This window comes from Paenibacillus sp. Soil750 (genome assembly GCF_001428045.1).
GTDB classification, from domain to species: domain Bacteria; phylum Bacillota; class Bacilli; order Paenibacillales; family NBRC-103111; genus Paenibacillus_E; species Paenibacillus_E allorhizoplanae.
Genome location: NZ_LMSD01000001.1, coordinates 57191 through 114861, shown reverse-complemented (window position 1 = coordinate 114861; position 57671 = coordinate 57191). Strand labels below are relative to the sequence as shown.

Genomic DNA, 57671 nt, shown 5'->3' with positions numbered 1-57671 from the left:
GCAGAAGCGGCCGACTTCTTCGCCCATGTCCGGTTGGTGCAGCAGTGGCGTAAGATCCACGCCTTTGGCTTTCCAATGCTCGACCGCTGGCTTGGACTCCAAGATATCGGTACGTCCAACCATCTCTTCGATCGTGCGGAAGCCAAGCTCTGCCATCATCTCACGTACATCGTTGGCGATAAAGGTCATGAAGTTCACAACATGCTGCGGATCTCCAGCAAATTTCTTACGAAGCTCCGGATTTTGCGTAGCGACCCCAACCGGACAAGTATCCAAATGGCAGACGCGCATCATCACGCAGCCGATGGTAATCAATGGTGTTGTTGCGAAGCCGAACTCCTCGGCACCGAGCAGGGCAGCTACGACAACGTCGCGCCCAGTCATCAGCTTGCCATCCGTCTCGACGACGATACGGCTGCGCAGGTTGTTCAGCACGAGTGTCTGATGCGTCTCCGCCAGACCAAGCTCCCACGGCAGTCCCGCGTGACGAATACTCGTCTGCGGTGACGCCCCTGTGCCTCCGTCGTAGCCGGAGATGAGGACAACGTCCGCTTTCCCTTTGGCTACACCGGCAGCAATCGTGCCAACACCGACCTCGGATACCAGCTTAACGCTGATTCGTGCCCGTGGGTTGGCATTCTTGAGATCGTGGATCAGCTCTGCGAGATCCTCGATCGAATAAATATCATGATGCGGCGGCGGCGAAATCAAGCCTACGCCTGGTGTAACACCGCGAACCTCGGCAACCCAAGGGTACACCTTGGTTCCCGGAAGCTGACCGCCTTCGCCGGGCTTCGCGCCTTGCGCCATCTTGATCTGAATCTCGTCAGCATTGACGAGATAGTGGCTCGTGACGCCGAAGCGGCCGGATGCCACCTGCTTGATGGCACTGCGGCGAAGATCGCCGTTCGCATCTGGCGTGAAACGCTCCGGATGCTCGCCGCCTTCGCCGGTATTGCTCTTGCCGCCGATGCGGTTCATCGCAATCGCGATCGTTTCGTGCGCTTCTTTGGAGATGGAGCCGTAGGACATGGCTCCGGTCTTGAAGCGCTTGAAGATCGATTCGATCGGCTCCACCTCTTCGATCGGAATCGGTGTGCGTCCTGCTTTGAAGCTCAGCAGTCCGCGCAAAGCCATATATTTCTCGTCTTCACGTTTGACGAGCTTACTAAAGTTTTTATACATGCCGTAATTGTTCGTACGAACAGCTGATTGCAGAGCATGCACAGTTTCTGGGGTGTAGATGTGATCTTCCCCGTCTCTGCGCCATTGCAAGTCGCCGCCTGTATCCAGCACACGATCGCGTCCCTCTTGTTCAGAGAACGCACGGCTGTGACGCATTAGGGCTTCCTTCGCCACCATTTCGATACCGATACCCCCAACTGGGGTATACGTCCAAGTGAAGTAGCTATCTACCAGCTCTTGGCTCAAGCCGATCGCTTCAAAGATTTGCGCCCCGCGATAGCTCTGAATGGTGGAAATCCCCATTTTCGCTAGCACTTTAACTACACCCTTCGTGACAGCTTTGATGTAGTTATAGATCGCCTTCTCGTGATCAACGCCAACTAGCTGCTTACGCTGAATCATGTCATCAAGCGTTTCTAACGCCAGATATGGATTGATTGCACCTGCGCCATAGCCGAGCAATAGGGCAAAATGGTGCACTTCACGCGGCTCACCAGACTCGACAAGCAAGCTGACTTTCGTCCGCGTGCCTTGACGAATCAAGTGGTGATGTAAGCCTGATGTTGCGAGAAGTGCCGGAATCGGCGCGTTCGCACTATCTACACCACGGTCTGAGAGAATAATCAGCGTAGCGCCGTCGATAATTGCTTGATCGGCAGCCACGTACAAATCTTGCATCGCACTCTCAAGCCCAGCAGTACCTGCCGATGCTTCGAAAAGCGTCGACAACGTGACCGTTTTGAAACCATCACGCTGAATATGACGCAGCTTCGCCAGTTCTTCATTGGAGAGGAACGGCGACTTCAAACGAATTTGACGGCAGCTCTCTGGCTCGGGCTTAATCAGGTTGCGCTCTGGCCCAATCGTGGTGCCCTGCGCCGTAATAATTTCTTCAAAGTTCGCATCAATTGGCGGGTTCGTTACTTGTGCGAATAATTGTTTAAAATAGTTATAAAGCAGCTGCGGACGGTCTGAAAGCACCGCAAGCGGCGCATCCGTACCCATGGAACCGATCGGATCCACACCCGTTTTGCCCATAGGCTCAAGCGTCTTACGCAGTTGTTCGAAGGTATAGCCAAACGCTTGCTGACGCTGAAGAATCGTGTCCTGGTCAGAGCCAAGTACAATTGGCGCATCTTCCAGATCCTCTAGGGAAACGAGATGCTCATTCAACCAATCCCGATACGGCTGCTCGCTAGCGATGCCGCTCTTGATTTCTTCGTCGGTCACGATGCGGCCTTCTACCGTATCCACAAGCAGCATGCGCCCCGGTCTTAGACGGTCTTTGTACAAAATGCGCTCAGGCTCGATATCCAGCACGCCTACTTCAGAAGCAAGTACAATTAAATCATCCGTTGTCACATAGTAACGAGAAGGACGTAAGCCATTACGATCGAGAATCGCTCCGATCTGACTGCCATCTGTGAAAGCAATAGCTGCTGGACCATCCCACGGCTCCATCAAGGTGCTGTGATATTCGTAGAACGCCTTTTTATCATCATCCATACCTTCATGCTTAGACCAAGGCTCAGGTACCATCATCATGGCGGCATGCGGCAATGAACGGCCTGAAAGCATAAGGAACTCTAGTGTATTATCAAACATTTGGGAATCGGAACCATCCGTATCAATAACTGGTAGAATACGTTTGAAATCTTCACCAAATAAATCAGAGTCACACATCGCTTGACGCGCGTGCATCCAGTTGACATTACCACGAAGTGTATTGATCTCACCATTATGAATCAAATAACGGTACGGATGCGCACGTTCCCAGCTCGGGAACGTATTGGTACTAAAACGGGAGTGAACGAGCGCTAAGGCAGATTCTACCTTCTCATCTTGCAATTCCACGTAATACGCGTCCACTTGCTCAGGTGTTAGCATCCCTTTATATACAATCGTTCTGCTAGACAAGCTAGAATAGTAAAATTGCGATCCCGGAAGGGATAGTTTGATAGCGTTTTCAGATAATTTACGAATAATGTATAACTTGCGCTCAAAATCAAGATTCGTCGCAGTATCTGCGCTTTGGCCGATAAACACCTGACGAATATATGGTTCAGCGGATACTGCAGAATCCCCCAACGAACTGTTATTTGTTGGAACGGTTCTCCATCCAAGAAATTGTTGCCCTTCTTGTTTGACTATTCGCTCAATGGTACTTTCACAAGCTTGACGTGCCTCTAATTCTTGAGGCAAATAGACCATACCTACGCCATAGCTGCCAGCAGTTGGAAGTTTAATGTTCTCTTGTTCACAGGCGGATTGAAAATACGTGTCTGGAATTTGCATCAAAATGCCTGCGCCATCCCCCGTATTCGGGTCACTGCCTTGCCCGCCTCGATGATCCAAATTGCAAAGTACGCGAAGCGCTTGCTTGACGATGGCATGAGATTTGACACCCTTGATATTGGCAACAAAGCCTATACCGCAAGCATCATGCTCATTCCTCGGATCGTACAGTCCCTGTTTGGGCGGTAATCCATTAATAGTCATGTTGTGCAACCTTTCTTCCCTCGTTTTTCGCTGGACTTTGTTAAACGCATGCTTTAAAGTGCTAAAAAGTAAGAATTCAATGCTTCATATTTCGACTACATCCGCAATAAGTAGAGGAAATATTCTCAATATTTTTTCTATTATATTAACACTTGGTTTCCTATAGTTCAATTTAAAAATATTTAAATTGAAAAGGTTTTCATTTTAATAGAATCGCCAGTTGAAACATATTGTATAGGCACGATAAATGTTCTCATTTCCTATATAAATACAACTGGCTGTGCATGTGATAGCAAACTTTCTATGTTTCATGCTATGATAGCTAATACCGCTAGAACATACATCCAGATTCCACATCTTAGGAGGAGCTCTGTTTGAGTATACAGCATACTTTTGGGGACGGCATGATTAGGGAGCCTCTTTATCAATGGCAGCTAGAAGCTCATCCGGTTGAAATTGAGCTTTTCCGCTCAAAGCCGGTACGCCGCCTGAAGTTTTTACATCATTTCGGAGCATCGGCTCTATTTTCACCACTTACACATTCACGCTTCGAACATACGGTTGGCGTTTGGTCACTCATGGCTCACTTTTGCCCAGAAGAATCTCATCTGCGCATTGCGGCACTGCTCCATGATATCGGGCACCTGCCTTTCTCCCATGCGGTTGAGCGGACCCTTGGGTATAATCATCACCGTCAAACCGAACAATTAATCGGGCAAGGCATCATCGCGGATATTCTAGTCAAGCACGGCATTTCGCCGCGGGCAATTATTGATCTTTTGAAACAAGAAACACCGCTAACCAACAAATCAACGGTTCTTGGACTCGATCACTTGGATAGCTTCCTGCGCGATACTTACTATGCTGGACGTCAGACGCTGCCGCCTTCGGAAGTAGTGAAAGGACTTCGCTTACGCGGACCCTACATAGAAGCGAATGAGGCTTCAGCCACAGCACTTATTGATGCGATTGTTGAAGAACATCGACTCATCCTGCACCCGCAATTTCTAGCAATGGATGCACTGCTGGCCAAAGCAACGGCACATCATTGCGAGGCAAATCCAGGCATGAAGGATCGAATCCCCGCACTCATGGATCATGAGTTGATTCAGGAGCTGCTGCAGAGCAATAATGAGACGGCTCGCGAAACAATTCATGTGCTCATGTATGAGCCCCATCGTATTCAAATTGCCCAAGAACCCGTACCAGGCAGCATTGAAGTCAAGATCGGGAAGATTTACAAAAAACAACCGCTAATTGGCGAAAAACTCGCCTCTGAAGTCAGCTTTCAAGCTGCTGTGAAGCTGGCTGAACTGGATAGCATGGCCGCAACTTATTTTTTCACCATATAAACATCCGCAGAAGGGACTGTCCCAGCTTGGCAAAATTGTACTTTCGTTATGGCACGATGAATAGCGGTAAATCGATTGAAGTCTTACGCGTAGCTCATAATTATGAGGAACAGGGCAAAAAAGTACTTCTCCTCACTTCCGTTATGGATGATCGTTTCGGTGTTGGTAAAGTCGCTTCCCGCATCGGTATGCAAAAAGGAGCCATCGTCGTAGACGAACATTTGGATATGGTCGCTTTGGCGCAGACCGAACGTCCAAATTGCATTTTGGTCGACGAGGCTCAGTTCTTGAACAAAGCTCAGGTCTCTCAATTGATTGAAGTCGTCGATGAACTGGATATTCCCGTTATCGCTTACGGGCTTCGTGCTGATTTCATGGGACAATTATTTGAAGGCAGCAATGCACTTTTGGCTGTGGCGGATACGATCGAAGAAATTAAAACCGTTTGTTGGTATTGTGATAAAAAGGCAATCATGAACATGCGTTGCAAAGACGGCGTTCCTATCTTCCATGGTGAGCAGATCCAGATCGGCGGGAATGAAAGCTACGTTCCTGTGTGTCGCAAATGCTATGCATCTAAGAAAAAAACAGATCACACCTAGGATAGATATGATTTACAAAGAAAGGTGAGTTCCTTGCGTAAAAAACGGATTTTGCTATTATCTGAGGGCTTCGGGAAAGGACATACACAAGCTGCTCATGCGCTGTCTGGCGAGCTTCGGCAATCCTCGTCAGACATGATTACCCGCGTGATTGAGCTTGGCGCTTTTTTACATCCTACCTTAGCACCTTGGGTCTTCTCGGCATACCGCCGCACGGTAACATCACAACCCAGACTGTACGGTATGCTCTATCGAAATCATTATGATAAAAGGCCGAGTCGTGTAGCCAGTCTCGTGCTGCATCGTATCTTCTATTCACGAACGAAAGCCGTTATTAAGCAGTTGAAACCGGATTTGATCGTCTGTACGCACCCCTTTCCAAGTATTATTGTCTCTAGATTGAAACGCGCAGGGCTGAATGTACCTCTCTTTACCGTGATCACCGATTATGATGTTCATGGGACGTGGATAGACGCAGCGGTAGACAAATATTTGGTATCCACGCCCCTTGTTAAAGAGCGTCTCATGAACTGTGGTGTTCTGGACAAGCGTATTGAGGTTACCGGTATTCCGGTTCATCCTAATTTCCGCAAAGCTCATAGCAAGGAGCAGATTCGGCAGGAATTCGGACTCAAAGCCATGCCTACGGTCATGGTTATGGGTGGCGGTTGGGGTGTTTTTAAAAAGGAAGAAAAGGAAGAGCTGCTGACCTATCTGGCAAGTTGGAGCCAAGATATTCAACTGCTTATCTGTCTCGGCACGAATGAAAAAGCACGTCTTCAACTCCTAGATGAAGAAGCTTTCCGTCAGCCAAATGTCCATCTGATTGGCTATACCACCGAGATTAGCAAGCTGATGGATATCTCCGATTTGCTGATTACGAAGCCAGGCGGGATGACCTGTACAGAGGCAATGGCCAAAGGTATCCCCATGCTGTTCTATAGCCCGATTCCCGGGCAAGAAGAGAAAAATTGCACCTATTTCCAGGAAAATGGCTACGGACAGCGCATCACATCCGTCGCGATGATTGACCACTGGTTTAAACTACTGCTCGAGCAATATCCTGAGCTTGCAAAGCGGAGAACGGACATCCGTGAAGAGCAAAATGAGGAAGATCAAAGCTGTGCAACAGCGATCATTGCGTACCTAGAGCAATCGGATAAGCGTTCCTATATTCAGGCATCATCAAAAACACCGCTCATACAATGGTAGTAACCATTGTGAGGGCGGTGTTTTGTTATGAATCCCATTAACCGATTCGGCAAGCAAGCTATTTTTGCTTATTTAATGATCTGGTTTGTTGGCAGCCTATGGATGATGGCCGTGCTTGGCAGCAGTTCTTTTGAGCGCAAAATACTGGGCATTGATTTCGTCCTCTATCATGAGTATGCATGCTTCGGCTTTGCAGGAGCGCTTGGTGGTGCGCTATATGGTTTGCGCATGTTTCATGAGCATTATCAAGAGCTCACCACACAATGGATCTACTGGTACCTCATGCGGCCAATCCTATGCTTCGGTTCTGCGATTATCACAATTATCCTATTCGCGAGCGGCATTATGCTGCTAGAAGTTGGCGATTCGATGTCAGCGCGTATCAGCATAGCCTTTCTGACAGGTTACGGCTACGGAAAGTTCATGGAGAAGCTGCGTGATCTAACATCGACGTTCTTCAATGGGAAGAATACGAATGGAACGAATGGGAATGGGAATGGAAACGGGAGTGATACGCCTACGAAGTGAGTAGGTTTGTGTGGGGGGAGTGGCGCAAACAACTGGAAAACCTCCAGCTATTTCCTTCGAAATCCATTCGAAATTGGATTTAGATGTATAAGCTACAGCTAATTTCATCGAATTCGAGCATTCCCACTACGTTCAGCTCATTTAACTGTAGGAAATCCATCTAATCGCTGAAAACACGCAAATTAGACTGAAATAGATGGAGGAAATCCATTTAATCTGCTGCGGCGGTGAATTTGGGTTGGCGTTTGCTGACGGTGAAGGTGGAGCGTGTTATGGCAATTGGTGCGGAGTGCGATGGGTGTGAGGAGTAGCTAGCTGCATATAAAAAAGCCACCGCGCAAAGACAACCGCGGTGGCTTTCTATCAAGGTGCATCGAAGCTATGCACCTTATTCCAGTTCACACCACCGCTGCGGGTGGTGTACATCACACTCGGCTGCTCATTATCATTCGTGATGAGCCAGCCGCTATTCGCATCTGCCATGCCAAGCAGCAGCTCGCCGTACCCCGTGAACGACTCCGTACCGTTCACCCAGGTCTTGCCGCCGTCCTTCGTCCAACCGACGGAGTTCGGCTTGTCGCATGCCGGGCAAGTGCCGCCCATGAACGCTACGTCGGTGTTCACGACGTAGAGAGGGCCGGGCTTCGAGCCCGTGTTCTTCGGCCCCGTCGTATCCCCCATAGGGAATCCAGGGGCAGGTCCTCCACCAGCTGTGCTGTTCACAAGCACAGTTTGCCAGGTCTTCCCGCCGTCTTTCGTGTGAAACAGCGAATAGGAGGTTTGTGTCATCCCCGATTCCCCAATCAGCTCTATCCACGCGTCATCCACGCCAACGGAGCGAATAACGTTGCCTGTCAATGTCGCCACGGTATTGCGTGACATGACGGGTTTCCAATTTTGCCCGCCATCCTGCGTCCTCAAGACCTCGATCATGTCTTCTACTTGTCTAACGGCCCAACCGTTCTTGTTATCATGAAAATAAGCATCCCCTTGCATACCTGTTGGAACTGGCAGCTTCACCCATTTGACACCACCATCCAAGGTCTGCGCATTGCCGCTAAAGGCTTCCTGCTTCGACACGAAGTGAAGGAACGCTTGATTGGGAACGGTACCGACTGTCGACCAATGAGCCCCGCCATCCTGCGTATTGAACAGCTTCCCTGTACCTTCCTCCGTTGCCCAAGCATCCTGATCATTCAAGGCAAATAGTTGCCCAACTTCTCCAATACCCGTGTATTGCACCTTCCACTTCCCACCACCGTCATCGGTATGAGCGATCCACCCTTTGCCGCCAATCCAGCCCTTTTGAGCGTCCGCTAGTCTCAGCGCAGTTACCCCTTTCATAAGAGCCGTTGTTCCCTCACTGCCTTTGGTCGGTAGGGTTGTCGGCTCTGCGCTAGGTGTCGCGGGTGTCGTTGTTGGCTCCGCCCCCGCCACTGCACTCGATATCGGTGATTCTGAAACAGTCACATGACCACTCGTCTGTCCGGAAGATTTACACCCAGTTAAGGCAAGACTTGATATGGCTAACAGTAGCAGCGTTCTTTTTAGCATCATCCGTACTCCCTTCACTTTCATGTGTAGTTGATATTTCATAGACGTTACTAAGGAGGGAAAAGTTGAACTCACTTCCTTACCATCATCCCCCATTTCAGAGAAATTAGGCATGACTCACCCAACTGAGGAATACAATCGTAAACAAGAAGGGGGACATTGTTAGGTTACGGAAAGGGAGGAGGATCTGTTGAAATTCATTTGGGGTAAAAAAGAACTCACCTTCATGATCATTCCGGGTGCCAACCGCCGTACGGTGAGGTTCAAGCTTCCACACAGCAGTTTGTATATTGTACCTAGTGTGATCCTACTTGTGCTGATCGGGTTTTTCCTGACGATTTATATCATGAATACCCAATCTCATCAAACTCAAAACAGCATGCAGCAAGCTTTCGATGGACAAGAACGTCAGTTGGTTGATCAAATTACACATAAAACAAGTGAAATTGAGCAGTTGCAAATTGATTTGATTGATCTCGCTCAGCAGGCCGATGAATTTAAGGTAAAGCTAGAGGAAATTAAGAAAATAGATCATGTGATAGAACTCATGAGTCAACCAGAAACCGTAAACGGGACAAGCAAAAAAGTAGCAAGCACCCCGAGCTCTAAGCCCGTGAATGGAACGAATGTTGATATTGGTGGTAGCGATGTACCTATCACTACGGATGAAGTATCTACCCTCGTTAGCAACACGAAGCAAGGGCTTTTTTCTTTAGTTGGCGATATTAATGAACTCCTCGTCAATCTAAATGAATCCGAAGCCAAAATTAAAGAGGCTGAACACTTACGCAGTATTACGCCTACACTATGGCCCATCGCTTCGCACAGCATTACTTCCGGCTTCGGCATCCGTATAGATCCTTTTACATTCAGGCCCTCCATGCATACAGGCTATGATATCGATGGTGAATACAATGATCCAGTCTATGTAACTGCCGCAGGAAAAGTCATTGCAGTGGGCTTTGATGGCGAACACGGCAACTATATCATCGTTGATCACGGCAGAGGTATTGAAACGGAGTATATGCATTTGAATAAAATATTGGTAAAACGAGGAGAATCTGTAACAAAAGGTCAGCATATCGGTCTCGTTGGTTCTACTGGACGCAGCACGGGCTCCCATCTTCATTATGAAGTTCATAAAAACGGTATCCAGATTGACCCTAAACCTTATCTCATTTCAGATCGAAAGGATGAACGTAAATGATTGGAAGCTCGAAATTAAAACGAATTGATACGAAAAGTACAGACACGCTGATTGGCGCCAGTACGATCTGTGAAGGCAAAATAATGTCCGAAGCCAGCCTTCGCATTGAGGGTCAAATGAACGGTGACATTGAATGTGCCGGTGACATCACCATTGGTGAAAACGCTGTCGTCCAATCGAATATCCACGCACGCGATGTGATCGTAGCCGGCAAAGTGAAAGGCAACATTTATACCAAAGGCAAATTGATCGTGACAAGCTCTGGGGTCTTAATTGGAAATATTGATGTGCGGTCCTTCATTATCGAGGAGGGTGGCATCTTCCAGGGAAGTAGTGCGATGAATGCAGCTGCGGTGCAAAATGATAAAAGCGGAGGCGGCAAGGTCATCGATGCCAAGGCGCACAAGCAGCAAAAAAGTGAGCAACAAGCTGCTTCTGGTGGGAATTAGAGCAGCATTATATACAAAGAGCTCGTCTTCATCCGCTAAGTGCGGGTGTGACGAGCTCTTTCTCATTTCCCTGATCTTATTTCCCAGCCTTAACTTCGGAAAGCATGGAGAGATCCACAAACCGGCTAAGATCCAGCTCCTCTGGCTTAATACCTTTGATATATCTAGCGCCGATAGACACCTTCGCCATCTCTTCCATCACTTTGACATTAACGTCAGTAGTCAGCTTGAGGCGGCTAAGCGAGGCTTTAATCAAGCTTTTGTCCATGCCCTTGCCGCTGTATTTCTTCAGCTGGTTATTAATCAGATCGTATGCTTGCTCAGGGCTGCTTTGAATGAACGTAATGCCGTCCAGATTAGCCTTAATCGCGCCCTTCACAATGTCACGATGCTTGGCGATAAACGTATCGCTGGCCACCATAATAACCGTTGGATAGTCGCCATTGTTAGGCGGGATCGCCTGCCAATCGGCAACGACTTTACCAAGCCCAGCCTTCTCAATCTGAGTTCCCCATGGTTCAGGGACTAAGGCAGCATCGATTTCTTTCTGACGGAAAGAGATCAGCGTATCCGCTGGTGAGCGGACGATGAGATGTGCGTTCTCCTTGCCTCTTCCGAGCGAAATGCCTGCTTGCTGAAGCAGCAAACGCAGTGAAATTTCGTTCGTATTCCCTTTGGCTGGGATCGCGATGGTTTTATCTCGCAAGTCTGCGGTCGTCTGGATACCTGCGTCCGATCTCGCAACCAACACGGCACCGCCGTTATTGGATCCGGAGACCACGCGGAAATTACCGCTTTTCAGAAAAAAAGTCGTCGCAGGTCCTGGACCTACGAATCCTACGTCGATATCACCCGTCGCCATCGCGATAGACAGATCGGAACCGTTATCGAAAGGTGTCACTTCAATCTTGACTTCGTCGCCCCATTCGCGGGCAAAGTAACCTTTTTCCAGCGCGATGTAGGCGGCGGCATGGGTCACATTTTTGAACACACCAACTCTAACGACTTGTGGTTTACCGGAAGCTGTCAACTTTTCCTCACAGGCACTCAGGAGTGTTATAGCGAAGAGTAACAGCAGAAGTACTTTAATGCGCCTTGTCATCACGCCCACTCCCCTACGACTTGGAGCCAGCGAGGCCGTAGCGCTCTAGCACTTTATCTTCTAGTTTTTTGAAACAGAAATGGTCTGAAACCGTGCCTAGTACAGCGATAATAATGACGATACAGAGCATCAGCGAGGTGTCACCGAGATTACGCCCATCCTGTAAAAGCTGACCTAACCCCGCTCCTTTGGCAATCAACTCACCCGCTACAAGAGCCCGCCAAGCAAATGCCCATGCTGTACGTACACCGTTAATCAAATGAGGGAAAGCAGCCGGAATCATGACCTGAAGGAACAGGTTAAAGCCATTCCCCGTCCCCATCGTCTGAGCGGCGCGCAAATAAATCGGCGGGATATTCTTGATCCCTGTACGGCTTGCCAATGCCATCGTCCAAGTAGCTCCAAGTGTCGTGATGAAAATAACGGAGGTTTCGTTTAATCCGAACCAAATAATAGCAAAAGGCAACCAAGCAATACTCGGAATTGTCTGCAAGGAAACGACTAAGAAGCCTAGCGTGTCATCGAGCAAGCGATATCTAGCAAATAGAAAGCCTAACGTCGTCCCTATCGCGAGTGATAAAGCAAAGGAAATGAGCAGCCGCAGCATACTCGCTCCAGCAGCCTGCAGCAGCTCCCCATGCACGATGCCGTCATAGAAAGCTTGCAGTGTCTGGGAAACCGAAGGGAATTTCCATCCCCAGCCGAAGATCCTATATCCCGCCTCCCAAGCTATCAGAAGCATTACCAGAAAAATCGTTCTTCTTAATGCTGTACTCATCGCCAGTCTCCTCTCTCACAACTTTCTCCAGCTCATCCGCGAGTGCGTCCATAATCAACGCCTCCATATGGTGGAGCACGGAATCGCTGCTATCGCGAGGTCTCGCTGCTTTGACAGAGAACTCCTTCTTGATCGTGCCAGGACGTGTGGACATCACCAGAACCCGATCCGACAGGATGACCGCTTCGCGAATATTGTGGGTAATGAAGAGAATCGTTTTGCGCGTACGCATCCATATTTCTTCCAATTCTTTATGCAAAATAAGGCGTGTTTGCTCGTCTAATGCCGCGAAGGGCTCGTCCATCAGCAAAATTTCCGGATCCATCGCGAGCGCTCTGGCAATCGCTGCCCGCTGTTTCATCCCGCCTGAAAGCTCATGCGGATATCGATCCGCGAACCGGCTTAGATGCACAGATTTGATCTGCTCCATCGCCATCTCGTGACGCTCTTTCTTCGCAATTCCCTTCTGCTTGAGGCCGAAGGCGACATTGTCTAGAACCGTCAGCCATGGGAACAACCCATGCTCTTGAAAAACAACGACGCGATCCGCTCCAGCGCCTGTTACCTTTTTCCCATTGACCTGAATGATGCCTTCGGATTGCGTATCAAACCCCGCTACTAGGTTCAGAACCGTCGATTTCCCACAGCCTGAAGGACCCAGCAGCGAGACGAACTCCCCTTTATTTATCGTCAATGTGATGTCATCCAACGCCTTATAGCTGCCCCCGATGCGCTGAACGAACGTCTTGCTGACTCCCTTAATCTCGATCAAGCTCTCTCATCCCCCACGTTGTCGCTTAGAATAACATTTTCAAGCCTGCCAAGCCTAACCCAATGATGAATCCACAAATCGCACCATTCACCCGAATCCATTGTAGATCGCTGCCGATCTTCTCTTCCATGAGCACCGTCAACTTCTCGTTGTCGAGTTTGTCTAGGTTCTCTTTCACCAGTTGGCCAATTTTACTGTGATTTTGTTCCACATAGGACGCGATCTGCTCTTGAATCCAGTCTTCACCCTTGTGCAGCATATCAGGGTTTTCGCGAATGGATGTAAGCATTTTGCGTATAATGGGCACCACATGCTGAGGAACAAAGTCGGGCTCATCGATGAAGGCTTCCGCTTTTTCTTTTAGTTTAGTTAGTAAATGCGCTAACTTCTCATCGAGGTCGAACAGCTCAGGAAGCTTCGTTTTCAGTTTTTCTAGCTCTGCTAACAGCTGTGGATTACGCTCTAACTTGTGCAGTTCGCTCCGGATAAACGTGAGCACAGATTCCCTGCGCGGGTGGTTTTTCGTGCGCATTTGCTCGATGTAGCTGAGTACAAAATTCTGAATAATTCCGCCAATTTTCTCCTCGTTCACCATACCAATAAACGCGTTCACGGCAAAAGCCATGAAGCCATTCGACTGCAAGCCTTCAAACGCTTTGATCGCCATAGCCCCCAGCTGATCACGTGTGTCTGCTTTAATTGCCCAGGCCGCTACTTTGTCTAGGACAAAATCGAACGTTTTGCCGTCATAGCCGCCATCTTCGATGCTTTCCACAATGGTGCGTACGAGTCGGCTAGTATCAACGTCTTGGAGCGCTTTATGTATTTCCTCTGCTAGGAGAGGTGTTAATTTCTCTAGGTCAATCGCTTGAAGCGCTTGTTTCGCTAGCGCCGTGAGCCCTTTGTGCAAGGACGTATTATCCAGCTGCTTGTCTGCCAGTTCTAGGCCCCGCTCCAAGAAACGGATTTGCTGCAAACGTGCGCGAATGGTTTCTTTGGAGAGCAGCTCATTCTGTACGGTGGAGACGAGCGCCTTCGTAATCTTCTCCCGATTGTTCGGCAGCAGCGCCGTGTGCGGGATGGGAATGCCAAGCGGATGACGGAAAAGGGCGCTAACTGCGAACCAGTCAGCCAAGCCGCCGACAACCCCTGCCTCGAACCCACCTTGCAGGAAAGTGCCCCATACGGTGGAGGACACGGCTGTTGGCAGCGTAGCCAGAAAGCCCGCGCCCATAACACCAAGTGAAACCGTTGCTATATACTTTGCTTCTTTTTTCATCGTCATAACATCTCTTTCCTCGTGAGGTTGATGAATCATTCTTTCTATTTTATCACATTTTGGAAAGAAAGGTGGGAGGGGTGTTGGTGGGGGAGGAATTGGGGTCAGACTGGCTCGCAACATGTACAATTATCCGCCTCAGTGACTCCTGTTTGTTTCAAACAAATCAAACTCCTTTCCTCCTCTTCCGTAACAATCACACTCCCCTACGCACAAAATAAGTGGATTTTACGCAGCTAATTTTGTACTTTCTCACTTAATTTGGAATTTAAATGGAAAATATGTAGTTAATTTCGCCAGATTTCCTCATTTCCATCTAATTGGCTTGGATTAGCTGTAGGAAATCCAGTTAATTGTTGTAGATGGGAGAATCCTGCATAAATAACTGGAGTAAATCCATTTAATCGCCAATGTGGTTGGCTGGGGTGATGGGGTGATGGTGGCAGATTACGGCGGGGTAATGGTGACGGACGCGGAATGACAGCAACCATATGATGGATGCAACTGCATTCTGTACGCCCACTATAAGAAACCACGAAAAAGAGAGCCATTGTCGGCTCCCCCAATAAGCAATCTTATCGCTCGCCTTCCCACTCTGCATAAAACTGCTGCAGATACAGCTCCATGAAGCGATGCCGCTCCTCCGCGAGCTGCCTCGCGTAGGCCGTATTCATAAGCTCCTTCAGCTTGAGGAGCTTCTCATAAAAGTGATTAATCGCAGTGTCATTGCCCCCGCGATATTCCGCCTCTGTCATCTGCTCGCGCGCGATGACAGAAGGATCATGAATCGGGCGGCCTTTCCAGCCCGAATAAGCAAACACGCGCGAGATGCCCACCGCGCCAATGGCATCCAACCGGTCGGCATCCTGCACGACCTGGCCCTCCAGCGTGCGCATTGGCGGACGCGCGCCGCCCTTGAACGACATCGTGCTGATAATCTCCAGCACGTGCTCTACCTGCGCCGCCGGCGTGCCGCTGGCGGCGAGCCAAGCCTCCAGCTCGCGCTGCGCCGCAGCTGGATCGGCGTTGAGCTTCTCGTCGACAACGTCGTGAAGCAACGCCGCAAGCTCGCAGACGAAGCAATCAGCGCCCTCTTGGGCGGCAATGCGCTTCGTCGTCTGCACCACGCGATAAATATGCCACCAATCGTGGCCGCTGCTATCGCGCTCTAGCTTCTCCTTCACGAGCGTCTCCGCCGCGAGTAGTATCCGTTGTTGTTCCATCATTTCTTCTTTTTCCTCTTTCCTTGTCCAGACTTTCTTTGTTCCAGCTTTTCTTGTTCAGGCATCCCTTGTTCAGACTTTCCTTGTTCCAACTTTTCAGGATTATCTTCTCTAGCGCTCTCATCAATTAAAAGCTCTCCGCCAGATACGCCCTCATCAAGATGTCCGAGCTCTCCGGCAATCTCATTGCCCGCATGGAGCTTAAGCGCAACCACTTTGCCCTCATCCGATTTCTTGGGTTCAGGTACTTTTCCATCTATTTGTTTTTGTATGATTTTCTTGAAATTTTTGCCGTATTTATCCTCAAGCTTCGTACCCATATCTTGCTGAAGCTCCTGTAACACGACACTACTGCAAAAATGATTATACAACAACTCCACCATCGCAGGATGCTCGGTTATCATCGCCACCGTGGGATCTTCGACGCCACGCGTGCCAATAATCGCTAGCTTACGATCAATAAGTATCGCGAATTTACGCCCCTGCTGCCCCTTCAGACCCTCGCCCCGTTTACGTGCAAATGGGTAGAATCCAGTTCCCGCATCGCGCGTCGGCATGACGATGACACGCACGCCCTGTGCAGACACCTCGCGGATATCATCCCTCAGCAGCTTCGCTTCCTCTGGAGACAGATCACAGAACGCCTCCTCCTTCGCTCTCCTAAGCTCCGAACGGATACGTTCGATAACCTTGGTTTCACCCTCCAAGCTGAAATACTCCGACATATGCGTCTCTTGCTTGGGCAGATGCTCTTTCACATAACGGATGGAGGCTTGCAGCTCCGCTTCCATTCGCTCGCCGATTTCCTCAATCGGCACGCTTTGATATACGGTGGGTTCACCATGACTCGTGAGCACTGCGCCCTTTTCTGCGAGCTTTTGTAAAGCTGCATATACGTTCGAACGCGATACGCCAAGCCCCTTGGCGATTTCATAGCCAGTTTGCGTACCACTCACTGCTAGTACGTGCAGACACTTCGCTTCCAAATCCGTGAAGCCAAGGTTTTTCAAATGCTGTAGAACATTCTCCATGGCGCAGCCCCCCTCATATCCCTATTGTAGCATGATCAAAAGCATAGTCGTATCGTTTCACAGTACGTCCTACAGAAATTTTTATATTGACAATGATAATCATTATCAAATAATATGGTGGAAGTTAATGGGTTTCTTTTTTTTATATAACCAATAGGAGGTCCATCATGTCCAAAATTATAATCGTATACGCAAGCATGTCTGGAAATACAGAAGAACTCGCCGAGGCGATTGCAGCCGGCATTCAAGAGGCAGGGATCGAGCCTGTTCTCAAAAACGTTATGGATACGAACGCAAGTGAGCTCGAGCAATATGAAGGTGTTTTACTAGGAGCTTATACGTGGGGAGATGGCGACTTACCAGATGAGTACGAAGATTTCTACGACGAAATGGATGACATTAATCTCGAGGGACGCAAGTTCGGCGTATTCGGTTCTGCTGATTCCTCTTACACGTATTTTGGCAAAGCGGTGGATACACTCGAAGAGAAGCTAGCTGAAATTGGCGGGGAAAAAGTATTCGATGGCTTCAAAGTGGAACTTAATCCGTCCAAGGATGAGAAACAATTGTGCCATGAGTTAGGTCTTAAATTTGCTGCAGCATTAGCCTAAGCATCTAACCATGCCTAAAATGAAAGACCGGAAAGCGGCCCCTGTGGCCACGATCCGGTCCCCTTCTTACAACGTTTCTACTTCGGCGATCTCGATGTATTCCATACTTTTCATCTCATCGTATACTTCAGAAGCGTATTTTCGATCCACATACACGATGAAGTTTAGCTCCTGCAGTTCTTGGTTCAATTCTTTGATATGAACACTTTTCATTTTGTACCCTTTGGCAATAATCGCTTTGATAATCGTCGTTAAATTCCCCTCATGGGAAACGATCAGACGCACGCGAAGATCTTTCATGATTAGCGGTCTCGGCCCCATTTTTTTAATAAAATAAGGTAACACGATTACACTGATGAGAATGAGCATGAGTCCGAAGAAGGCTTCAACGTAGAATCCAGCTCCAACTGCAATTCCAAGGCCCGCAGCTCCCCAAATCATAGCAGCCGTTGTCAGTCCAATAATGACATCATTGTGCTTGCGAAGAATAACACCTGCGCCAAGAAAACCGATCCCGCTCACCACTTGCGCCGCGAGCCTCATGGGATCCATAACATGCAAACCAGCAACAGCGTACTTATTCGCCGATTCAATCGATACGATTGTCAATAAGCAGCTGCTTAAGCAAATGACAAGTGACGTCTTCAATCCTAGCGGTTTATTCCTAATTTCCCGTTCCAATCCAATAATTAATCCAAATATTGCTGAAATCCCAAGTTTCATTAAAATATGCAAATCTACAGTAAATTCCATCATCGTTGACTCCCCTAGTTAAGTAACCTTTACAATATCTTAACAAAGTAAGGATGTAAATAACCATTTGTCAAATGGGAAAATGTTTATGCCGAAAACCAAAAAGCCCGCGAAGAGTTAGGCAACTCTCCCAGGCTTAGCTAATCAGATTCGGAAGCGATATCCCGCTCCCCATATGGTTTCAATATATTGTGGATTGGAAGGGTCCTGCTCCACTTTCTCTCGCAGCTTGCGGATATGCACGGTCACTGTGGCGATCTCCCCCATGGCATCCATGCCCCACAGAAGATCAAACAATTGCTCCTTGCTGTATACCCGATTGGGATTCATTGCTAGATGAGTCAGCAGATCGAATTCTTTGGTCGTGAACATAACCTCCCGCTCATTCACAAACACGCGCCGCGCCGTTTTATCAATCATTAACCCGCGAATGCGAACCTCATCGTTCTTCGACTCGCGACGTCCCATTAATCGTTCGTACCGAGCCAAATGGGCCTTCACTCTAGCTACCAACTCACTTGGGCTGAACGGTTTGATCATGTAATCATCGGCTCCAAGGCCGAGACCGCGTATCTTGTCAATGTCTTCCTTTTTAGCCGAAACCATGACGATTGGAATATCCTTCACACTCCGAATACGTCGGCAAATTTCAAAACCATCCATAATCGGAAGCATAAGATCGAGTATCACGAGATCATAGTCGATCGACAGCGCCCGCTCCAACCCACGTTCGCCACTCGTTTCAATATCAACCTCATACCCGTTAATTTCCAAATAATCACGTTCTAGCTCGGCAATGCTTTGTTCATCTTCTACGATTAAAATCCGACTCATGCTTCGCTTCCTTTCCCCTGATAAAGTGGTAAGGCCATAAACACGGTAGTGCCCAGCCCTAACACGCTAGTCGCACCAATGCGCCCGCTGTGCTCTTCAATGATTTGCTTCGCAATTGCCAGTCCTAGTCCGCTGCCTCCTGTTGCCGTATTGCGCGAAGGATCTGCCCGGTAGAAGCGGTCGAAAATATGCGGAAGCGCCTCATCCGAGATACCCTGACCATTGTCCTTGATTTGAATAACGGCGAATTCATCCTGTCGCAACACACTTAACGTAATCTGACAGTTGCCTTCTTCACTGTATTTAATTGCATTCTCTATTATGTTTAGAAGCACGCGTCTAAGCTTATCGCGATCTGCAGTAACCAGTATCGGCTCTTGTGGCAGATCGGCAAGTGTAAACTGGACTCCTTTTTTCTCCATATCAAATTGCAATTCCTGCGTACAATCCTGCACGTAGTTCCCTAGATCGACGGTCTCGAATTGAAAAGGAACTTTCCCCAGATCCAACTTGGAAAATAGAAATAGCTCATCAATCAGCCGATCCATATCCGCCGCTTTGTTATAAATGGTTCGAATATATTTATCCAGCTTATCTGGCGAATTCGAGACGCCATCCATGATGCCTTCTACATAACCTTTGATCGCAGTGACTGGCGTTTTTAAATCATGAGAAATATTCGAAATAAGCTCCTTGCGGTTCTCCTCATATTGGAGTTGAAGCTCCACGGATTTCTTGAGTTTACGGCGCATTTCTTCAAAAGCAACGCTAAGTTCGCCAAGCTCATCCTTGCGATGCGGGACGATTTCGAAGTCCAAGTTGCCTTCTTTGATGTCTTCAGCCGCTCGTTTTAACGCACGTAACGGTCGAATAATGCTCCGGGAAACGAAGTAGGTCAGCACGCCATTAGTCGCGATGAGGATGAATATAAAAGTTAAGAAAACCGTTTTGGAAAACTGGTGCAAATATTTCTGAAAAGGACCGCCATCTAGAAACACGAATACCGTTCCTTTACTCTTATCAGAAAACAAGAAATCCTGCTGTCTAGTTATCCACAGGGAACCTTGATTACGCTGAAACTTCCCTGGTGGTGTACCATAAAGTGGGAGCAGCGAGGTGTCACCAGCTTCTTTATCTTTGAGATAGGAAGATAAATACGTAATACTTTGATCCTTCCGAATGATCAGCCCCATATTGATTTTGTGAAAACGCTCGTTCAAATCCTTCACAAACGTTTCCTGTAGAAAAGCATCGGGATCCGTTTCAATCTTGGCCTTTATATAAGCGACATTTTCCGCTTCCTGATCGACGACGCGCTTAATGGGATTGCCATGCGAAAAGTCGACATCAAAACCGGATTTCAAGCTTCCGAAAGTGGCGATGCTGATCAGAATGACGGCTAGCCCAAAGAGCACAAGCGGTACAAGCAGCATGGCAATATAGGATAGGACTAGCCGTACGCGAATCGACATCGGGTCAGAGCTCCTTTTTATCAAACAAATAATAACCTGCTGTAAAAAATAGTATACTGCACGCTGCTAAAAACATAAAGATCGAGAAGATCTTACTCGTCACCATCGAACCGCCAATCCAAAGCATATGCCAATCCATGTAGGCTGTTGGAGAGTAAGTTGCGATTTGTGGGAGGAAGAACGCCGCTACTTTGAATGCCAAGTATAACAGGATGCTGACTGTCAGCGCCGAGCTGCTGCTCGAGAAAAACTGCGCCAGACATACCGCTGCGATACTCAATGCAATCAGGGGTACGAAGGCAGCTCCGTAGGCGAGCAACCAATTGCCGAGTGTTCCTATCCCACCGAAATGCTGAAATAATAATGCGGAGACTATCGATGCGACGAGGGCCACGACTAAATATAGAGCAATATAGATGGCCAGCGCTAATTGTTTGGATGCAAATACTTTAAAACGGGAGAGTGGTCGGGTTAGGATATTTTTCATCGTACGATCCCCCATCTCCCCAGAGAACACATCCGCAGCTCCCATGAACACGAACAGAGGCAGGAAAATCGTCGTAAACAAACCCAGCATAACGATGGGGAAATCCTTCGCTGCGATCGCACCGATTCCGATACCATCTTGGAACCTCGAGAGCAGAATACCTGCTAGAATGGGCAGCAGCAAAGTGACAGCTAGAAAGAAGATCGTTTTCTTTTTGTAGGCGAGTTTCAGCGTCTCATTCCATACATTGGCTGTTAAAATACTAGGCATTAGCGGCAAGCCCCCTAACTTCTTGAATTTCCCGTAGGTAAGCGGCTTCCAAGGATGGGCTACCTTCGATCAGATCGGAAACGAGTCCCTCACGGACGAGCTTCCCTTGATGGATAATGCCAATTCGATTGCACATAAGCTCCATTTCGTGGATAAGGTGAGAGGAGATTAAAAACGTGATCCGTTCTTCTCGTGCTAGCCGCAAGATGATTTCACGAATATGAACCATCCCCTCGATGTCGAGACCATTCGTTGGTTCATCGAGAATGAGAAGTTCCGGCTTTGAGAGCATCGCGGACGCTAGTCCGAGCCTTTGCTTCATGCCAAGTGAGTAACCTGCTACCTTTTCATGCTGAAAAGGGGTTAAATCCACGATCTCGAGCACTTCGTCTATTCGCTGCTTGCTCACACCTGGATACAACCGCGCTGCTTGCTCCAGATTTCTTCTGCCGCTCATGTAGGTGTAGGCTTCTGCCGTTTCGATCAACACGCCGACCTTTGCCATCGCTTGCTCATACTGTGTTTTCACGTCGTAGCCAAACAGCATTACCTGACCTTGCTGCGCCTGAGATAAGCCAGTCATGATCTTCATGACGGTTGTTTTCCCCGCTCCGTTTGGCCCAAAGAAGCCATATATATCACCACGCTGCACCGTCATATTAACTTGATGAATGCCGCGGAGGTTACTGAATATTTTCGTTACATTGCTAAGTTCAACGACGTGTTTCATGCCGTTCCGCCTTTCAAAAGGGAAATGAGGAGGAGGGCCAAGGTTGACCGCTCCTCTTTGGTGCTTATTAGTGCTTGTCGCCCCATTTTTTGTGGCCCGACATGTCATCGAATTTCACGTTCTCGACTTGCTTCCCGCTCAAATCAACCGTATCCGGCGTTGTCGAGTTCAAGCTGGATAGTGTCATATCAATGCGAAGCACAACATCGTGCTCAGCACCTTGCTCATCTTTACCAGACAAATGAATTTGTGCCGATTGACTCGTAATGTGGTCGTCTCCATCCACGCTCGCATTCACTTCCACTTCATCCATAGAAATATCGGAAGAAAGCTGCGGCAGGCTATTCCTTAGTGTCGCGAGGTCAATCCCCAGCGTGTTCGCTTTCGTTGGCATTGGCTCATCTTTGGCCATCGTGCCATGTTTGATTACTAGTGAACCCACGGTATTCACAATCGGAGAGATCTGGCTGCCGGAAAGCTTGAAATGAATTTCCTTCCCGTTACCCGCTGCGTCGTCCATCGTGACATAATTTTTCAAGTTACCGACTAGGGCATCCACCACATTTTCCACTTCGCTGATGACTTCAGGGTCTGCGGTATGGTTGCGGTTGTTATGTCCTTTGAACTTCGCTGGCGCGTTGTCACCTTCAATGACTTTGTAAACATCAGAATCGGCTGTTTTGATAATCTGCTTGCCATCTTGGCTGTAGAATTGAATCGTTTGCTGCTCATTAGTGCCATTAAGTACATTCACTTGTGCACTTCCAGCGTGATCGGTTCCGCCGGTTTTGATCGTTGATTTCACTTGCAGCAAGGAAGCTCCGTTGTCCTGTAATGACACATTTACTTGGCGTGTTACGTTCGTAATCGTCGCTGTTTGTTTCACCGCTGTTTTGAACGCTTCATATCCGGGAGCCTCTCCCACACCTGCATATACGGAAGTCACTAGCATCATGCTGCCAACTGCTACACCTAATCCCAACATCGCTAACTTCTTATTCATCTCGTCCTGCCTCCGCGTAATCCATACGCTTTCTCTAATTTGGCTGCGCTACTTGCGCTTCCATACTGACTATCTTAGCCCTCAAGAGTTAATTGCCACTAAACCGCCTATTAACCTGGCCTAAAACAATTCTTAAATATTTCTAAACTGGGTAATAACGAGCTCAAATGAAAAAGAAGCCCCCCTCCTGCGATGGGTAGCTTCTTGTTGATTCGTTGCTGACTAATATTGTGTTTGTTTTATATTCGTTTTCAACATACCTGAGTGGAGAATACTGGGTTTTACATTTATGGTACCGAGCTCATAGTCGGTTAGCGGCTTTTCACCGTAATTCGTGAGTTTGGCCCATCTGGCGAAATCATCCCTGTAAAGGATATGCTCCAGTGCATATACATCAGTTTCTCTACTTTTGCCAAGTTTAAAGGTCATCTCAATTTCTTCCTTTACTTGTTTGGCAATCAGTTTCTTCAATTCAGCCTCGTCAACCTCTTCGAATATTTCAGCTATGGTAGACGGAGCTAACACCTTCACATCGAAAATGGTTTTCTCACCATCCGCTCGTATCTTAATATGAGCCTTCGGTTTGATCATCACGTTGTGAACCGGTTTTCCCTCTCTATAAACGAGCATTGGGGTACGAATTGTATGTGTATTCAACCACCTTGCACCAACAAATTCTTCCTCCGAAAACCATTGCAAACTACGATGCTTGTTCAAGGCATAAACGCCATTCACCCTTAGTTTGGGATCTGGCTTTTTGTTTTTCCTCCATACCTCATCTTCGATGTCCAATGTGGGCAACATCACCGTATCCCCAGGCTCTCGTAATCTCGAAGCCACCCAATACAGCCGATGTGGAGAGATGTAAGATCGTTGTCGAAAGCTATCCGCTGGCTGCATTAAGATGGAACTCATCGGCGAGACATTGAAAAAGGGAATAACGGAGAAAATGTCCTCAATCGACTCGTCTGTACTATAAAACCACTGAGTGAATCTCGTTTCACTATAGCGAACGTTTCCGTCTGTAAATTTGCCTATTCCTTGATTTAACGCATTTTTGGAAAACAAGTAAGCACCGACATGTCCCCAGAATACACGTTGCTGGGACGTCCGGTAGAGCTTATTGAATGCCTCGCTAACAGTTGCGCCCTCTTCTTTACCTACCCAAATCAAAGGTAACTGTGCCGATTGACCCCCTTCTTGTTTGGCCACACTTGCAAAATCCAACATTTGTCCGTAGACGATGTATTTCCCATCTTTATAATCAAAACCAATCGCTGTCATGTAGTTTGTGTCTTGAATCGTTTTTAAATCCCAACAGCCCGTCAAGCTAGTTAATACTAGCGCTGCCACCGTTAGTTTCAACCACATTTTCATCATGAAGATTCACTGCCTTGTCTTGTATCATCCTGCGTATTGAGCTCGATCGGCCTGCGTGCAAGCTTCTTCCAAGTCTTCGAAAATAAGGAAGCGATCATTTCCCCGAATAGAGGCGGTGAAATTGGTGCTAGATAAGGTACGCCAAATGACTCTAGCGTCGACATCAAAAGAACTAAGCCCATGAGCGAAATCATGAATCCGTATATACCGAACATGGTGGAGATCAGCAGAATAATAATACGTAACACCGTAATGGTTCCGGCGAGATTTTGATTAACTAGCGTATACATCGATATCGTAGATAGGGAAGTAACTACCAAGGTAGTGGGGCTTGTAATTCCAGAGCGTATCGCCGCATCACCAACAATTAATCCGCCTACTACGGTAACCGTTTGTCCAACTACCTTGGGCAATCGAGCGCCCGCTTCACGGAACAATTCAAATAACATCAGCATGATAATGAAATCCATTGGGCCTGATAAAGGCAAGCCTAATCGTGAAGAAGAAATTGTGGCTACGAGTTGATACGGAATTTGGTCCAAATTAAAGCTGGACACCGAAATCCAAAGACCTGGCAACAATACCGATATGAGCAAACCGATTATTCTCAGCAATCTCTCGAATGCAACATAATAGTAGGGATTATGGACATCTTCAGGTGAGTCTAAAATATAGGTTAAGGTGACTGGTGCAACGAGAACCATTGGAGACCCATCCACAATAATCGCAAATCGGCCGCGAAGTAGGCTATCTGCCACAAAATCAGGTCTCCCCGTATAATTCAGCATAGGAAAGATCGAATAACTACGCCCTGATAAGGCTTCCTCGAGCTGTGCGCTGCTGATAACCGCATCGACATCAATCGATTGTAGTCGATCTTTAGCCTCTTGCAGGACCGACTCATTGATGATATCGCCGAGATACAGTAAAGCAACTACCGTGTTGCTTCTTCGCCCTAATAGTATCTTTTCCACACATAAGCTCGATGTGGCCAAGCGTTTGCGAATTAAAGCGATATTCGTGATGACATCTTCAATAAATCCGTCGCGTGGTCCTTTAATCGACGTTTCCGTACTAGATTCTTCAGGTGTACGGTTTGGTGGAGCGGCAATATCCAGTGAGTATATACCTTGGCTATTTTCAAAAAATAAAATTAACTGCCCCGCAAAAACAGATAATTTCATCTCATCTACGACATGTTTACCCGTGAGTTTGACTAATTGAAGTAATGTTCTCAGATCGAGAGCTTCTTCATTTTGATAATAATCACTATTTATAAACGCCTGCAGATTAGGCAGCACGAGACCATCGATCATATCCTTTTTTACCATGCCCTCACAATACACCATCGTTACACGCTCAACCCTGCCTCCTTGCGTGACAGGGTACGTTTTCACAATAACATCGTCCGAAAGGGCAAACCATTCACGGAAATCCTGCTCATTCACTTAAGCATCCTGCTCCTTTCGCCGAATAGGCAGCATAGCAACTACAAGTAAAAACAACAGTAGAGATAGACCGACTACAAACATCAACGAATAGTAATATCTCTGCAGCCAAATCACCATTTGATTATCCGATACGGGATACAAGGTAATTCCAAGTAAACCTAGGCTTATCCCAATAAGAAAGTAGGTTCTGGTAGATTTCTTCTCTATTCTCATCATATCTAAACTAATAAACAACAATATCGAGGTCCGCATGCTAGACCCCGAAATCCATTGAAAAATGGATAAGAAATCTAGATGGGAAATATATTTCCCAAGTGACACCATCCGCCATTGTTCAAAGGCTGGATACCTTAAATCCGCTGCTTCAAAGGGACCGAATATGGCGATTGCTCCTGTTAGTGGACCGATGGTAAGCCCGATTACACACGTGGTCAGTATCAATAATCCTCGTAGGCGGATACGCGTTCGGACATGATGCTGCATAACGAGAATACTCAGTACTTCGAAGGAAGCGCTGCAAGTTAACAGCATACACATGAGTGTCGGACCATATCCATGTGTGAAAAGCGGTGTTAGCAGCGTGTAATCCTTGTATTGAAAATTAGCCCCCATCACAAAGTATCCGAGAACAACAACTGCTGGCAAAAGGAGGCCAGATGCAATAGCAATCGCTTTAATACCTTCTCTTGCTGCAAAAAAGCAAAATAGGATAAACAAGAACGAAATCATAATGAGGGGGGTTCTAGGCAAGTAGGTGACGTGTGTCCACATGGTGACATCTTTAATCGTGACTAAGGCATGCGTTAAACAGATTAAGACAATGAACGATTGAATGAGATACGCCCCCCATTTTCCCAACCTCATTCTTATCCATGCAATCAAGTCACCTTGTTTGGTTCGTTTAACCAAGAAGTAGATCAAGAAAGTCCAGACAAGCATAGGTACAATGGCGAGCGAAGCTCCTAACCAGGAATCTCGTTTCCCATAGTGCAGTAGAACAGGGATGAGCAGAACATGATTCGTTATCGCGATGGCAATGATCACGATCCCATATAATTGAATGGAAGTAATTTGTTTATTTACAGACATAAGTGTTCTCCGCATTGGTATGACGTGGAAATGATGGCATCGGCTATCGTTAAGTTCTCCTTCATCTGGAAAATTATGCGTAAAGACGCAACAAAGCCGCCTTCCAAGAGTCGGAAGGCGGCTTATGCGGCCAATTACATTAATAGAATGTTGCCAATATGATAACCAACAAAATGTACAATACTAGTACAACTGCTGTGCTGGAGTATCCAACGTTTGACATGGTTAGTTCCCCCTTCCGCCTGCTATACCTGATCTTGGTTGCTCCATATATTCTATGTTAGGCAGGGCGGATGGGTATGGACGGATGTCTATTTATCGGGAAGAAAAGGGGTTAATTCACCTAGATAACAGACATCCAGATAGTGTAGTGCCCGGGTGCAAGCCGTGTAAAACAGCTTGCGTTCCTTCGCCTCCGCGTAGACAGCCGCCCCGGCGTCGTAGAGAATAACCGCGTCGAACTCGAGCCCTTTGGCGAGGTACGCCGGCAGGATCATCACGCCTGCTTCGTAGTGCAGCGTGTCTTTGCTGATCCGCGCGAGCTCTGGCAGCAGCGGCTTCAAGCGCCCGTGCGCGGACTCCGTCTCGCGCTCGGTCTTGCAGATGATCGCAACGGAGCTTGCGCCGCCGTCGCGTCTCCGTGCCGCCGCCTCTGCGACGAGGCGGATCAGATCTTGCTCGCTTGCTGCGCGCAGCAAGCGAGGTTCTTCGCCGCTGCGGCTGAACGGTTCCACCGGTTCGCCGCCCGGCAAGACCTGACACGCGAATTCGGTGATCTCGCGTGTTGAGCGATAACTCTTAACGAGACGGATCGTCTCCGTCTCGTCTTCCCCCATCAGCTCGCTAATCGAGCTGTAGGATTGTTCTTGCTGCGTGGCGTCTGATCCCCCACCAGCACTGACGAGCTCACTCACATTCGCGTTCGCGTGCGTAAAGATCCCTTGATTCCAATCACCAAGCAGCGTAAAGCGTGCGCGAGGGAACATCTTTTTCAAATAGGCATAGTGAAACGGTGAATAATCCTGCGCTTCATCAACGAGGCAGTAGCGGATCGTGCCCACGCGCAGCTGTCCCTCGACTAGTCCTTTGAGATACACAAGCGGGGTCGCGTCCTCGTAGCGTAAATGACCTTGCGTGAGCGCCTCCACCGTGAAATCACTGATCGTCACCCATGCTTCAGGCAGGGGCTGACCCGCACGTTTCACCAGTTCCTGTTGAAGGCTCGTATCCGAAAACAAGGCTTGGTACATGCCGAGCACGTCGACATAGGCTAATTTCTGTGCTTTTTCGCGGAGCGGCGTAATCGCTTTGTGCGCTTTGACTCTGCTCATTTTCTTCATTTCGGGCTCTGAGCCCATGTATTTCGGCTCACGCACAAGCTTGCGATAAAACCGCTTCTGCACATCCGCTTGAAACACGTCCAGCTGTTCCAATATCCATTCTGACAGCTGCTCCATGCGCTCACCGATAGCAAGAATCGAAGACTTACCGTAGAATCGTTCGCTCAACTCCTCTGCGGTGATCAACACCTTCTTACCCACAGCCAAGTCAACGAATCGGATCCCGTCTTCTTTGAGCTTATCCCCATAGGCTTCAATCACACTTAAGAAAGCCTCGGAAGTCTTGTAGGTAATGCTCTGCAATCGTGCAGCGTACAAAGGATCCTGTTCGGTACCTGTCAAAATAAATTCGAGCTGATCATACGGATCTTCCAGTTTCAGTCCGGTATCCGTTAATTTATGTGTTAAATAATCTTGGAAGGTCGTTTGTTGCATGGTCGCTTCCCCCAGCTCTGGCAGAACGCGAGAAACGTAATCGCTGAACAGCGAGTTCGGCGAAAAGAGGATCATATTATCGGCACTAAGTGTCGTCCGATACTTATAGAGCAAATACGCGATGCGCTGCAGCGCAACGGACGTTTTACCGCTGCCCGCCGCGCCTTGGACGACCAGCACCTTGTGATGATCATCACGGATAATCTGATTCTGTTCACGCTGAATCGTGGTCACGATGGAGCTCATCTTCTCATCCGCGCTGCGGCTGAGCATCTTCTGCAACATCTCATCACCGATCGAGATGCCCGTATCGAACACATCCTGCAGCTCGCCGGCTTTGATGATATATTGGCGCTTGAGCCATAGCTCGCCGCTTACATCCATCTCTGGTGTACGGTAGGTCGCTGGACCCGGCGGATAGTCATAGAACAAGCTTGCGATCGGCGCCCGCCAGTCATAGATGAGAATTTCATCTGTTTTGCTATCGATGAAAGACGTCAAACCGATATAGATTTTCTCCCGCTCCTGCTCGCCCTTCTCTTGAAAATCTATCCTGCTGAAATAAGGCGCATCGACCACACGCTCTAGCTTACGCAGAGCATCCTGCGCTAGCCGGTAGCTGCGCTCCTGCCCTTGCAGCACATGCTCCTGCTGAGCCATACTCGCAGCCGTTTCAATCAAATCATCGTCATTGTCGGCATTGACGGAAATATCGTCCCAGAAGCTACGGCCAATCGCCGTCGCTTCCGATCTCCGGTCATCTACCGTTTGGCGCAGTTCTATAATACGCCGCTGAATATTAGATCGCACCACAGAGACGCGCTGCGCTTCCTTCTCTCGTTCTTCATTCCCTATCGCCATGGTTTCAGTTCCACTCCACTCCCAGTGATTTCTATATTTTAAAGATACACGTTCTGAATGACTTCTTCAAATTCCGGTTCTTCCATATGTACATCATCCATATCGCCCCAACTGCTCACAATCCGTAGAACGTCCATCGCCTTCAGCTCTTGTCGGTTGCAAGCAATCGTCAGCCTGTTCGATTCTTGCGCGATCAAACGAAACGGCAGCTCCCAGCTATCCGGCACTTGAATCGCACCCCGATAGGACACCTTCATCATCGTAGGTAGCCCAATACGATCTCTCAGCTCGTCTATGGAACCATCATAGCCAATTTGCCCATGATTAATGACAATAACTCTTGGGCAAAGCTGCTCAATATCGTCCATGTCATGCGTCGTTAACAAGATCGTTTTCCCGAAATCCCGATTCAGTGTCTGTAGGAAACCGCGGATATTTCTTTTGGCTACCACATCCAGGCCGATCGTAGGCTCATCCAAAAACAAAATATCCGGATCATGCAGCATCGAAGCTGCCAAATCGGCTCGCATTCGCTGTCCGAGGGAGAGTTTGCGAACGGGCGTATCTAGAATTTCTTTTAAATCGAGCAGCTCCGTCAATTCACCTAATCGTCTGTGCGCATCTGCCGCTTCTACGCGATACATCGCGAGGAGGATTTCGTAGGAATCCTTCACAGGGAGATCCCACCATAGCTGGCTTCGTTGTCCAAAGACAACACCAAGCTGTCTAACGACCTGCTTCCGTTGTTTCTGCGGGCTTTTCCCATGAATCAAAACCTCACCAAAGGTGGGGTGCAGGATGCCTGTGAGCATTTTGATCGTCGTCGACTTCCCCGCCCCATTAGGACCAATATACCCGACGAACTCCCCGGTCTCAATCTCGAAGCTCACATCGCGCACGGCTTCTTTCTCTTTGTACGCCCTAGAGAATAAGGTTCGGATTCCCGAGAACTTCCCCTCTTGGATGACGGGGGATTGAAAGGTTTTGCGTAAATGCTTGACCGTTATCATTAGGGCCTTGCCCTCCCTTTTGGTTAATATGATTAACTACCTGTACTTTGATAGCGAGAAAGTCCTAGCTTCCAGAATCGCATGGCTAGCCAAAGCACAACTACAGCGACTATTAATGTGCCTAACAACATGCCCACGCCACCTTCATTCCTCAATACATAGAGAGCAGGGATGTAGTTGACGAAGCCTACTGGAACGAGTACTAGCAGCGCGCCTTGCAACCATTTGGGATAGATGCTAAGCGGATAGCGGGCTGCTGTTTGGGAGGCGTCCTCGGTCATATTTTGCAAAGACTCAATACGTGTGAGCCAGAAACCTGCAGCCGCCGTCGCCAGCCCAATGGCGAATAAAATCACAGCACCAGTGAGGATGATAAACCCCGTTAATGGTATAGCGATCCAGCCGATTTGCCCGCTCCCGATAAGCGCTTTCATTGAAATGATCAACAGGATCAAACCTTGACCGATTTCGGCAATGAGAATCCTTGAATTTTGGGTCATTAAAGCAAGCAACACAGGGACAGGACGAATCAGAATCGCATCCAGATCGCCGGACACGAGATATTTCTCTAGATGGTGTACATCGGAGGCGAGCGTGCGATAAATCGCTTTGGAAATCATCATCACCCCATACAAGTAACTCACCTCATACAGTGTCCAGCCATGAATTTGGCCAAACTTCATCATCACCAGCGCCACCATCATGAATTCAGAGATTTGAATGAACGAAGACATGAGAGTCGAGAACACAAAATTAAACTTATACTGCATGCGACTTCGGAAACTTGCCCTAATGAGCAGCATAAACAGCCGAATCGAGATCATCCGCCCTGCACCTCCAGCTTCTTGCGAACCACCTGGGTAACGGCCAAGCAGACACAAGTAAACCCGATGCCCCATAGAATTGCGCCTAGCACAACAGTGCCGTGTTCAAGTCCAAGGTAGATTCGAGTTGGGTAATAGAGTAAATAGGGATATGGTGTGTACAAGCTAATGGTCCGAAGCCAGCCTGGCAGCCATTCCACAGGGATAAAAAAGCCAGATAACAGCATAGCGAACGAATAGTTAACCCAGTAAAACCAACGGGATTCCGTCGTCCATAGGGCGGCTACACCAATTAAGTAATTCAAGCAGATGGAAATATAAGAGGCCGTGACGAGTGAGAGAGCTGTCCATCCATACACCGAGGCGATCTGTGGAAGCTGTAAGGAGAAGATGAAGACATAGAGGACATAAATCGGAATGCTTTTATATAAAAATTGGTACCACACTTGACCCCATTCACGGCTCATCGCTTGGTAAAATAAATGTACAGGCCGCATCAGATCGACCGCTATTTGACCCGTCCTGACCGATTGCTCGAGCCCGAGTCCATTCGTCGTAAACTGTGTAATCCACAGAATTGCCTGGTTAAAAGCAATGTAACTTACGATGCCTTTGGCACCGTATTCGCCTAGCGATGCATCGCTGCCTAAGCTGGTCCAGATACTGGCATAAATAAAGCCGAACACCGCACTCACTGCATTATGCAGCAGATGCGAGCCACGATACTGCAAGTTCCTTGCGTACGCCTTGCGCGCCAAAACCGCGAAAAGCATAAAACACCTCCTGTTTTGTCATTCAAGATCCGTTTGACTTTTCGATTTTCGTGCAGTCACCGCGTAGAGACGGAATCTCATATTACCAAAATAACCCTGCCCCTGGCAACCATTATTTCTTGCGGGGGTTTTGGTGGTTCCTCCCCCATCACCCCCACTTGATTAACTGTAAAAACTACAGTTAATTCAACCACTTTTCCCTCTATCGAGAGAATAACTGGATTTCCTGTAGCTAATTTCGCTAGATTCTGCTGAAACGGATGATAATGGGATAATTAACTGTACAGTTTCCATCTAATTTGTTAATTAATTCCTTTTCCACGGAAATAGAAGGAGGTTTTCCAGTTAATATAGCGCGAACGCCAAGTAGTGCGGGGGTATTTCTAATTGTTAGGTTGACTTAATCGCACAAAAAAGCCGCCTCCCAAGTTACACTTGAGAGACGGCCTAATATTCACTACTGCGCACTTGCCGGCTTTGCGTCCTGGCTGCCTTGCGCTTCAGACTGAGGAGCAGCGCCAGGAACACCAAATTCAGCATTGTAGTCTGTTTGTGTACCTTTGGTCAAATAATCATGATCCAAATAAGTGGCCAGATACTGTTTACCGAACATCAAGTCATACTGCACATTCCGATAATCGGCGATGAGAGGTGCCGCGGATTCCGGAACCGTTGCATGCAGCTGTCCATCTTGATCGACAATCAAATTGCTAAGAAGCCCTGGTACCTGCCCCGCCAACTCGGCATTCAAAGCGAAATTCGCTGGCTTTTCCATATGAAGCATATCCAGAACATGTGCCCCTAAGAAAGAATCACTCAATATCGGAATGTCTTGCTTTGGCATATCGAAATTGGACCATGTTACAAGTGGGATGCTGTGCATCTTTTTGATCTCTTCCAACGACCATTTGTTAGCATCACTTGTTGAGATAAAGCCTGCTTCTTTATATACCTGATAATCCATGCCAAGCATCGGCAAATGGTCACCATAGAAGACGATCATCGTTGGTTCATCTGAATCCTTGAAATGATCAATCATCATTTGCAAGCTTTGGTCCGCATCATGCGCACCTTGTGTGTACGTTTCTAGGATGCTTTTGGCTTGTGCCGTAAGATTACCTGTAGCTTTGAACTGATTTTCCCCATAACGTGGATCATCATAAGGTCCATGATTTTGCATTGTTACGGTATAGATAAACATCGGATTTTCTGTTTTATCTACTTCACTAATCACGTTTCTTGCAACCTCGGCATCGGAGATGAAGTAACCTTTCGTTTCCGGATTGTCGAAGTGTTCACTACTCTTAAAGGATTCAAAACCAAGTTGCTTATAAACGTTGTTCCGATCCCAGAACCATCCTTCATACGAGTGAATCCCCATGCTCTTGTACCCTTTATCAGCAAAATAGCTAGCCAAACTTGGAACTGGCTTAGAGATATACTGCTGATACGGAATGGATCCACCAGGCAAGAAGCTCATCGAGTTCCCAGTCAATACTTCAAATTCCACGTTGCTCGTACCGCCACCATATTGTGGAGACAGCAAATAACCAGAACTAGACTCCTGCTGCAAACGGTGAATTGTCGGAAGTGGGTCTTCGCTGAACGTTACATTCTCTAGTAGGGTAGGATCCCAGAATGCTTCGCTCATGACGAAAATAACATTGGGCTGCTTCCCGTCAGCAAGAGTAGCTTTCGCTTTACGGACGCCTGTATCCTGTTGCACAGAAGCAGCTTGCACAGTAGCTTGTTGAATATTGGATGCTGCCGCAGCCAGTGCTTGCTCACTGTAGGTATCCGGCTTCTGTACGATCGAGTTCTTCACATTGAGTGTGAAGGCAAGCGTGAGACCATTGTTTGCGTAGTTTTGCTGCTGATCCCAAACAATCTCATTGACACCTGCGTGGTCTAAGATTTTACCAGCTAACGGTGTTTTGATCCCAAATGCATACAAGGCATAGAGCGAAAAAAGCCCTAAACCGATTCGAGCGATAACAGGTATGGTAACACGCGGGATCACCCATCGAAGCGCAAGAACGATGAGAATCATAGCTGCAACAGCACATATTCGAATTAAAGCAGCTTTACCCGTTACTAATGAAGCAATGTCCATACTCTCTTTGTTCAGCAATATATCCCAAGGGAAGAACGGCTCCCCGATCATTTTCACTTTCATATACGAGATAATTGCCATCAGACCCAGTATTAAGGTCGTAATGGAGCCAGAAATTGCCAAAGACCCTACAAGGGCATAAATGAAGGCCAACAGACAGAAGGTTAACCCTACATTTAACATAAATAATGGTTGATTACCTGTAATCCACTGCATGGTTTCAGATAAATTACCACGTTCAAGAAATTCCATACCAACAACAGACAGAATAGGTAAACCGATCATAAATAAAACAAGTGAAATCGATGCTCCCAGACGACTTGAGCTTTTTTTACTCGAAAGACGCTTCCGGGGCTTCAAATTCAAGTGCATCTTACATCACTCTCCTCATGCCCCTAATTGTAAATGTCAATTGTGAAGGAATTATGTAGCTAACCTTAAGGGAACCTTAATACTTCCAGTTCCTGTAAATTACTTCAAACCAGACAGCCAAGCTGCAAGTGCTTTCAATTCCTCTTCCTTCATCGTGACCTGAAACGGCGGCATCCCGCCCCCACCCTTTTGTATCCGTTTTACAATTTCAGCTTCCGTGAGGCGTTCTCCCACTTTTTGAATATTGGGGCCTTGTCCACCTTGTAATTGATTACCATGACAAGAGATACAATAATTTTGATACAGCTTTGGAACGTCTACATTCGCAGAAACACTCGCACTCGGTGTCTCCGATGGTTTATTTCCACAAGCCGTTAAGCTTAATGCTGCAATCAGCAAGCAGCCACCAACTAGGCCTACTCTCGTTTTCATGTGCGCAAACTCCTTCAATCTCTTTTCTCCCATCATACCAGAGCGTGGATTGGAAAAGAAAGAAGAGCCGCGAGGACCGTCACATAAGCAGCCTCGATTTCTCTACCAATCAAGGCTTCTCATATGATTATTATGGTCCAAATCGCGGCTTTTTATAGGTGTGTATCTTGAATTTACCTGATATTTTTACACCAGTTTAAGACGAATCACATTCCAAGAAGCCTTACCAAGAACAGCCTCAATTTGTCCATTCGTCGAGATCGTCGCATTCCCTGCCGAATGTGGCTTCACACGATCTGGCACTTCCAACGTATTCGAAGCCTTGAGATCCTCATGCTCCAATACGATATGTTCCTTGATTTGGAAGCCGCCGAAGCTGCGAAGGTCCATTTCTAAAGGGAGTGCTTCAGCCAAATGACGATTCACTGCGAAAATAGTCAGCTCCGATGCTTCCTCATTGTGCACGGCAACGGCCTCAAGATAAGGTACGTCCGTGTAGTCCTTCGCGTCATACTTCGGAGACTTAATGAGCGGTACGAGAACCGTTCCACGGCCGAACACACTTGCATGCAAATAAGGGTAGTAAATCGTTTGCTTCCACGCGGCACCGCCATTCGCGGTCATAATTGGAGCTATCACATTAACCAATTGAGCCAAGCAAGCCATTTTGACACGATCCGCACGTTTCAGCATGGAAATTAGCATACAGCCAACAAGAAGCGCATCTTCATGATTATAGATGTCCTCCAGCTGTGGCGGTGCAATGGACCAAGGCTCGATTTTACGATCAGAATCATTGGAGTGATACCACACATTCCATTCATCGAAGGAAAGATTGATCTTCTTCTTGCCGCGCTTTTTGGCCTGAACGTAGTCAGCCGTAGCAATCACGGTATGAATGAAGCTGTCCATGCCTAGGGATTGCGCTAGGAAATTCGCAGAATCTTGATCGCGGTTGCCATAGTACTGGTGGAGTGAAATATAATCAACATGATCATACGTATGTTCGAGAACCGTTGCTTCCCAATCTGGGAAGGTAGGCATGAGCAAGCCCGAACTGCCGCAAGCGACAAGTTCGATCGAAGGGTCGACCCACTTCATCACTTTCGCTGTCTCACAGGCGATGCGGCCATATTCCACTGCCGTCTTAGTTCCGGTTTGCCACGGGCCATCCATTTCGTTGCCTAAGCACCACGTTTTGATGTTATGCGGTGTGCGGTAGCCATGAGAAATTCGCAAATCGCTCCAATAAGTACCGCCAGTGATGTTGCTGTATTCAATGATATCCCTTGCCTCTTCAGGACCGCGAGTTCCTAGATTCACAGCCATCATGGCATCCGTGTTTGCTTTGCGGCACCAGTCCATAAACTCATTAAGGCCGATCAAATTCGGCTCGATCGTGCGCCAAGCAAGGTCAAGACGTCTTTTACGCTGATCCACAGGTCCGATGGCATCCTCCCAGTTATAACCCGATACAAAGTTCCCACCGGGATAACGAACAATCGGCACATTCAGACCTTTAACTAACTCCAGCACATCTCCGCGAAACCCTTGTTCATCTGCTTGTGGGTGTCCAGGCTCATAAATCCCACCATACACGGCACGTCCCAAATGCTCAATAAAGGAACCATACAACCGTGGATCAACTTCTCCTACTTTAAAATCCTTGTCAATAATCATGCTTGCTTTCATAGACATTTAGCTCACCTCATCGTATAATTAATAAAAATATAAATTAGTTAATATAATTATTATGTATAGCTCATATTAAACAACAAAAAAGGATGAAGATCAAGACCTTTCACCCGTTTTTGTTGCATTCATATTTATGTTAATCAGAGGATACGAAAGTAGGCGTTGAAGATATGATTCACACGACAACAGACCGCAAATGGCTCCCCCTTTATGAAGCGTTGGCTAGCGATGTGCGGCTGCACATTTTGGAATTATTGGCTGAGGAAGAGATGAATGTGAAGGATTTGGCGCAGCGTCTTTCCCTAAGCAGTGCGATCGTGACGATGCATGTCAAAAAGTTAGAGACTGGCGGTCTTATTCATACGAAGCTCGTTCGTAAGCAAGGGGGTACGCACAAAATATGTACATTGGCGCTCTCGCACATCGATATTCAACTCCCACAATCCACAGAACAACAACGATTATTCAATGAAGTATCTGTTCCAGTAGGCCACTATACTCGCTATGAAGTCCATCCTACCTGCGGTTTAGCTTCAACTGAGCGATTAATTGGTCAGTTTGATGACCCCCGATTTTTCTTCGAGCCAGAGCGCATGCATGCCAAAATCCTTTGGTTCGCCAAGGGCTTCGTTGAATATCGGGTCCCCAACTATATGCTTCCCGGTCAGACTTTGGAGGAAATCGAAATCTCGCTAGAAATCGGCTCTGAGGCACCGGGTATCGCAGCCAATTGGCCGTCCGATATTCACTTTTATGTCAATGATACACTGCTCGGCTATTGGACAAGTCCAGGCGATTCCGGCGCAGGCCGCGGTCTTCTTACCCCATCTTGGTGGTCGGACTATACGAATCAGTATGGTTGGTTGAAGGTACTTCGTATCACCGAAGAGGGGACATTTCTCGATGGACAACTGCTTTCCACCGTTACAATTCAAGACCTTCCCCTCTCACGCAACGAGTGGACCTTACGATTAGAAGTACCCGATCACGCCGAGCATGTCGGTGGATTGACGTTGTATGGGGAAGGCTTCGGCAACTACAATCAGGATATTCGGTTTCGCACATACCGGAGGTAAATGGCGAATAACTGAGCATACGAAAAGGGGAACAAAGTGACACCCATCACTCTTGCTCCCCTTCCTAAACTCGGCATAATCGGACTCCATTACTGGATTGGTTTAAGCACTATGAACATTGCGAACTTTTCCATCAGTAGCTCTTAGTGGGTCAATGCTATTCGACCGTCCTTCTGCCAAACGCAGATACTTCTTTCGCCGCCAGCGGATAGCCACCAGAATACCACGAAGATACTCATCGCACATCATCGCTATGTAAATACCGGTTAGCCCTAAACCGTAATGTAAACCCAGCACATAGGAGAGACCCGCAGCAACGCCCCACATCGAGAACAGCGAAATCACCATATTAAAACGGGTATCACCAATCGCATTGAGTGCATTACCAAAGCCCATATTGATCATTCGGCCTGGCTGCAGTACCGCTGTTAGCACTAAACAAGAAAGGGCTAGCTCAATGATCGCTTTGTCTGAACTGAAGAAGCCTAAGAAGCTTTTCCCGATGATCAAAAGAAGAATGCTGTTACACATAACTAATCCCAGCCCAATCCACGTGCCGCGGTAGCCTGCTTTGTACGCCGCCTGCGTTTGCCCAGAACCGAATAGATGCGCAATCTGGATTTGTGCGGATAACGCAATCGAATAACCTAACATGAAGCAGATGGATTCTAGTGTATTCATATACGTTCTAGCGGCCAAAGCTGCAGCACCCATCGTTGCCAAAAAACTATAAATCGCGAGCTGCGACAACACCCAAGACGACATATTGACGCCGAGCGGCCAGCCAATTCGGATAATCTCACTAAACAGCTTCCGGTTAAAAACGCCAAGATCACGCCATCTAATTCTTCGCTCAAAGATCGAAACAAACATGTAGAGAAGCAAACAAGTCGCAAGTAACCGACTCAGTAACGTTGAGATCGCAACCCCCGTTAAGCCTAGCTGTGGAAATCCGAAAGCACCATTGATCCAAGCGTAGTTCAACATAACATGGATCACATTCATCCCGATCGCGATAATCATCGGTCCCTTCGTGTTTCCCGTATTCCGAATCGCCGTGCTGAGTGTAGCTGTTAATGCCGTCAATACCATGCCACTGCCAACAATTGAAATATAGGTATGTGCCAGCGGGATTAACCTCTCTTCTAATTGAAACAGCCTCGCAAGTGGAACTGCCTCTACGTACAGGATCACACTGAGAATCGCACCAATGAGTCCGCTTATCGTAACTGCCATAATTCCGACTGTTCGTGCAGATTCCTGCTGCTTAGCCCCAATTTTCTGCGCTATGAGAATACCTGCACCACTTGCCACGGTCATGAATAAAATCATAACCGCTTGAAAGATCTGGTTCGCTAAGCCAACTACCGCAACCGCATCGTCTGAAACGCGGCTTACCATGAGCGTATCAACAGCTCCCAAAAGCAGTTGCAGCAGTAATTCTACGAATATAGGCCATGCTAGGAACCATAACGAATATTTATTTTTCTCAGCCTTCATGTACACGCCACCATCCAGTATGATTCTCTATTTATTATGAAAAATGAAACTTTGTAGTCAGTTCAAATTATAGCTGTTATAGTTGAGTTCATGTATCAACATCGCAACTGAAACTTATACAATTCCAACTTTTATGATGGATTAAAGCAGGTGACTTTCATGGCATTTCTTGAGATCACAATCCCTCCTCTGCCCCACTATATCACGAGTGGATTGAACGCTATTCCGAAGGGAGGGCAGCACCCCAGTCGTAGCAACATCCAAGTATTTGATCTTCTTATCACCATTTCCGGCTGCTTCTACATCGGTGAGGATGATGCCAGATTCGAGGTTGGGTCAGGACAAGCCGTCATTTTGCGGCCTGACCGTTATCATTTCGCGACACAGGTATGCTCCGAGATAACTCACACCTATTGGCTGCATTTTCATGTAGGCGGTGCATGGGAGTTGATTAATCCTGCTGCCGTTGCTCCTGTCTCCTTGGAGGATCCAGCTCCGGAAGAAGCTGCGGTAGAAGCTTTCGCCGTGGAACCCTTCACGATGCGTATTCCGCAATTTACGACGCTGCAGCACCCTGAGAAAATGTATGAGATCTTCGACCAGCTTTTGCAGCTTCAGCCTCGTGCGCATGTGAGCAGTGTTCGTTTTGCTCAACAACAGCTATTCCAAGAAATCCTGCATCAGCTTGCCGCGTCTGGTGAAACGGATCATGCCTCTGCCTCCAGAGCCTGCGCTGAGAAAGCGGCCTCGTACCTAAGGCAGCATTTTCGTGAATCAGTTTCTGCTAAACAGTTGGGGGACGAGCTCAATTTCCATCCTGTATACATAGCTCGCTGTATGCAAAAAGAGTACGGCTGCTCCCCTATCACCTACCTCCTGAAATTGAGAGTGGGACACGCCAAGTTGTTGCTCTTGCAAACGGAATTACCCATTGCTCATATTGCCCAGGAAGTTGGTTTTGAGCAGGCTGCTTATTTCGCCGCTAGCTTTACCAAGCTGGAAGGGATGTCGCCTCGCAGCTATCGGCAGCAGTTTTCACAAGGGATCTAGATGCTTGGGGATCGATCCATTTATGCTATACTGAGAAAAAAAGGATAAGGAGTCCTCATCATGGCAACCCCCTTACATTGGAAAAAGTCATTATGGATACTCTGGGGCGCGAACTTCTCCATTACGTGTGGCATGAATCTGGTTCTTCCTTTCTTACCTCTCTATATCGGGGAGTTAGGTGTTCATGACCTTGATGATATTGTCCGTTGGACAGGCTGGATCGTGGCTGCCCAATTCATCACTTCCTTTTTGACCCAGCCGCTATGGGGAGCCATTGCAGATCGACGCGGGCGCAAAATCATGCTGCTTCGCGCCGGATTCGGGATGGCTATCGTAACAGCACTTATGGGCATCGTCACATCGCCCTGGCAGCTATTATCGCTGAGGTTGCTGAACGGATTCTTCTCCGGCTTCATCTCGATGGCGGTTTCGTTACAAGCCTCTCTGACACCGCGCGAGCATTCAGGGAAGTCGCTTGGAACGCTGCAAACTGGCGCTATTGCAGGCACACTCATCGGCCCATTAATTGGCGGCGTGCTGGCAAGCTTTCTCGGGTACCACCATGTGTTCTTCTTCACAGGCGGACTCATGCTATGCGCTAGTCTCATCGTCATGGTGTTCATCAAGGAGGAACGGAAGCCCGCTTCAGACAAAAAGGTTAAACAGAAGACACAGTGGCGCTTGTTTCGCCCCTTATTGCCTGTTTTTGCCGCATCGCTGATCACTCAGATCGGAATGATGAGCATCGAACCGATCGTAACGGTGTATGCCAAGACCTTATACACAGGGGCGCACTTGGCTTTTTTTGCCGGACTTATCGTCGCGATTACCGGTATCGCCAATTTATTCGGAGCTCCTACATTGGGAAGGCTAGGTGACCGAATCGGTCAACGTATGACGCTGGTCATTGCCCTCGTTATGGCGGCAGTCGCCTTTATCCCGCAGGCTTTTGCCACTAATATCACGATGCTGTTGGTCGGTAGATTCCTGCTCGGGCTGTTCATCGGTGGCATGATTCCTTCGTTGAACGCACTGGTCATGAAGCTTGCAGCTCCAGAGATTCAAGGCACTGCTTACGGATTCAATACGTCCTCACTATTCCTTGGCAATCTAATCGGCCCCCTGCTCGGCAGTCATTTGGCAGCTGAGTACGGCTTCACATCCGTGTTCTATGTCACGATGAGTATTTTGCTAATCTGCGCGGTGTTCGTGTTTGCGAATCGCAGCTTGGATGCAACCATTCGGCCCAAAGAGGCGTAGAGAAATAAGGGTATTTGATCATCTACAATAATTAAAATGGAGGGTTACGATGAAACACGAAATTTTATATAAAGGTGCATTTCCTATGCTGCGCGTGCAGCTTGAAGCTGGTGAGAACATTAAAGCAGAAGCCGGTGCGATGGTCTCCATGTCCCCGAATATCGAGCTCAAAGGAACGGTGGATGGCGGGATCATGAAGGGACTCGGCCGCATGCTCAGCGGAGAGAAGTTCTTCTTTCAAGAATTGACCCCCAATCGTGGATCTGGTGAAGTCCTGCTCGCCCCTGCCGTGATCGGCGACATTGAGGCCGTCGAACTAGACGGTTCGTATAAGCTCTATGTGCAGAAGGACGGCTTCCTTGCCGGCACCTCCGGTATCCAGGTGAATACGAAGATGCAGAATCTAATGAGCGGCTTCATGTCCGGCGAAGGTTTCTTTATCGTGGAGATCAGCGGTAGAGGCACTGTGTTCCTTTCTTCTTATGGCGCGATTCATGCGGTTAACTTAAAACCAGGCGAGGAAGTGCTCATCGATAACGGACACCTTGTTGCTTGGCCGGATTATACGCAGTATACGATTGAAAAGGCCGCAAAAGGCTGGATTTCCAGCCTTACCAGTGGTGAAGGCGTCGTCTGCCGCTTCCGCGGCGAAGGCGTCGTGCTCATTCAAACGCGGAATCCGAAGAGCTTCGGCGGTTGGATTAAGCAGTTGCTGCCGGGCAGATAGGCAGCTGTTTTCAAAGAATGGAAAAGGAGCTAAGCATGTTATTTGCGCTTAGCTCCTTTGTCTTTTTGCGGGATACCTTCAGGTATCCTACATTCTAGCTTCAGCGGGGGCGACATCGGCCACTTACGAATGCCATACCCTCTGTAACGGTGAAAAACACCGTTACAGCGCCGAAACAGGCCAGTTTCCAACCATCTTCCCGCTGTAACAGTGAAAAACACCGTTACGTTGCTGAAACAGGCCAGTCTCCAACCATCTCCCCGCTGTAACGGTGAAAAACACCGTTACAGCCCCGAAACAGGCCAGTTTTCGGGACACCCTTCCTTCTGTTGCGCCGCGAGCGGAGCGCAACTGGTTTGCCTAGGTCACCGCGGCAGACGGTCGCCTGGTTGTAGGAGAATAGCTGTATAACATACAGTTATTCCTTATTTCCCCTTACTTTCGACGAAATTAACAGGAGAAAATCCAGTTATCTGATGAGCAGTGCCGATCATCTGGTCATATCTATCTATTTTACCCTCTAGTCGCTCAAGGACTTTCTGCATATCTGCCATTCTTATTAGGAGTTCTTTATGCTGCTCGACTAAGAGTTCTTTCCTAGTCTCCAACGTTTCGTCACCTTGTTGAAAAAGTCGCACATAGTCAATCAATGTTTCAACTGGTAGACCTACGCCTCGCATACATTTTATAAACTCAACCCACCTGCAGTCTTCTTCTGTATAGTCCCTAATTCCGCTGTTTTTGCGGTTCACCCGTGGAATAAGTCCGACTCGTTCATAATAACGCAGCGTATCCTGCGATAACTCAAATTTCTCACTTACTTCAGCGATCAACATTTAGACTGCACCAACTACGCGATGTGGAACATATTGTTCTTCCAGTGAAGAAATTTCTTCAGGCGTCAGCTTAAGCGAAAGCGCGTCTACCGCATCATCCAGATGAGACATTTTCGTAACACCGATAATCGGAGCTGTTACAGGTTCTTTCTGCAACAACCAGGCAAGTGCGACTTGCGCCCGAGGAACGCCGCGTTTCTCTGCGATTACTGCAAGGCGATCTACAATTAATCGATCCACATTAGCAAATGCGTCATACTTCATTCGCTGAGCCTGGTCCGTTTCGGAACGATGCGTGGTTTCCGACCAATCACGCGTTAATCTTCCGGATGCCAGCGGACTGTATGGGATTACGCCGATTTTCTGATCCTTGCAAAGCGGCATCATCTCCCTTTCCTCTTCACGATAAATGAGGTTTAAGTGATTCTGCATCGACACAAATCGTGACCAGCCATTTTTCTCAGATACATGCAGGGCCTTTAGGAACTGCCAAGCGTACATCGCAGATGCGCCAATGTATCTTGCCTTCCCCGCTTTCACTACATCATGCAGAGCTTCCATCGTTTCTTCGATCGGCGTATGATAATCCCAGCGATGGATTTGATACAGATCAACATAATCGGTTCCCAATCGCTTAAGGCTCTTATCAATTTCACTCAGGATGGCTTTACGGGAAAGACCGGCCCCATTTGGACCTTGATGCATACGGAAATGAACTTTTGTTGCAAGGACAACTTCATCACGATTCGCATAGTCCTTCAGCGCTCGTCCAACAATCTCCTCGCTTGTTCCATCTGAATAAATATTCGCCGTATCAAAGAAATTGATTCCAAGCTCAAGTGCTTTTTTAATAATAGGCCGACTATTCTCTTCATTCAGCACCCAAGGATGTGTCCACCGTTCTGCGACTCCAAAGCTCATGCAACCAAGACTGATCCGCGACACGTCCAAACCTGTATTTCCAAGCTTCACATAATCCATTTGACGACTCCTCGCTTTCCAATAGTTCATACTTCTCACATGTCTAGTTTACTCTCTGGAGTTAACTCCAAGTCAAGCTTATAGTTCCTCTCTTAAGGATAGCTCGGAAGCTGTAGCCAAAATAATGGACGGTCCCTTGCGATCTGCCGTACGGCCAGCTTCGATCCGCTTATTCAAATTGACACCAATTAGATAAAGTGATATGGTCAAAGCAACAAGACGTTCCGCTTTTTTTTGGCGGGATGTCTTGTTGTACTTTTATGGATATTGTAGATCTAACGTATTTACTTTGCGAAAGGGTGAGGTCTTATGTAATTCTGCTGTACATGCTAGTCAATCGACAATTTAGGGAGGAATTCTAAGTGATTCAGGTAAAAGAGTTTTTAGATACGGATGCGTCTTATGCGGAGACAAGAGCTAATCAGTTTTTAGCCGAATTGAAAGATGAACAAATTGTAAACGTTTGCTATGGATCTATCTTGAAGTCATCTGCAAGCGGGGTAGGTTTTCAACGTAGTGCAATCCTTGTAGTTTATAAATCGGGAGAAAGTAATCCCAAGTAAACGAGGTGTTCACACTAAAATGGAGACCTTCTTTAAACTGCTCTCAGTCATCTCTACAGTTCTTCTTGCTGTATTCCTGTTTTATTCAATCTTACAGAAGTATTGAAAAAAGTTATTGAGAAAACCTCTATCGAAGCCATTCAGGGATGAGCGTCCGCGTTTAGAGGTAGGTTTTATCGCCAATAAGAAAGCGGTTTTCGGGAACCGAAACGTATACTTTCTTATGTGGTAACAAAAATAATTTTCCGGAGGTTTTGTAAATGAGGCAATTAGATCGATATTGGAATCTACTCATGTGGGGAGGAATCTACGATGAACCGTAGTCATATGTCCAACCCTACCCGTAGTCGACTTGTTGATCAGCTTGTTTTTCTTGACGAGCAAACGACGATGTACCTTAACAGTTATCCTTCACAGCAGAAGATTCAAGTGCATAAGAGTATTAAACAATATGTAAAAATATTAGAGAGATTACTTGAGCTTGATGATGTTAATCTTGTAAAAACATTGAGCAAAGTTACAGTAATAGGAAGTAACATTACTATTTGTTACGAAGAGGAAGGATCTAATGAAGTATTTACAGTGGTCCTCCCAACAGAAATAGATCCTGATCAAAATAGGATATCGCTGTTTTCGCCAATTGGAAATCAATTGTTATCGAAATCAACAGGTGAAACCTTCATTCTTCAAACTCCGGAGGCAGAATATTCCGTTCGGATTGTAGGGACTGCAATTAGCTAAAATTAACGGTTATAATTGAGACTAAAAAGCACCCAAACGGGTGCTTTTTCCAATGTCTATTTGAGATTTAGAACAATTATAAATGAGATTAGCCCTAGTACGATCATGATAATATTTGATAAAAGGTATTCGAATTCCAAAATTCATTCAACTATTCATACAAGGGGAACCATCGATTATGGTAGCAAAGGACAACTACGGCGTTTACGGGTACCGCTTCCAAGAAAACCCCGTACTTCCGCTTTACCAGTTATTTGCCGTCGGATTTCAGGATATTCGACAGCAAGAATATGACTGGGACGGTATGAAACGAATTGACGGGCCCTTATATTTATTCCAATATACGATTTCTGGAAGAGGGAAGATCGAGCTAGATGGACATCATCACGATGTGCCAAAGGGAACTTCCTTTTTAGTTGAAATACCCGGCACACATCGCTACTACTTACCTGAAGACAGCTCGCATTGGACGTTCTATTTCGCTTTATTTAGGCAGAGCCATTTGCAGCATCTGTGGCAGGGAATACTTCAGGAGCTTGGACCCCTGCCGCAGTTCGAACCCCGCAGCTTAGTCATTCGTCGGCTCGAGACTATCTACTCAGAAGCCCGAATTGGAGCAATAAAAGACGGCTATTACGCATCCTCCCTTGTTTATAGCTTCATGATGGAGCTCCTTCGAAGCAGCAGTGCGCAGCGCCAGGACCGAAGTACTTGGCCAGAGATCGTTCGTCGGGCAGCTGATTATATGGAGGTTAACTTCCGAATTCTGGAAGGACTTGACCAAATCGCAGAAGCAGCTGGCAGCTCAAAATACCATCTGGCACGTACCTTCCATCAAGCGACTAACTTCTCACCGATGGCCTATACCTCTAAGCTCCGAATCGAATTAGCCGTGAAATTACTTCGGAGCAGCTCATTGACCGTTGAAGAGATTGCTAGAGAGGTCGGCTACCAAAATGGCAGCTATTTTAGCAAAGTATTCCGCAGTTGGACTGGCTACTCACCAAGTAGGTTTCGTGAAGGAAAAGAACTTCTTTCAATCGATCAGATCATGTTTGACTAGTTACATACCGCAATATTTTACATGTGACAGCAAAACATTGCGCTAGCTTCCCTAACAACTTCGTCTTATTATATGGCTATTACTTTAAACGAGAAGGGACGAGTTCATGTAATGAGCATTCATCACCAATGGGCCGCCACACCCCCGCTCGGCTGGAATAGCTGGGACTGTTATGGCGCAGCCGTCAATGAAGAAGAAGTACGTGGGAACGCGCAATATATGGCTGAACATCTAAAACCTTACGGCTGGGAATATGTTGTTGTCGATATACAATGGTACGAACCTGGAGCCATTTCTTCGGCTTACCGTCCTTATGTCCCCCTTGAGATGGATGCTTTTTCCCGTCTCATACCGGCTGCAAACCGTTTTCCATCCGCTACAGATGGACAAGGTTTCAAGCCCTTGGCTGATTATGTTCACAGCCTGGGATTGAAGTTTGGTATTCATATCATGCGAGGTATCCCACGACAAGCGGTTCATGCTAATACACCGATACTAGGGACAAACGCAAGCGCACGGTCCATTGCCAAAACGTGGAATGGTGCGATCTGCAAGTGGAATACAGATATGTACGGCGTCGATCCATCAAAGGAAGGCGCACAGGCCTATTATGACTCCTTATTTCAGCTGTACGCCTCATGGGGTGTCGACTATGTCAAAGTCGATGATATCGCCGATTCGCTTCTCTACGGTATTCAACTAGACGAAATTCAACTTATTCGAAAGGCAATTGATACGTGTGGACGTCCAATGGTGCTGAGCCTTTCTCCAGGTCCGGCACCGCTCGAGTTCGCTGAAGAGTTGAAGGCAAATGCCAACCTCTGGCGTATGACCGATGATTTCTGGGACATCTGGCGGCTGCTCTATGGCATGTTCGAACGGTGTGAGAAATGGGCATCGCATGTCGGCTCAGGAAGTTGGCCGGATTGCGATATGCTGCCTCTCGGCCACATCGGCATTCGTTCCGTCGACGGCGGGGCAAGCGACCGCTGGACGCGATTCACAAGAGACGAGCAGAAAACAATGATGACACTTTGGGCGATTTTCCGCTCGCCTCTTATGTTTGGAGGAGAGTTAAGAGACAATGATGAGTGGACATTGTCCCTACTCACGAATGAAGAAGTGCTGGATGTCCTTCGTAACGGGCGAGATGCCCGTCAATTGTACCGGGAGGAAGAGCGGATTGTGTGGACTTCGGAGTTGACCGATGGCGTCCGTTATGTCGCTCTGTTTAATGCTGGTGACGACATCCAGACCGTTCAAGTAACTTCATCGCAACTTGGTGCTCCTGCAATCGGAAGTGTGCGTGACCTGTGGAATCGCGAAGAACTCGGTACGCCACATGAGCTTTCTTTTACACTTGAGCCGCATGCGTCGATGCTGTTGAAGCTTTCTCTTTAAAACAAAAAAAGCGATCTCTAGCCATATTGGCTAAAGGTCGCTTTTTTGAATTCTCAACCCTACCGATAAGCCCGCATCGCTTTGCGCAGCTCCTTTAACGTAGGCCGCTTGCCGTACATCAGCACGCCGGTGCGGTAGATCTTCGCCGCAAGCCAAGCCATCGCGCCGATCGACAACAACTGAATCGCAATCGAGATCGCGATTTGCCAGAAAGGCGGCGTACTCATCCCAATCCGCAAGAACATGATGAGCGGTGAGAAGAAAGGCACGAAGGACATCGTGACCACGAAGCCCGCATTCGGCTGGTTCAGCCCGAAGATCGCGATCATGAAGGCCGCTACAATGACGAGGGTAACTGGCATAATCGCTTGCCCCACATCCTCTGTTCGACTCACAAGCGAGCCTACAGCTGCGAAGACAGTGGCGTAGATGAAGAAGCCGAGCAAATAAAAGATCAAGAAATACACAATGAGCGATAGCTGCAAATCATGCCAACTTAAGTGCAAATCAGCAATCATAGATGAGCTGCCACTCAAGCTTAGATTAACGGCACCTACCGCAATCAACAGCCCAATTTGCGTTAAAGCAAGCAAGCAAATCCCGATAATTTTGCCAAACATCTGCTTAAGCGGTGAGACACTTGTTATTAGCAATTCCATGACACGCGTGCTCTTCTCCGCTGTAATTTCTGTAGCCACCAAGTTTCCGAAGCCAATTACGCCCATGTATAAGAGAAATAACATGACATACACGAGTGCATAAGAAATCGCGATTTGCGACTCTGTTTTACCTGCGGCTGCTTGATCTGAGGTTGAAATTTGCACGGTCTCCAAGGATACTGGCGTTTGAAGATCCGTTTTTACGGCATCCGACAGGCCCGCACCTTGCAAGACGATATCCGTTTTGATGAGATGAAGCGTCGTTTGGAGCTTATTTTTCACCGAGAACTCCATGGTACCCTTGGATTTATAGATCAACTTCGGAAATCCGCCTTGCTTCGCATCGGCAATCTCCAAGAAGCCTTTAATCTTCTTATCCGCGATTTGCTGCTTCCCATAGGCTTCATTCGCTGCTGCGCTTCCTCCATCCGGCAGTGGCACAATGAGAATATCTGGTTTCGGTTGATTAATGTAAAAGTCGGTCAGTTTGCCAGCTATGCTAGTTTGACTTGTTCCGAAAACGCCAATTTTGGTAGGTTCATCTGAAGATAATTGACTGATAATGGCGGGAAGATGAAACAAGACAGATAATACAATCATCAATATCAGCGTCATAATGCGGAAGGATTTCATTCGGAAACGCGTCATATAGGTAAATTTGATTACCGTTAATATCCTATTCATGGCTGTTCCCCACCTTCTGGATAAATATTTCATTCAGGGTTGGCTCCATGATTTGAAACCGCTGAACAGATGACCGTTCCATGGCAAAATGGAGAATGCCCTGCGCGGCTTCTGGATGGGCGATGCGAAGCTCATACCTGTTATGCCCTTTGTTCACCGAGGTCACGCCTGGAAGCTCCTCCAGCCCCGCTAAGCTCGTCTCTGTCTCCAGAATGACTCTTTCCTTCGGAAAACTCGCCTTAATATCCTTCAGACTGCCTTGAAGAATGGTGTTCGAGCGATGTAAAATGCAGATATTCTCACAGAGCTCCTCCACATGATCCATCCGATGGCTGGAAAATAAAATCGTTTTTCCCTCGTCGCGCAGGCTTTTCACCGTTTTCTTCAGCAGTTCTACATTCACTGGATCCAGTCCACTAAAAGCTTCATCCAGAATTAGGATATCCGGATTGTGAATAACCGCGGCAATAAATTGAATCTTCTGCTGGTTCCCTTTGGACAACTCCTCAACCTTACGGTTGTAATAATCCGGAACCTCGAACCGTTCCAACCACATCTTCAAACTGCGATCCGCTTCACTACGTTTCATTCCCCGAAGCTCGGCTAAGTAAACGATCTGATCACTAATTTTCACTTTGGGATACAGGCCACGCTCTTCAGGCAAATAGCCCATTAAGCTTCGTAGTTCTTCCCGATACCCCTGTCCGTTCCATTGTATATTTCCTTCATCTGGGTATATGAGTCCGAGTACCATCCGCATCGTTGTCGTTTTGCCAGCTCCGTTTGCGCCTAACAAGCCATAAATTTCTCCCTGCTTTACTTGCAGCCCAATGCGATTCACGGCGGTTTTATCCCCGTACTGTTTCGATACGTCTTGTACAACTAAAGGGTATGTCATCACTTGAGCCTGCCTTCCCTCACGAATTGCTTGCGCTTACTATTTTACATGAAAGTGGAAAAATAATGAATTTCTTTGCACAAAATAAAAAAAGAGAAGCCATCAACGCTTCTCATAGCGATTCAACGCTAACTTCTGGATTTCAATTGCCCGATCGATTTTGGATGCTTTCATTTTACTAACGTAGCTATCGAACTCATCCAGCGGCTCGACACCGAGAATAATCTTCAGAGACATCTCATCGACGAGTGTCATCACATCCATCATAATGGAAGAAAATTCAGCACTCTCAAGCTCCGTCTTCGGAATTTGCGGTAACGTGTACGATTCAACTTGTGTATCCGCCCAGATGCCAATGGCTTTTCTTTGCTCAGGCAAGGTGTAATATTGCTCTACATACCGTGCATCCTGAACAAATGGCCCAAAATAGCTTGCTCTCGTATACATCGACAAGGCTTGCGAAGGTGCCAACTTGTCTGGATTTCGCAGGATCCAATCCGTATATGTCGGGTAGCCGTCTTTCAACATGTAGCTAATTCCTTCAATCCCGAAATTAAAGAGCATATGACCTTCATCACTATAGCCGTAATCAAGCAACTTCGCAGCCTCTGCCGCATGTTGACTATTACTTGAAATAGCTACCCCACCGGTGCCTACATAAGCGTAGCTTTTCTGCCCGAATTTAGGCTTATCGCCTTTATGCAAGACGGGGTAAGGGGCAGCAGTAAATAAAGCAGATTTGATTTTCTCCTCGACAAGCGGCTGCCATTTCCCAATCCCTGCACCCGCATTCCAAATCGTTGCACCACTTCGCCCCGTTACCATATTCGAGTCCATTGTCTTGGTATCCACGGAAGCGATATTCTTATCAATTAATCCTTCCTCATACCACCCTCGGAAAGTCGCCAAGAAATCTTGGTAGCCCTTCTCCATGGGACCAAACTTGACCTCACCATGATCTTGATAGAAGCCTTTGCGAATCCCATAAGCGCCTACAAAAGCGCCCCCTTCAATCCCGAACAGCGGATTCGGCACGCCTAGAAATGTCAAAGGAGCTGCGATTCCTTTCTTCTCCTTGAATGCCTTAAGCACCGTATGCCATTCCTCTATCGTGGTTGGAACCTCTAGTCCAAGCTCGTTAAGCCAATCCTGTCGGATAATGGGCCCTTGATACGTACGAAGCTTATCATCACCACGGATGAACGGGAAAACGTAATAGCTGCCGTCATCGGTCCGAATTTGCTTATCGATTTCGGGATGCTCCTTTAAGTATTGCTTCAGATTAGGCGCATACTTATCAATGACCTCATTTAATCTCAAAATATAGCCATCTTTGATCGCCTTTTCAGGTCCGCCAGGGAAGCTGTCCCACTCGTACTCCATCATATCAGGCAGGTCGCCAGAGGCTAATAAGACATTCATCGCTTCCTTGGCTTGATTCGCAGACGGCTGTATGAAGGAAAGTTGGACTCCAGTCCTCTTCTGCCATTCTTGGAAAAAGGGAATATCCTTGAATTTCGCTTTCACACTCGCGGCATTCCCATTCAACTCTGACCAATAGGTCAGCTTCGTAGCTGCAGGCTCAGACTGCTCCTTATCCTTAACCGTAGCTGTAGGCTGCCCTGACGGTGTCGTAAGCGGCGTCGGGCTCTCAGATGAGCATGCTGTCAGCCCAAGGGTGATTATACCTAGAAGTAATAGCGTCTTGCTGCTAGCTCGTCTGCTCATTCTGTTCTCCTCCCCGCATGCATCTGTTTATCATCCTATCCTCATCAGTTCATTTCCTTATATTTCCCAGGCGTTATTCCCTCGTATTTCTTGAACACACGAATAAAGGTAGCTACTTCATTATAGCCAACGAGCCGCGCAATCTCCGAGATTGAATCTTGCTTATAGCTGATCATCTTCTTCGCTTGTTGAATGCGGTATTTCGTGATGTAGTCGAGCAAACCCTCACCTGTCTGATCCTTGAATAACTTGGATACGTAGCTGCCTCTTAAGGCAAAGTTTTCACCTATCGTATTCACATTCAAATTAGCATCTTGATAGTGCTCCTCGATATATTGCATAACTTTCGCGATGAGCTCACGCAAGGTTTCCGTCCGTTCTTTCGTCTGGTTCGCTTCTATTTTTGAAGCGGCAAACGCACATACCTCTCTGAGTAACAGCTGCAGCTCTTGCTGCATTTCCAGAATGGTATCGCAGGCAATGATTTTATCCATCCATAACGGGTTATCCCCTAGCCAAGGCTGTGTAGTCCCGTCCCCCAGCTCATTCATCGCTTTCACCATCGTACCTACGAGATTGAAGATGAGACATCTAGCCAGAGTAAGCGACACCAGTGGCTTATCGAAATTACGTCCCATGATCTCGTTCATGCTAGCCGAGGCTTGCTCAATATCTCCCGTTTTGATGAGATTAATAATTTGCTGCTCTACTTGGAGCGGATAATAGTAACCCAGTTGCAGCTTATCGGCCGTGTCGATTCGGATCTCATCGTAAGTGATGATCTCTCTCTTCCCTCTGACCATCTTATATTCCATCGCGTCCAAAGCTTCACTATAAGCCTCGGCAACGCCAATCAGAGAAGGATGAACACCGCTAATGGAGATTGTTAAATCCATATGGAACCTTGTCAGGAATCGCTGCGCTTCTGCAGCAATCCAATCCAGATCAAGTTTCCGCTCTGCCGCATCCGTTTCTGCGAAGTTCACCAAACACACCATCATGTCGTCGATCTCAGCTACATAACCAGCATGTTGGCGATGACCGACGAGTTCTTCAACGACATTCGTGATAATGAACTGCATCAATTTTCTGCGTTCACTAATGTCCATACCTGGTAAATTCGTAGATATACTATCGGAATTCTCAACCGCAAACAGGATAACTGCGAAATGATTCGATATCAAATCCATATGAAAGGTCTTGAACGCTTCCTCATACGAAACGAGAGAATCAATTCGCCCCTTTAACAACCGATTCAACATGTTCGAACGGAGCACATGATGGTGAGATTGCAGCTGCATCGCGATTTGATCCTTCTCATTTCGCGTATGCGAGATCACTTTCTGAATGAAATGCAGTTCATTTCCATCAGCACGTTCTTCGAAGGCATTTTTATCAGAAATCGATTGAACCAAACGTTGAATCGGTGAGTAATTACGACGTAGAAAGAACCAAGTTAGCACCGCTGCACCAAATAAGCTAATTAGTATGCTGATATAAGTAAACTTGCGGACATACTCCGCTTTTTCCCAATATATACGGCTTGGAATGATCAGCACATATTTCAAATCAGAAACAGCCGATTGAATATAGAAAAGCTCTGATTCTCCATCTTGTGAAGGTTTGTAAGTCACGTTATCCTCATCTTGCAATTGCTCCAAAATGAGATTCTTATTCACCGTCACAGGGACATTGGAGAGTAGAACTTGATTGTCATGATTAAGGATGACGATTTGCCCTCCGCTAAACCCTGAAATGCTTTCGATTGCCTTCTCGAATCGTTCCCTATCAGCCATCACAACGACAGTACCTGTCTGCTTACCATTCAGATCCTTGGGCAAGTGTGTGACGTACGCGATGGAGGAGGCAGATGGACCTGCATCTACGCGGGGAAGGATCAGAAATTGGTTATTCGTAGCTTGGTGGATCGTATCTAGCCATTGTTCATACCTGATGGTACCTGTATTGTGAATGGTATCAAACGCTGTATGCAGATCTCGCATATTTCCTGGGCGAAGAATCGAAGCCTCCTGATCCCAAGTCACATAGAATTCATCGATTGTCGCATACGAGGTTTGGTACATCCGAAACTCTTTCACTAATTGAAAAGCCAGATATTGATCATCATTGGTTCGCATATTGGAGTACATCAGACTTTGTAACTTAGCATTCCAAGTAATTTCCATATTCAACCGTTTCATCAAATCGAATTGCGTGTCGATCGTGTAACGGACTTGTTTCAATAAGGAATCATTCGCACGATGAATTTCACTTTTTAATGCATGACTAGACTGCGAGTATATGAGGATGCTCATCAGCATAGGCACGAATAACACGGCACTGTAGGATAACAACCAGGTAAATATAATACTTTTTCTTTTGGGCCAAAAAAATCGAAGCTTCACTTGGATCTCCTCCCGCTGCGCACCTTGAAAATTCCTCTGAAGGGATTGTCTCCTTCACTCTATTATACCTCTGTTCGCAAGGGGAGGAATGTCCAAAATGACAAATCCGATTGATAAAAGCGCTACTAGGTCCCTATTTCCATGGTCTATCCCTTCAGGGAACCTACCATAACCCCTTTGACAAAGAAACGTTGTACAAATGGATAGACACATAGAATTGGCAATGTCGCCACGACGATCGTCGCATATTTGATGGTTTCTCCGATCTGGAAACGATCACCCGCATCAGCTCCCACGGACATGCCATCTGTTGAGTTGGATATTAAAATTTCCCTGAGAACCAGCTGTAGAGGGAAGAGGTCTCGGTTTTTAATAAAGATCGATGCATAGAACCAACCATTCCATTTATCTACCGCATAGTACAGAATCATGACGGCAATGACGGGCATGGACAGCGGGATGATGATTCGGAACAAAATCGTAAAGTGATTGGCCCCATCGATTTTGGCCGACTCCTCTAAGCTGTCCGGTATCGCCATAAATGCTGTTCGCATAATAATCAAATTAAATGTGGAGATCGAGAATGGAATAATCGTCGCCCATAGGGTGTCGAGCAAGCCTACATTTTTGACGATCAAATAGAGCGGAATTAAGCCCCCGTGGAAGAACATCGTGATCACGATAATGATCATGAATGCCTTATTCCAGATCACATTTTTACGAGAGAGCACGTATGCGCCTAACGCTGTCATCAAGAGGTTGACAATAACACCAGCGACCACGATAAACATGGTGTTTCGGTAGCCGATGAGAATTCCGGGGTTCTTCATAACCCCTTTATAGGCTTCCCAACTAAAGCCAAGTGATTTATATAATATCCCTTTGTGCGCAACTAATTCACTCGCATTACTGAACGAAGCAAATAGAACGTAAAGTAAAGGGTACAACGTAACCACAACAAGTAGGGTCAAAATCAAATGAATAGCAACATCGAATAGTCTTTCTACGAAACTAGGTCCTTTTCTCATCAACATCACCTCACCATAAGCTGCTTTCATTTACTTTACGACTAATGTAATTCGCTGTAATGAGTAGGATTAGATTGATAACGGAATTAAATAAGCCAACCGCTGAGCTGTAGCTCCACCCAAACTCCAGCAACCCTTTACGGTAGACGAAAGAGGAAATCACGTCAGCCGTTTCATAACTGACAGGATTATAGAGCAGAATGATTTTCTCAAAGCCTACGTTCAGCAGATTACCCATACGCAAAATAAACATAATCGCAATCGTCGGCATGATACCTGGCAATGTGATATACATCATTTGTTTCCAGCGACTTGCGCCATCCATACGTGCAGCTTCATACTGTTCCGTATCAATGCTCATTAACGCTGCAATATAAATAATAGATTCCCATCCAATTCGTTGCCAAATCTCGGATAAAATGTAGATCGGTCGGAACAACTCTGCTTTCTGCAGCATCGCTTGCCCATCATATCCGAAAGACATCGCGATATTGTTAATGACACCATCTGCATTCGTAAAGTCCGTAATAATCCCGCAAATGACGACAAGCGATATAAAATACGGCATATACGTAATCGTTTGTGCAACTCGCTTGAAAGTCTTACTTCGTACCTCATTAATCAAGAGGGCCAAAATAATCGGAGCAGGAAACTCAAATATCAATGAGTACAAGCTGATGACCAGCGTATTTTTCAATATGCGCCAAAAATAAAAAGAGCTGAAAAAGTCATGAAAATGCTTAAAACCTACCCAATCACTGCCAAGAATTCCCTTCATAGGTGAATACTCTTTAAAGGCAATTAAGGCTCCATACATCGGTGCATAATGGAAAATCAAGTAATAAGCGAGCACGGGTACCATCATGAGGTACAAGTACTTGTTGGCCATAAAATCACGGATATATCTATTTGTCCCCGTTCGTTGCTTCGTAAGCGTTACACTTTCCAGTGGCTGTGTATTCGCCATCTCCATCCTCACCCTCTCACCAGTTTACTTATAGAGAAGGGAGATCTTAGATCCCCCGCCTCTTCCTGCTTAATGAAACTTATCGCTTGTTATAGCGATCAAGTGCTGCTTGCTGAATCTCGATAGCGCGGCTTAAATTTAGGGACTTCATTTTATCCACATACTTCTCAAAGCCATCTACAGGCTCGTTGCCCAAAATGATTTTCAGCGTCATTTCATCCACCAACGTGTTCATATCGCCCATGATTTTCGCATATTCAGAGCTTTCCTCTGGCGTTGGTGTTAATGGTGGCAAGCTGTATTTGGCGGTATCGGTTTTCTTCCACACATTGATGGCATCGCGTTGGGTTGGCAGTACAAAGAATTGCTCCGCATAACGCTTGTCTTGGATAAATGGACCGTTGTAGCTGCCGCGAATATACATGGACATCGCTTGTGCAGGTGCTAACTTATCTGGATTTTTCATCAGCAAATCCGTATATTTCGGATAGCCATCCACCATCGAGTAGCTAACACCTTCTGTTCCGAAGTTGAAGAACATGTGACCAGCTTCACTGTACCCATAATCCAGCATCTTCACAGCTAATTCTGGATTCTTGGACTTCGCCGTTACCGCAACAATCCCTCCAGAGGAATACGGGTTATCCTTTTGACCAAATTTCGGCGTATCGCCTTTCTTGAGTACCGGATATGGCGCTGCTACCAGCTGTGCTTTAGGATCTTTAGCCTGGATCAGTGGCTGCCATTTGCCTATTCCACCGCCTGCGTTACCAATACTTGCCCCTGTCGCTCCCGTTGCGAAGCTGCCATCCAAGGCTTTCGTATCCACTGTAGCAATGTTCTTGTCTAGCAAGCCATCTTGAAACCATTGGTGGAACGTCTTCAAGTACTCTTTGAAGCCGCTTTCCGACGGTCCGAATTTGATTTTCCCATTATCCAAATAGAATCCACGGTTCACGCCAAATGCGCCTAAGAATGCACCGTTGTACGATTCATTGAAAAATCTTGGTTTGCTGATAAAGGATAATGGCGCGGCTGCACCTTTCTTCTCTTTAAACGCCTTCAATGTCGTTGTCCAGTCATCAATCGTTTCAGGTACAGGAAGTCCTAACTCATCTAACCAGTCTTTACGAATCATCGGGCCTTGGAAAACCTGCAAGTATTCATCTCCACGAATGAAAGGGAAGGCATAGTAACTTCCGTTATCCGTTTTCACCATTTTGTCGACATCTGGATGCTCTTTGAGGTATTTCTTCAGGTTAGGCGCGTATTTATCAATCAGATCATTCAATTTCAAAATGTAACCATCTTTAATGGCTTTCTCAGGTCCACCTGGGAAATCACTCAGAAAGTTGTATTCGATCATATCTGGCAAATCGCCGGACGCGAGCATCAC

At 47.1% G+C, this 57671-nt stretch carries 51 protein-coding genes (2 of these 51 running past the window's edge); 15 read left to right on the top strand and 36 right to left on the bottom strand.

Annotated features, from left to right (window positions below; all coding sequences use genetic code 11):
• On the bottom strand, positions 1-3684 hold the 5' portion of the coding sequence (gltB, locus tag ASL11_RS00540; RefSeq protein ID WP_056608440.1) for a glutamate synthase large subunit. The gene continues 909 nt to the left of window position 1, outside the view; only the first 3684 of its 4593 coding nucleotides appear in the window; its start codon is at positions 3682-3684; its stop codon lies off the left edge, out of view.
• A 374-nt stretch (positions 3685-4058) separates the two neighbouring features.
• Between gltB and ASL11_RS00535 the strand changes: the two genes are divergently transcribed.
• Genes ASL11_RS00535 through ASL11_RS00520 form a run of 4 tightly spaced genes read left to right on the top strand, consistent with a single transcriptional unit; the run spans position 4059 to position 7378 of the window.
• The gene (locus tag ASL11_RS00535) at positions 4059-5036 is read left to right on the top strand and encodes an HD domain-containing protein (protein WP_056608437.1); all 978 of its coding nucleotides are present in this window, start codon (positions 4059-4061) and stop codon (positions 5034-5036) included.
• 26 nt (positions 5037-5062) lie between these two features.
• On the top strand, positions 5063-5638 hold the full coding sequence (locus ASL11_RS00530) for a thymidine kinase (RefSeq protein ID WP_056608434.1): 576 nt from the start codon (positions 5063-5065) through the stop codon (positions 5636-5638).
• Between the two features lie 33 nt (positions 5639-5671).
• Complete coding sequence (locus ASL11_RS00525; protein WP_056608431.1) at positions 5672-6850, top strand: MGDG synthase family glycosyltransferase; 1179 nt, start codon at positions 5672-5674, stop codon at positions 6848-6850.
• Positions 6851-6877: 27 nt separating this feature from the next.
• Complete coding sequence (locus ASL11_RS00520; protein ID WP_056608425.1) at positions 6878-7378, top strand: hypothetical protein; 501 nt, start codon at positions 6878-6880, stop codon at positions 7376-7378.
• Positions 7379-7741: 363 nt separating this feature from the next.
• Here the strand turns inward: ASL11_RS00520 and ASL11_RS00515 are convergent, their stop codons facing one another.
• The gene (locus ASL11_RS00515; RefSeq protein WP_235550331.1) at positions 7742-8935 is read right to left on the bottom strand and encodes a WD40/YVTN/BNR-like repeat-containing protein; all 1194 of its coding nucleotides are present in this window, start codon (positions 8933-8935) and stop codon (positions 7742-7744) included.
• Between the two features lie 187 nt (positions 8936-9122).
• Between ASL11_RS00515 and ASL11_RS00510 the strand changes: the two genes are divergently transcribed.
• Both ASL11_RS00510 and ASL11_RS00505 read left to right on the top strand, forming a co-directional pair.
• Entirely contained in the window at positions 9123-10139 is a 1017-nt protein-coding gene (locus ASL11_RS00510) for a M23 family metallopeptidase (RefSeq protein ID WP_235550330.1), read from the top strand.
• A complete protein-coding gene (locus ASL11_RS00505; protein WP_056608419.1) occupies positions 10136-10588 on the top strand; it encodes a bactofilin family protein in 453 nt (150 codons plus the stop codon). The genes ASL11_RS00510 and ASL11_RS00505 overlap by 4 nt, the downstream gene beginning before the upstream one ends.
• Positions 10589-10664: 76 nt before the next feature.
• On the opposite strand, the gene ASL11_RS00500 is transcribed toward ASL11_RS00505, so the two are convergent.
• The 6 genes from ASL11_RS00500 to ASL11_RS00475 all read right to left on the bottom strand — a co-directional run bounded on the left by ASL11_RS00500 (position 10665) and on the right by ASL11_RS00475 (position 16773).
• Positions 10665-11690 carry an ABC transporter substrate-binding protein gene (locus tag ASL11_RS00500; protein WP_056608416.1) on the bottom strand — a complete coding sequence of 342 codons (1026 nt, stop codon included), beginning with the start codon at positions 11688-11690 and terminating at the stop codon, positions 10665-10667.
• Positions 11691-11703: 13 nt separating this feature from the next.
• Positions 11704-12468 (bottom strand): ABC transporter permease, encoded by a 765-nt coding sequence (locus tag ASL11_RS00495; RefSeq protein WP_056608413.1) that lies wholly within the window; start codon positions 12466-12468, stop codon positions 11704-11706.
• Positions 12401-13240, bottom strand: a complete 840-nt coding sequence (locus ASL11_RS00490) for an ABC transporter ATP-binding protein (protein WP_056608410.1) — start codon at positions 13238-13240, stop codon at positions 12401-12403. The genes ASL11_RS00495 and ASL11_RS00490 overlap by 68 nt, the downstream gene beginning before the upstream one ends.
• Before the next feature lie 25 nt (positions 13241-13265).
• Positions 13266-14525 (bottom strand): DUF445 domain-containing protein, encoded by a 1260-nt coding sequence (locus ASL11_RS00485; protein WP_056608408.1) that lies wholly within the window; start codon positions 14523-14525, stop codon positions 13266-13268.
• A gap of 569 nt (positions 14526-15094) precedes the next feature.
• Positions 15095-15745: an HD domain-containing protein gene (locus tag ASL11_RS00480; RefSeq protein ID WP_056608404.1), complete on the bottom strand. Its 651-nt coding sequence runs from the start codon at positions 15743-15745 to the stop codon at positions 15095-15097.
• Positions 15742-16773 (bottom strand): TrmB family transcriptional regulator, encoded by a 1032-nt coding sequence (locus ASL11_RS00475; protein ID WP_056608401.1) that lies wholly within the window; start codon positions 16771-16773, stop codon positions 15742-15744. The genes ASL11_RS00480 and ASL11_RS00475 overlap by 4 nt, the downstream gene beginning before the upstream one ends.
• A 167-nt stretch (positions 16774-16940) precedes the next feature.
• On the opposite strand from ASL11_RS00475, the gene ASL11_RS00470 reads away from it, so the two are divergent.
• Positions 16941-17384, top strand: coding sequence for a flavodoxin (locus ASL11_RS00470; protein WP_056608397.1), 444 nt, complete (start codon positions 16941-16943; stop codon positions 17382-17384).
• A 66-nt stretch (positions 17385-17450) separates the two neighbouring features.
• Here the strand turns inward: ASL11_RS00470 and ASL11_RS00465 are convergent, their stop codons facing one another.
• From ASL11_RS00465 to arfA, 16 genes are all read right to left on the bottom strand, one after another.
• Entirely contained in the window at positions 17451-18137 is a 687-nt protein-coding gene (locus ASL11_RS00465) for an MgtC/SapB family protein (protein ID WP_056609560.1), read from the bottom strand.
• 144 nt (positions 18138-18281) lie between these two features.
• Positions 18282-18971 carry a response regulator transcription factor gene (locus ASL11_RS00460; RefSeq protein WP_056608394.1) on the bottom strand — a complete coding sequence of 230 codons (690 nt, stop codon included), beginning with the start codon at positions 18969-18971 and terminating at the stop codon, positions 18282-18284.
• Positions 18968-20443: a sensor histidine kinase gene (locus tag ASL11_RS00455; RefSeq protein WP_056608393.1), complete on the bottom strand. Its 1476-nt coding sequence runs from the start codon at positions 20441-20443 to the stop codon at positions 18968-18970. The genes ASL11_RS00460 and ASL11_RS00455 overlap by 4 nt, the downstream gene beginning before the upstream one ends.
• Before the next feature lie 4 nt (positions 20444-20447).
• Positions 20448-21200, bottom strand: coding sequence for an ABC transporter permease (locus ASL11_RS00450; protein WP_056608390.1), 753 nt, complete (start codon positions 21198-21200; stop codon positions 20448-20450).
• Complete coding sequence (locus ASL11_RS00445; protein WP_056608387.1) at positions 21193-21930, bottom strand: ABC transporter ATP-binding protein; 738 nt, start codon at positions 21928-21930, stop codon at positions 21193-21195. The genes ASL11_RS00450 and ASL11_RS00445 overlap by 8 nt, the downstream gene beginning before the upstream one ends.
• Positions 21931-21997: 67 nt before the next feature.
• Entirely contained in the window at positions 21998-22933 is a 936-nt protein-coding gene (locus ASL11_RS00440) for a hypothetical protein (protein WP_056608385.1), read from the bottom strand.
• 222 nt (positions 22934-23155) lie between these two features.
• The gene (locus ASL11_RS00435; protein ID WP_056608382.1) at positions 23156-24313 is read right to left on the bottom strand and encodes a Ger(x)C family spore germination protein; all 1158 of its coding nucleotides are present in this window, start codon (positions 24311-24313) and stop codon (positions 23156-23158) included.
• Positions 24310-25761, bottom strand: a complete 1452-nt coding sequence (locus ASL11_RS00430; RefSeq protein WP_056608379.1) for a spore germination protein — start codon at positions 25759-25761, stop codon at positions 24310-24312. The genes ASL11_RS00435 and ASL11_RS00430 overlap by 4 nt, the downstream gene beginning before the upstream one ends.
• Complete coding sequence (locus tag ASL11_RS00425; RefSeq protein WP_056608376.1) at positions 25762-26853, bottom strand: GerAB/ArcD/ProY family transporter; 1092 nt, start codon at positions 26851-26853, stop codon at positions 25762-25764.
• 311 nt (positions 26854-27164) lie between these two features.
• Positions 27165-29489 carry an RNA polymerase recycling motor HelD gene (gene helD / locus ASL11_RS00420; RefSeq protein ID WP_056608373.1) on the bottom strand — a complete coding sequence of 775 codons (2325 nt, stop codon included), beginning with the start codon at positions 29487-29489 and terminating at the stop codon, positions 27165-27167.
• Between the two features lie 38 nt (positions 29490-29527).
• Entirely contained in the window at positions 29528-30499 is a 972-nt protein-coding gene (locus tag ASL11_RS00415) for an ABC transporter ATP-binding protein (protein WP_056608370.1), read from the bottom strand.
• Positions 30500-30531: 32 nt separating this feature from the next.
• On the bottom strand, positions 30532-31323 hold the full coding sequence (locus ASL11_RS00410) for an ABC transporter permease (protein ID WP_056608366.1): 792 nt from the start codon (positions 31321-31323) through the stop codon (positions 30532-30534).
• A complete protein-coding gene (locus tag ASL11_RS00405) occupies positions 31320-32096 on the bottom strand; it encodes an ABC transporter permease (RefSeq protein ID WP_056608361.1) in 777 nt (258 codons plus the stop codon). The genes ASL11_RS00410 and ASL11_RS00405 overlap by 4 nt, the downstream gene beginning before the upstream one ends.
• 457 nt (positions 32097-32553) lie before the next feature.
• Positions 32554-34581, bottom strand: coding sequence for an LTA synthase family protein (locus tag ASL11_RS00400; protein ID WP_056608358.1), 2028 nt, complete (start codon positions 34579-34581; stop codon positions 32554-32556).
• Between the two features lie 99 nt (positions 34582-34680).
• Positions 34681-35013: a c-type cytochrome gene (locus tag ASL11_RS00395; protein WP_056608354.1), complete on the bottom strand. Its 333-nt coding sequence runs from the start codon at positions 35011-35013 to the stop codon at positions 34681-34683.
• Positions 35014-35199: 186 nt separating this feature from the next.
• Positions 35200-36711 carry an arabinosylfuranosidase ArfA gene (arfA, locus tag ASL11_RS00390; protein ID WP_056608351.1) on the bottom strand — a complete coding sequence of 504 codons (1512 nt, stop codon included), beginning with the start codon at positions 36709-36711 and terminating at the stop codon, positions 35200-35202.
• A gap of 167 nt (positions 36712-36878) precedes the next feature.
• Between arfA and ASL11_RS00385 the strand changes: the two genes are divergently transcribed.
• A complete protein-coding gene (locus ASL11_RS00385) occupies positions 36879-37784 on the top strand; it encodes an ArsR/SmtB family transcription factor (protein WP_056608347.1) in 906 nt (301 codons plus the stop codon).
• Positions 37785-37886: 102 nt separating this feature from the next.
• On the opposite strand, the gene ASL11_RS00380 is transcribed toward ASL11_RS00385, so the two are convergent.
• Positions 37887-39284 (bottom strand): MATE family efflux transporter, encoded by a 1398-nt coding sequence (locus tag ASL11_RS00380; RefSeq protein ID WP_056608344.1) that lies wholly within the window; start codon positions 39282-39284, stop codon positions 37887-37889.
• 159 nt (positions 39285-39443) lie between these two features.
• Between ASL11_RS00380 and ASL11_RS00375 the strand changes: the two genes are divergently transcribed.
• The 3 genes from ASL11_RS00375 to ASL11_RS00365 are packed head-to-tail and all read left to right on the top strand — an operon-like array spanning position 39444 to position 42321.
• Positions 39444-40334 (top strand): helix-turn-helix transcriptional regulator, encoded by an 891-nt coding sequence (locus tag ASL11_RS00375; RefSeq protein WP_056608341.1) that lies wholly within the window; start codon positions 39444-39446, stop codon positions 40332-40334.
• Between the two features lie 60 nt (positions 40335-40394).
• Positions 40395-41594 carry an MFS transporter gene (locus ASL11_RS00370; RefSeq protein WP_056608339.1) on the top strand — a complete coding sequence of 400 codons (1200 nt, stop codon included), beginning with the start codon at positions 40395-40397 and terminating at the stop codon, positions 41592-41594.
• Positions 41595-41643: 49 nt separating this feature from the next.
• Positions 41644-42321 (top strand): TIGR00266 family protein, encoded by a 678-nt coding sequence (locus tag ASL11_RS00365; RefSeq protein WP_056608336.1) that lies wholly within the window; start codon positions 41644-41646, stop codon positions 42319-42321.
• A 162-nt stretch (positions 42322-42483) separates the two neighbouring features.
• Here ASL11_RS00365 and ASL11_RS36220 read toward each other — a convergent pair whose 3' ends face one another.
• The 4 genes from ASL11_RS36220 to ASL11_RS37800 all read right to left on the bottom strand — a co-directional run bounded on the left by ASL11_RS36220 (position 42484) and on the right by ASL11_RS37800 (position 44348).
• Positions 42484-42639 carry a hypothetical protein gene (locus ASL11_RS36220; RefSeq protein WP_157256754.1) on the bottom strand — a complete coding sequence of 52 codons (156 nt, stop codon included), beginning with the start codon at positions 42637-42639 and terminating at the stop codon, positions 42484-42486.
• 107 nt (positions 42640-42746) lie between these two features.
• Complete coding sequence (locus tag ASL11_RS00360) at positions 42747-43157, bottom strand: MerR family transcriptional regulator (protein ID WP_056608334.1); 411 nt, start codon at positions 43155-43157, stop codon at positions 42747-42749.
• Positions 43158-44138 carry an aldo/keto reductase gene (locus ASL11_RS00355; RefSeq protein ID WP_056608321.1) on the bottom strand — a complete coding sequence of 327 codons (981 nt, stop codon included), beginning with the start codon at positions 44136-44138 and terminating at the stop codon, positions 43158-43160. It lies immediately after the preceding gene.
• Positions 44139-44216: 78 nt separating this feature from the next.
• Entirely contained in the window at positions 44217-44348 is a 132-nt protein-coding gene (locus ASL11_RS37800; RefSeq protein WP_268796175.1) for a hypothetical protein, read from the bottom strand.
• Positions 44349-44500: 152 nt separating this feature from the next.
• Between ASL11_RS37800 and ASL11_RS00350 the strand changes: the two genes are divergently transcribed.
• The 4 genes from ASL11_RS00350 to ASL11_RS00335 all read left to right on the top strand — a co-directional run bounded on the left by ASL11_RS00350 (position 44501) and on the right by ASL11_RS00335 (position 47906).
• The gene (locus ASL11_RS00350) at positions 44501-44701 is read left to right on the top strand and encodes a hypothetical protein (RefSeq protein WP_056608318.1); all 201 of its coding nucleotides are present in this window, start codon (positions 44501-44503) and stop codon (positions 44699-44701) included.
• A gap of 312 nt (positions 44702-45013) precedes the next feature.
• Positions 45014-45442, top strand: a complete 429-nt coding sequence (locus ASL11_RS00345) for a GreA/GreB family elongation factor (protein WP_056608314.1) — start codon at positions 45014-45016, stop codon at positions 45440-45442.
• Positions 45443-45620: 178 nt separating this feature from the next.
• Entirely contained in the window at positions 45621-46505 is an 885-nt protein-coding gene (locus ASL11_RS00340) for an AraC family transcriptional regulator (RefSeq protein WP_056608311.1), read from the top strand.
• A 111-nt stretch (positions 46506-46616) separates the two neighbouring features.
• Positions 46617-47906, top strand: coding sequence for a glycoside hydrolase family 27 protein (locus tag ASL11_RS00335; RefSeq protein ID WP_056608308.1), 1290 nt, complete (start codon positions 46617-46619; stop codon positions 47904-47906).
• A gap of 59 nt (positions 47907-47965) precedes the next feature.
• Here the strand turns inward: ASL11_RS00335 and ASL11_RS00330 are convergent, their stop codons facing one another.
• The 7 genes from ASL11_RS00330 to ASL11_RS00300 all read right to left on the bottom strand — a co-directional run.
• Positions 47966-49249, bottom strand: coding sequence for an ABC transporter permease (locus tag ASL11_RS00330; protein ID WP_056608305.1), 1284 nt, complete (start codon positions 49247-49249; stop codon positions 47966-47968).
• Positions 49242-50147, bottom strand: a complete 906-nt coding sequence (locus ASL11_RS00325) for an ABC transporter ATP-binding protein (RefSeq protein WP_056608302.1) — start codon at positions 50145-50147, stop codon at positions 49242-49244. The genes ASL11_RS00330 and ASL11_RS00325 overlap by 8 nt, the downstream gene beginning before the upstream one ends.
• 102 nt (positions 50148-50249) lie before the next feature.
• On the bottom strand, positions 50250-51875 hold the full coding sequence (locus ASL11_RS00320; RefSeq protein ID WP_056608299.1) for an extracellular solute-binding protein: 1626 nt from the start codon (positions 51873-51875) through the stop codon (positions 50250-50252).
• 44 nt (positions 51876-51919) lie between these two features.
• Positions 51920-54280: a helix-turn-helix domain-containing protein gene (locus tag ASL11_RS00315; RefSeq protein ID WP_056608297.1), complete on the bottom strand. Its 2361-nt coding sequence runs from the start codon at positions 54278-54280 to the stop codon at positions 51920-51922.
• A gap of 146 nt (positions 54281-54426) precedes the next feature.
• Entirely contained in the window at positions 54427-55308 is an 882-nt protein-coding gene (locus ASL11_RS00310; protein ID WP_056608292.1) for a carbohydrate ABC transporter permease, read from the bottom strand.
• A gap of 10 nt (positions 55309-55318) precedes the next feature.
• Positions 55319-56275: an ABC transporter permease gene (locus tag ASL11_RS00305; RefSeq protein WP_056609558.1), complete on the bottom strand. Its 957-nt coding sequence runs from the start codon at positions 56273-56275 to the stop codon at positions 55319-55321.
• A 79-nt stretch (positions 56276-56354) separates the two neighbouring features.
• Positions 56355-57671: the 3' portion of an extracellular solute-binding protein gene (locus ASL11_RS00300; protein ID WP_056608289.1), read on the bottom strand. 303 nt of this gene lie beyond the right edge of the window; only the last 1317 of its 1620 coding nucleotides appear in the window; its start codon lies beyond the right edge, outside the window; it ends in the stop codon at positions 56355-56357.

Coding starts and splice junctions, on each gene's coding strand:
- ASL11_RS00520 (WP_056608425.1), top strand. CDS start 6,878: ATGAATCCCATTAACCGATTCGGCAAGCAAGCTATTTTTGCTTATTTA.
- ASL11_RS00515 (WP_235550331.1), bottom strand. CDS start 8,935: ATGATGCTAAAAAGAACGCTGCTACTGTTAGCCATATCAAGTCTTGCC.
- ASL11_RS00505 (WP_056608419.1), top strand. CDS start 10,136: ATGATTGGAAGCTCGAAATTAAAACGAATTGATACGAAAAGTACAGAC.
- ASL11_RS00500 (WP_056608416.1), bottom strand. CDS start 11,690: ATGACAAGGCGCATTAAAGTACTTCTGCTGTTACTCTTCGCTATAACA.
- ASL11_RS00495 (WP_056608413.1), bottom strand. CDS start 12,468: ATGAGTACAGCATTAAGAAGAACGATTTTTCTGGTAATGCTTCTGATA.
- ASL11_RS00485 (WP_056608408.1), bottom strand. CDS start 14,525: ATGACGATGAAAAAAGAAGCAAAGTATATAGCAACGGTTTCACTTGGT.
- ASL11_RS00480 (WP_056608404.1), bottom strand. CDS start 15,745: ATGATGGAACAACAACGGATACTACTCGCGGCGGAGACGCTCGTGAAG.
- ASL11_RS00475 (WP_056608401.1), bottom strand. CDS start 16,773: ATGGAGAATGTTCTACAGCATTTGAAAAACCTTGGCTTCACGGATTTG.
- ASL11_RS00470 (WP_056608397.1), top strand. CDS start 16,941: ATGTCCAAAATTATAATCGTATACGCAAGCATGTCTGGAAATACAGAA.
- ASL11_RS00465 (WP_056609560.1), bottom strand. CDS start 18,137: ATGGAATTTACTGTAGATTTGCATATTTTAATGAAACTTGGGATTTCA.
- ASL11_RS00460 (WP_056608394.1), bottom strand. CDS start 18,971: ATGAGTCGGATTTTAATCGTAGAAGATGAACAAAGCATTGCCGAGCTA.
- ASL11_RS00455 (WP_056608393.1), bottom strand. CDS start 20,443: ATGTCGATTCGCGTACGGCTAGTCCTATCCTATATTGCCATGCTGCTT.
- ASL11_RS00450 (WP_056608390.1), bottom strand. CDS start 21,200: ATGCCTAGTATTTTAACAGCCAATGTATGGAATGAGACGCTGAAACTC.
- ASL11_RS00445 (WP_056608387.1), bottom strand. CDS start 21,930: ATGAAACACGTCGTTGAACTTAGCAATGTAACGAAAATATTCAGTAAC.
- ASL11_RS00440 (WP_056608385.1), bottom strand. CDS start 22,933: ATGAATAAGAAGTTAGCGATGTTGGGATTAGGTGTAGCAGTTGGCAGC.
- ASL11_RS00435 (WP_056608382.1), bottom strand. CDS start 24,313: ATGATGAAAATGTGGTTGAAACTAACGGTGGCAGCGCTAGTATTAACT.
- ASL11_RS00425 (WP_056608376.1), bottom strand. CDS start 26,853: ATGTCTGTAAATAAACAAATTACTTCCATTCAATTATATGGGATCGTG.
- helD (WP_056608373.1), bottom strand. CDS start 29,489: ATGGCGATAGGGAATGAAGAACGAGAGAAGGAAGCGCAGCGCGTCTCT.
- ASL11_RS00415 (WP_056608370.1), bottom strand. CDS start 30,499: ATGATAACGGTCAAGCATTTACGCAAAACCTTTCAATCCCCCGTCATC.
- ASL11_RS00410 (WP_056608366.1), bottom strand. CDS start 31,323: ATGATCTCGATTCGGCTGTTTATGCTGCTCATTAGGGCAAGTTTCCGA.
- ASL11_RS00405 (WP_056608361.1), bottom strand. CDS start 32,096: ATGCTTTTCGCGGTTTTGGCGCGCAAGGCGTACGCAAGGAACTTGCAG.
- ASL11_RS00400 (WP_056608358.1), bottom strand. CDS start 34,581: ATGCACTTGAATTTGAAGCCCCGGAAGCGTCTTTCGAGTAAAAAAAGC.
- ASL11_RS00395 (WP_056608354.1), bottom strand. CDS start 35,013: ATGAAAACGAGAGTAGGCCTAGTTGGTGGCTGCTTGCTGATTGCAGCA.
- arfA (WP_056608351.1), bottom strand. CDS start 36,711: ATGTCTATGAAAGCAAGCATGATTATTGACAAGGATTTTAAAGTAGGA.
- ASL11_RS00385 (WP_056608347.1), top strand. CDS start 36,879: ATGATTCACACGACAACAGACCGCAAATGGCTCCCCCTTTATGAAGCG.
- ASL11_RS00380 (WP_056608344.1), bottom strand. CDS start 39,284: ATGAAGGCTGAGAAAAATAAATATTCGTTATGGTTCCTAGCATGGCCT.
- ASL11_RS00375 (WP_056608341.1), top strand. CDS start 39,444: ATGGCATTTCTTGAGATCACAATCCCTCCTCTGCCCCACTATATCACG.
- ASL11_RS00370 (WP_056608339.1), top strand. CDS start 40,395: ATGGCAACCCCCTTACATTGGAAAAAGTCATTATGGATACTCTGGGGC.
- ASL11_RS00365 (WP_056608336.1), top strand. CDS start 41,644: ATGAAACACGAAATTTTATATAAAGGTGCATTTCCTATGCTGCGCGTG.
- ASL11_RS00360 (WP_056608334.1), bottom strand. CDS start 43,157: ATGTTGATCGCTGAAGTAAGTGAGAAATTTGAGTTATCGCAGGATACG.
- ASL11_RS00355 (WP_056608321.1), bottom strand. CDS start 44,138: ATGGATTATGTGAAGCTTGGAAATACAGGTTTGGACGTGTCGCGGATC.
- ASL11_RS00345 (WP_056608314.1), top strand. CDS start 45,014: ATGAACCGTAGTCATATGTCCAACCCTACCCGTAGTCGACTTGTTGAT.
- ASL11_RS00340 (WP_056608311.1), top strand. CDS start 45,621: ATGGTAGCAAAGGACAACTACGGCGTTTACGGGTACCGCTTCCAAGAA.
- ASL11_RS00335 (WP_056608308.1), top strand. CDS start 46,617: ATGAGCATTCATCACCAATGGGCCGCCACACCCCCGCTCGGCTGGAAT.
- ASL11_RS00330 (WP_056608305.1), bottom strand. CDS start 49,249: ATGAATAGGATATTAACGGTAATCAAATTTACCTATATGACGCGTTTC.
- ASL11_RS00325 (WP_056608302.1), bottom strand. CDS start 50,147: ATGACATACCCTTTAGTTGTACAAGACGTATCGAAACAGTACGGGGAT.
- ASL11_RS00320 (WP_056608299.1), bottom strand. CDS start 51,875: ATGAGCAGACGAGCTAGCAGCAAGACGCTATTACTTCTAGGTATAATC.
- ASL11_RS00310 (WP_056608292.1), bottom strand. CDS start 55,308: ATGAGAAAAGGACCTAGTTTCGTAGAAAGACTATTCGATGTTGCTATT.
- ASL11_RS00305 (WP_056609558.1), bottom strand. CDS start 56,275: ATGGCGAATACACAGCCACTGGAAAGTGTAACGCTTACGAAGCAACGA.